37 protein-coding genes and 2 tRNA genes are annotated in these 47,056 nt (G+C 72.2%); 21 read left to right on the top strand and 18 right to left on the bottom strand.

Features of this window, described 5'->3' with window-relative positions; translation table 11 throughout:
* Window positions 1–311 precede the first annotated feature (311 nt).
* Window positions 312–3,683, bottom strand: coding sequence for an efflux RND transporter permease subunit (locus ACYU96_RS17015; RefSeq protein WP_460756140.1), 3,372 nt, complete (start codon window positions 3,681–3,683; stop codon window positions 312–314).
* Between the two features lie 293 nt (window positions 3,684–3,976).
* Here ACYU96_RS17015 and ACYU96_RS17010 point away from each other — a divergent pair, with 293 nt between their 5' ends.
* The 3 genes from ACYU96_RS17010 (at window position 3,977) to ACYU96_RS17000 (ending at window position 5,700) form a co-directional block, all read left to right on the top strand.
* Window positions 3,977–4,243, top strand: coding sequence for a hypothetical protein (locus tag ACYU96_RS17010; RefSeq protein WP_460756137.1), 267 nt, complete (start codon window positions 3,977–3,979; stop codon window positions 4,241–4,243).
* An 88-nt stretch (window positions 4,244–4,331) separates the two neighbouring features.
* Window positions 4,332–4,982 carry an ArsR/SmtB family transcription factor gene (locus ACYU96_RS17005; protein WP_460756134.1) on the top strand — a complete coding sequence of 217 codons (651 nt, stop codon included), beginning with the start codon at window positions 4,332–4,334 and terminating at the stop codon, window positions 4,980–4,982.
* Between the two features lie 115 nt (window positions 4,983–5,097).
* Window positions 5,098–5,700 carry a ClpP family protease gene (locus tag ACYU96_RS17000; RefSeq protein WP_460756132.1) on the top strand — a complete coding sequence of 201 codons (603 nt, stop codon included), beginning with the start codon at window positions 5,098–5,100 and terminating at the stop codon, window positions 5,698–5,700.
* Here the strand turns inward: ACYU96_RS17000 and ACYU96_RS16995 are convergent.
* The gene (locus tag ACYU96_RS16995; protein ID WP_460756129.1) at window positions 5,697–6,167 is read right to left on the bottom strand and encodes a helix-turn-helix domain-containing protein; all 471 of its coding nucleotides are present in this window, start codon (window positions 6,165–6,167) and stop codon (window positions 5,697–5,699) included. The two genes, ACYU96_RS17000 and ACYU96_RS16995, sit on opposite strands and share 4 nt — an antisense overlap.
* 241 nt (window positions 6,168–6,408) lie before the next feature.
* On the bottom strand, window positions 6,409–7,362 hold the full coding sequence (locus ACYU96_RS16990) for a GlxA family transcriptional regulator (RefSeq protein WP_460756127.1): 954 nt from the start codon (window positions 7,360–7,362) through the stop codon (window positions 6,409–6,411).
* A gap of 122 nt (window positions 7,363–7,484) precedes the next feature.
* Between ACYU96_RS16990 and ACYU96_RS16985 the strand changes: the two genes are divergently transcribed.
* From ACYU96_RS16985 to ACYU96_RS16970, 4 genes are read left to right on the top strand one after another with little or no spacing between them, the layout of a single operon-like run.
* Window positions 7,485–8,144 carry a DJ-1/PfpI family protein gene (locus ACYU96_RS16985; protein ID WP_460756124.1) on the top strand — a complete coding sequence of 220 codons (660 nt, stop codon included), beginning with the start codon at window positions 7,485–7,487 and terminating at the stop codon, window positions 8,142–8,144.
* Between the two features lie 40 nt (window positions 8,145–8,184).
* Window positions 8,185–8,502 (top strand): hypothetical protein, encoded by a 318-nt coding sequence (locus tag ACYU96_RS16980; RefSeq protein ID WP_460756121.1) that lies wholly within the window; start codon window positions 8,185–8,187, stop codon window positions 8,500–8,502.
* A complete protein-coding gene (locus ACYU96_RS16975; RefSeq protein ID WP_460756119.1) occupies window positions 8,499–8,999 on the top strand; it encodes a DUF2269 family protein in 501 nt (166 codons plus the stop codon). Before ACYU96_RS16980 ends, ACYU96_RS16975 begins: the two co-directional genes overlap by 4 nt.
* The gene (locus ACYU96_RS16970; protein ID WP_460756117.1) at window positions 8,996–9,280 is read left to right on the top strand and encodes a hypothetical protein; all 285 of its coding nucleotides are present in this window, start codon (window positions 8,996–8,998) and stop codon (window positions 9,278–9,280) included. Before ACYU96_RS16975 ends, ACYU96_RS16970 begins: the two co-directional genes overlap by 4 nt.
* A gap of 137 nt (window positions 9,281–9,417) precedes the next feature.
* Here ACYU96_RS16970 and ACYU96_RS16965 read toward each other — a convergent pair.
* The 8 genes from ACYU96_RS16965 to ACYU96_RS16930 form a co-directional block, all read right to left on the bottom strand.
* Window positions 9,418–9,491, bottom strand: a tRNA-Leu gene (locus tag ACYU96_RS16965).
* Between the two features lie 176 nt (window positions 9,492–9,667).
* Window positions 9,668–10,567 carry a ketopantoate reductase family protein gene (locus tag ACYU96_RS16960; protein ID WP_460756114.1) on the bottom strand — a complete coding sequence of 300 codons (900 nt, stop codon included), beginning with the start codon at window positions 10,565–10,567 and terminating at the stop codon, window positions 9,668–9,670.
* A 59-nt stretch (window positions 10,568–10,626) separates the two neighbouring features.
* Complete coding sequence (locus ACYU96_RS16955) at window positions 10,627–12,063, bottom strand: NAD(P)/FAD-dependent oxidoreductase (RefSeq protein WP_460756112.1); 1,437 nt, start codon at window positions 12,061–12,063, stop codon at window positions 10,627–10,629.
* Window positions 12,064–12,282: 219 nt separating this feature from the next.
* Window positions 12,283–13,239, bottom strand: coding sequence for a Ppx/GppA phosphatase family protein (locus tag ACYU96_RS16950; protein ID WP_460756109.1), 957 nt, complete (start codon window positions 13,237–13,239; stop codon window positions 12,283–12,285).
* 252 nt (window positions 13,240–13,491) lie between these two features.
* Window positions 13,492–13,998, bottom strand: coding sequence for a DUF501 domain-containing protein (locus ACYU96_RS16945; RefSeq protein ID WP_460756106.1), 507 nt, complete (start codon window positions 13,996–13,998; stop codon window positions 13,492–13,494).
* 104 nt (window positions 13,999–14,102) lie between these two features.
* A complete protein-coding gene (locus ACYU96_RS16940) occupies window positions 14,103–14,870 on the bottom strand; it encodes an FtsB family cell division protein (protein ID WP_460756104.1) in 768 nt (255 codons plus the stop codon).
* Window positions 14,871–15,133: 263 nt separating this feature from the next.
* Window positions 15,134–16,414 (bottom strand): phosphopyruvate hydratase, encoded by a 1,281-nt coding sequence (gene eno / locus ACYU96_RS16935; protein WP_460756102.1) that lies wholly within the window; start codon window positions 16,412–16,414, stop codon window positions 15,134–15,136.
* A gap of 181 nt (window positions 16,415–16,595) precedes the next feature.
* A complete protein-coding gene (locus ACYU96_RS16930; RefSeq protein WP_460756099.1) occupies window positions 16,596–17,243 on the bottom strand; it encodes a nucleoside triphosphate pyrophosphohydrolase in 648 nt (215 codons plus the stop codon).
* Window positions 17,244–17,356: 113 nt separating this feature from the next.
* On the opposite strand from ACYU96_RS16930, the gene ACYU96_RS16925 reads away from it, so the two are divergent.
* The 12 genes from ACYU96_RS16925 (at window position 17,357) to ACYU96_RS16870 (ending at window position 34,223) form a co-directional block, all read left to right on the top strand.
* Complete coding sequence (locus tag ACYU96_RS16925; protein WP_460756097.1) at window positions 17,357–18,889, top strand: ABC transporter permease; 1,533 nt, start codon at window positions 17,357–17,359, stop codon at window positions 18,887–18,889.
* 205 nt (window positions 18,890–19,094) lie between these two features.
* The gene (locus tag ACYU96_RS16920; protein ID WP_460756094.1) at window positions 19,095–19,772 is read left to right on the top strand and encodes an ABC transporter ATP-binding protein; all 678 of its coding nucleotides are present in this window, start codon (window positions 19,095–19,097) and stop codon (window positions 19,770–19,772) included.
* A gap of 384 nt (window positions 19,773–20,156) precedes the next feature.
* Window positions 20,157–24,296, top strand: a complete 4,140-nt coding sequence (locus ACYU96_RS16915; protein WP_460756091.1) for an endo-1,4-beta-xylanase — start codon at window positions 20,157–20,159, stop codon at window positions 24,294–24,296.
* A gap of 111 nt (window positions 24,297–24,407) precedes the next feature.
* Window positions 24,408–26,045: a peptide ABC transporter substrate-binding protein gene (locus ACYU96_RS16910; protein ID WP_460756088.1), complete on the top strand. Its 1,638-nt coding sequence runs from the start codon at window positions 24,408–24,410 to the stop codon at window positions 26,043–26,045.
* Between the two features lie 130 nt (window positions 26,046–26,175).
* Entirely contained in the window at window positions 26,176–27,180 is a 1,005-nt protein-coding gene (locus ACYU96_RS16905; RefSeq protein ID WP_460756086.1) for an ABC transporter permease, read from the top strand.
* Complete coding sequence (locus ACYU96_RS16900; protein ID WP_460756083.1) at window positions 27,173–28,159, top strand: ABC transporter permease; 987 nt, start codon at window positions 27,173–27,175, stop codon at window positions 28,157–28,159. The genes ACYU96_RS16905 and ACYU96_RS16900 overlap by 8 nt, the downstream gene beginning before the upstream one ends.
* Window positions 28,156–29,442, top strand: coding sequence for an ABC transporter ATP-binding protein (locus ACYU96_RS16895; protein ID WP_460756080.1), 1,287 nt, complete (start codon window positions 28,156–28,158; stop codon window positions 29,440–29,442). The genes ACYU96_RS16900 and ACYU96_RS16895 overlap by 4 nt, the downstream gene beginning before the upstream one ends.
* Entirely contained in the window at window positions 29,439–30,782 is a 1,344-nt protein-coding gene (locus ACYU96_RS16890) for an ABC transporter ATP-binding protein (protein ID WP_460756078.1), read from the top strand. Before ACYU96_RS16895 ends, ACYU96_RS16890 begins: the two co-directional genes overlap by 4 nt.
* Window positions 30,779–31,528: a type 1 glutamine amidotransferase gene (locus tag ACYU96_RS16885; protein WP_460756075.1), complete on the top strand. Its 750-nt coding sequence runs from the start codon at window positions 30,779–30,781 to the stop codon at window positions 31,526–31,528. Before ACYU96_RS16890 ends, ACYU96_RS16885 begins: the two co-directional genes overlap by 4 nt.
* 154 nt (window positions 31,529–31,682) lie before the next feature.
* On the top strand, window positions 31,683–32,477 hold the full coding sequence (locus tag ACYU96_RS16880; protein WP_460756073.1) for a serine hydrolase: 795 nt from the start codon (window positions 31,683–31,685) through the stop codon (window positions 32,475–32,477).
* Between the two features lie 143 nt (window positions 32,478–32,620).
* Window positions 32,621–32,923: a helix-turn-helix transcriptional regulator gene (locus ACYU96_RS16875; RefSeq protein ID WP_460756070.1), complete on the top strand. Its 303-nt coding sequence runs from the start codon at window positions 32,621–32,623 to the stop codon at window positions 32,921–32,923.
* Window positions 32,924–32,954: 31 nt separating this feature from the next.
* Window positions 32,955–34,223: a type II toxin-antitoxin system HipA family toxin gene (locus tag ACYU96_RS16870; RefSeq protein ID WP_460756068.1), complete on the top strand. Its 1,269-nt coding sequence runs from the start codon at window positions 32,955–32,957 to the stop codon at window positions 34,221–34,223.
* A 147-nt stretch (window positions 34,224–34,370) separates the two neighbouring features.
* Here the strand turns inward: ACYU96_RS16870 and mfd are convergent, their stop codons facing one another.
* Complete coding sequence (gene mfd / locus ACYU96_RS16865) at window positions 34,371–38,099, bottom strand: transcription-repair coupling factor (protein WP_460756065.1); 3,729 nt, start codon at window positions 38,097–38,099, stop codon at window positions 34,371–34,373.
* Window positions 38,100–38,329: 230 nt separating this feature from the next.
* Here mfd and ACYU96_RS16860 point away from each other — a divergent pair, with 230 nt between their 5' ends.
* Window positions 38,330–39,388: an acyltransferase family protein gene (locus ACYU96_RS16860; RefSeq protein WP_460756062.1), complete on the top strand. Its 1,059-nt coding sequence runs from the start codon at window positions 38,330–38,332 to the stop codon at window positions 39,386–39,388.
* Between the two features lie 172 nt (window positions 39,389–39,560).
* A complete protein-coding gene (locus ACYU96_RS16855; RefSeq protein WP_460756059.1) occupies window positions 39,561–41,192 on the top strand; it encodes a Coagulation factor 5/8 type domain-containing protein in 1,632 nt (543 codons plus the stop codon).
* On the opposite strand, the gene pth is transcribed toward ACYU96_RS16855, so the two are convergent.
* The 6 genes from pth to ACYU96_RS16825 all read right to left on the bottom strand — a co-directional run bounded on the left by pth (window position 41,189) and on the right by ACYU96_RS16825 (window position 46,990).
* Window positions 41,189–41,800: an aminoacyl-tRNA hydrolase gene (pth, locus tag ACYU96_RS16850; protein WP_460756056.1), complete on the bottom strand. Its 612-nt coding sequence runs from the start codon at window positions 41,798–41,800 to the stop codon at window positions 41,189–41,191. The genes ACYU96_RS16855 and pth overlap by 4 nt on opposite strands.
* 208 nt (window positions 41,801–42,008) lie before the next feature.
* Window positions 42,009–42,614, bottom strand: a complete 606-nt coding sequence (locus tag ACYU96_RS16845; RefSeq protein WP_460756053.1) for a 50S ribosomal protein L25/general stress protein Ctc — start codon at window positions 42,612–42,614, stop codon at window positions 42,009–42,011.
* 233 nt (window positions 42,615–42,847) lie between these two features.
* Window positions 42,848–44,020, bottom strand: a complete 1,173-nt coding sequence (locus ACYU96_RS16840) for a glycosyltransferase (RefSeq protein WP_460756049.1) — start codon at window positions 44,018–44,020, stop codon at window positions 42,848–42,850.
* Between the two features lie 207 nt (window positions 44,021–44,227).
* Window positions 44,228–45,211 carry a ribose-phosphate diphosphokinase gene (locus tag ACYU96_RS16835; RefSeq protein WP_460756046.1) on the bottom strand — a complete coding sequence of 328 codons (984 nt, stop codon included), beginning with the start codon at window positions 45,209–45,211 and terminating at the stop codon, window positions 44,228–44,230.
* A gap of 1 nt (window position 45,212) precedes the next feature.
* Window positions 45,213–46,709, bottom strand: coding sequence for a bifunctional UDP-N-acetylglucosamine diphosphorylase/glucosamine-1-phosphate N-acetyltransferase GlmU (gene glmU, locus ACYU96_RS16830; RefSeq protein ID WP_460756258.1), 1,497 nt, complete (start codon window positions 46,707–46,709; stop codon window positions 45,213–45,215).
* Between the two features lie 209 nt (window positions 46,710–46,918).
* Window positions 46,919–46,990, bottom strand: a tRNA-Gln gene (locus ACYU96_RS16825).
* Between the last annotated feature and the right edge of the window lie 66 nt (window positions 46,991–47,056).

Genomic DNA, 47,056 nt, shown 5'->3' with positions numbered 1-47,056 from the left:
TCGTCGTGCCCCCACCACCGCCGACCCAGTGGCCACCCACCCCTCCGCCGCAACCCACCCCTCCGCCGAGCCGCCGACATCTCCCGCCACCGCCCACATCTGCCACATCTGCCACCCCGACTGAACTTGCTTCAGTAGGGGTTCGAATCCATTTATCTCGCTCTGAAAGGTCTGCCAGCCCCTACTGAACGAGGATCAACAGCCGCGGGGGGGGCTGGGTGGGGGTCGGTCTTTGGCCGAGTGAGGGGGGGACGGCACGGCGGTCGGCTGGCCGGTCAGAGATGACCGGTCGGCCGGCCGCCGGGTCGCCGTTAGCGTGCGGTCGAGGCTGCGAGGTCGGCCGCCGCCTTGTTCCGGTGGGCTTGGACCTCCGCCGCAGCGGCACGCCGGCGACGCCGTGCGTCGCTCTTCTCCGCGCGCCGGAGCTTTCCGCGCTCCATGAGCGAGTAGATCACCGGCACCACGAACAGCGTGAGCAGCGTCGAGGAGACGAGCCCGCCGATCACCACGAGTGCCAGCGGCTGCGCGATGAACGCCCCGCCGCCGGTGAGCCCCAGCGCCATCGGCGTCAGCGCGAACACCGTGGCCAGAGCGGTCATCACGATGGGCCGCAGGCGCTGGCGAGAACCCTCGCGCACCGCCTCGTCGAGATCGCGGCCCGACCGGCGGTACTGGTTGATCAGGTCGATGAGCACGATCGCGTTCGAGACCACGATCCCGACCAGCATCAGCACACCGATCAGCGCCGGCACGCCCAGCGGTGTGCCGCTGAGCAGCAGCGCCCCCAGCGCGCCGGTCGCCGCGAACGGTACCGACACGAGCAGGATCAGCGGCTGCACCAGGGACCCGAACGTCGCCACCATCACGACGTACACGATGAAGATCGCCGCGACGAGAGCGAGCCCGAGGTCGTTGAACGCGTCGGCCTGCTCCGCGGCCGCACCGCCCACGACGACGCTCGCACCGGCCGGCAGGCTCACGTCCGCGATCCGCTCGTTCAGCGCCGTGGTCAGCGAGCCGAGGTCGTCACCGGCAGGCGTGACCGACACGGTGGCGGTCCGCTCGCCGTCGGTCCGCGAGATGCTGGTCGGGACGTCCTGGACGGCGACGTCCGCCAGGTCGGTGAGCTCCACCATGCCCGTCGCCGTCGGGATCTCCAGCTCCTTGAGCTCCGCGCGGGTCGCGGGCGCCTCGCCCGTGGACTCGACCACGTCGAGCCTGCGCTCGTCGAGCTCGACGGTGCCGAGCGTCTGCTCCGGCGACATCTCGCCCGCCACGATCCCGGACACCGCGGACTCGGTCAGGCCGGCCTCCGCCGCCTTCTCGCGGTCCACGGTCACCTGCACCACCTGCTGCGCGGCGGCCAGGTTGTTCGTCACCTCGGCGGCGCCGTCGACGTCGGCGACGGCGTCCTCCACCTCCGCGGCGCCCTCGGCGAGCGACTCGTTGTCGAGCGCGCTCACGACGAGGTCGACGGTCGACCCGCCGAAGCCGCTGTCCGCCGATGCCACGGTGACGTCGTCGGTCACACCCTCGACCAGCGGTTCGACGGCTTCCCGCACGTCGTCGGCGACGGCCGTACCGTCGGCCTCCTCGTCGAGCGTGATCGAGAACGAGGCCGAGTCGCCGGCGGATCCCATGAATGCCGCCTGCTCGGCCTCACCGGTGCCGACGGTGGACTGCACGGTCTCGACGCCGTCGACCTCGCTCAGGGCCTCCTCGGTGCTGCGCGCCGCGTCGTCCTGCGCGGCGAACGACGTGCCGGGCTGGAACGTCTGCGTGACGGTCAGGGTGTCCTGGCCGCTGTCGCCGATAAAGTTCGTCTCCAGGCGCGGCACCATGGCAAGCGTCCCGCCGAGCACCGCCGCGGCGATGAACAGCGTGACGACCGGGCGCCGCAGCGCGGCTCCCAGCGTCGGCACGTAGGCCCGCTGCCACAGGCCACGACGCTCCTTGGCCTCGGCGGCCTCGCGCTCGGTGGTCCGCACCGCCTCGCGCTCCTCCTCCGTCTCGCCCGGCACGACCGGCGCCTTGACGAACCAGTAGGCCAGCACCGGGACGATGGTCAGCGCGACGACGAGCGAGGCGCCCATCGCGATCGCCACGGTCAGCGCGAACGGTCGGAACAGCTCACCCGTCATGCCGCCCACCAGGGCGATCGGTGCGAACACGGCCACGGTGCAGATGGTCGACGCCGCGATCGCGCCGCCCACCTCGCGCACGGCACCGAGGATCGCGGGCAGCTTCTCCTCGCCGTACGACAGGTGTCGCTTGATGTTCTCGATGACCACGATCGCGTCGTCGACCACGCGTCCGATGGAGATCGTCAGTGCACCGAGCGTCAGGATGTTCAGCGTGTAGCCCGTGATGTTCATGATGATGAACGTGGCCGCGAGCGACAACGGGATCGAGATCGCCGACACCAGCGTGGACCGCAGCGACGCGAGGAACAGCAGGATCACGAGCACTGCGAAGATCAGGCCGAGCCCGCCCTCCGTGGACAGCCCCTCGATGGACTCCTCGATGAACGGCGCCTGGTCGAACACGACGCCGACGTTCACGTCGCGCGCCTCGAGCGTGCCGGACAGGTCGTCGAGCACGCCCTGCACGGCGTGCGACACCTCGACCGTGTTGCCGTCGGGCGTCTTGGTGATGGCGATCCCGAGCGACGGTTCGCCGTCGAGCCGTGAGGCCGACGAGACGGGCACGGGCTCACGCTCCACCTTCGCGACGTCGCCGAGGACGACGGGCTCGGGCTGAGCCGGGGCGACCTCACCCGTGGGCGGCACGGTGTCCGACGACGGGTCCTGCGCGGTCACGCCGCCCGCCGGGGCGCCGGCCGCACCGGCTGCGGCTGCCGCGTCGGCGCCCGCTGCCGGGTCCGCACCGGCACCGGCGGCACCGGCTGCGGCGCCCGCTGCGCCCTGGGCTCCGCCGGACGCGGCGGGGACGAGCGGGAGGTTCCGGAGGTCCTGGACGTCGTCGAGGCTCGTGCCGAGCTCGACGGACCAGGTCCGGTCGCCCTCGGTGAGCGTACCGCCGGGCATGACGACGCCGTTGTCCTGCAGCAGCGTGGAGAGCTGCGCGGCGGTGAGGCCGGCCGCGGCCAGCTCGTCGTCGTCCGGCGTGACGACGATGCGGTCCTCGCGCACCCCGCTGACGTCGACGCTGCGCACGTCGTCGAGCTTCTCCAGCTCGGGGACGAGGGCCGACTCGACGGTGTCGGCGAGGGCGTCGTCGGACTCGTCGCCCGCGACGGCGAGCTGCACCACGGGGAGGTCGTCGAAGGAACCCGCGATGACCTGCGGGTCGACGTCCTCGGGCAGCACCTGCCCGAGCCGCGTGATGGAGGCTTCGAGGCGCTGGGTGACGCGCTCGATATCGGTGCCGTAGGTGAACTCGACGGTGGTCATCGACAGACCGGTCGAGACGGTGGAGTTCACCGACTCGACGCCGTCGATCGTCTCGGCGGCGGACTCGATCGGCTCGGTGACACGCTCCTCGACGACGGACGGGGACGATCCGGTATAGGGCGCGACGACGATTCCCATGGGGAGCTGGAGCGACGGGATCAGCTCTTGTTTGAGCTGGCCCATGCTCAGCACGCCCATGACTGCGACCGCGACCGTCGTCAGGGCGACGACGGCGCGGTGCGCCAAGGACAAGCGGGCAAGACGGAACACGGATGCCTCCACGAACGGGCGGGACTGGGGACGGCCTCACGACGCCGTCGTCGTGGTGCAACCGGTCCAACGAGTCACGCCGACCGGAGTTCCCACTCTACGGGCATTTGTTGCAGTCGCTGCAAATTTGTTATCCGGCCACGAGCCGGGTGGCACGACTCCCTCCAGAGTAGCCCGATCCGATCGCCGAGACTTGTTTGCAAAGAACTACTTGCAAAGCTTTATTTGCGCCTGTAGTTTCAGGAGGCGCAGCCACGCCCGGCACCGAGCACCGAGCACCGAGGAGACCCGCCATGAGCACCTTCGACACCGCGTTCACCGCCACCCCGTTCCCCACCTCCCGCGCCCGGGCCGCCGCCCGCCGCTGGGGACCCCGCGCCACCGGCGCCGCGAATCCGAACGTCCGCGAGGGCGAGCGGGACCGGGCGGTCAGCCGCGTCGGACGCGCTTCCCGACGCCGGCAGGACGCCGCACGACGTGACCGCGACGCCCGACAGGACGCTCATCTGGAGCGCATCCGCGACAACGCCGCGGCCACCCACCCGCTGGGACTGCGCTGAGCCCGCCGGCCCGGCGGCCCGGTCACGACGGCACCGCAGCACCGGTGAATGCGCGAGTCGCCGTGGACCACGAAGTAGCGTCTGGTCCATGACCGGAGCGAACGAGCAGAGCGACCCCCTGGACGCGCCCGAGCCCCCGGCGCCTCCCCCGCGGCTCGGGCCGGCCGCACTCCGGGCGCTCGCGCACCCGCTGCGGCTGCGGATTCTCGACCTGCTGTCGACCCGTGGCTCGCTGACGGCGAGCAAGCTCGGCGAGATCGTCGGGGAGTCCAGCGGGTCCACGAGCTACCACCTTCGCCAGCTCGCGAAGCACGGGCTCGTCCAAGAGATCGAGGGCAAGGGCACGACTCGCGAACGCTGGTGGGAACGGCCGCCCGGGGGCTTCTCGGTCTCGTCCCTGGAGCAGGACTCGCCGTCGGCGCTGGCTGCGGCCAACATCGTCAACCACGAGACGATCCGCATGCGCAATGATCGCTCGCTGCGGTTCGTCGAGAGAGTCATGGCCGAGACCGACGGCCGTTCGCTCCTGCAGCACGCCTGGCGAGACGCCGTCACCTTCACCACGATGAACAAGTGGGCCACACCCGAACAGGTGGCCTCCGTCATCGACGCATGGAACCAGTTCGTCGTCGAGCACCTCGATCCGCTCGACAGCCGTGAGGGCACGCCCGGTACGGTTCCCGTCGAGATCCACTTCGACGTGTTCCCCCTCGTCGACAGCCACGGCGACCCGCTCTGACCGGCGCGGCGACCCGGCCCGCCGCGTTGCCGCGCCGCGCCGATCTGCCGTCGGCAGATCTGCCGCGAGCCGAAGGGTGTTCCGGGGCAGGACGACGTCGGACACCGTGGTGGGCATGACCGACAGCCAGACCATCCCCCTCGACGACCACCTCGCCACGCGCCTGCTGCACCAGCGCATCGTCATGATCGGGCACGAGATCGACGACGCCCTGGCGAACCGTGTGACCGCCCAGCTCCTGCTGCTTTCCGCAGAGGACCAGGACGCCGACATCGCCCTCTACATCAACTCCCCCGGCGGCTCGATCTCCCCGGGCATGGGGGTGTACGACACGATGCGGCTGCTGCCCAACGACGTCGCGACCGTGGCGCTCGGGTTCACCGGGTCGATGGCACAGGTGCTGCTCACGGCCGGCACCGCCGGGAAGCGGTACGCGCTGCCGCACGCGCGGATCATGATGCGCCAGCCGCTCGGCGGGATCGGCGGGACCGTCTCGGACATCACCACCCAGGCCGAGAACCTCCAGCACACGAAGGACGTCGTGACCCGGATCCTGGCCGACCACACCGGGCAGCCACCCGAGACGATCGCCGCCGACTCCGACCGCGACCGCTGGTTCACCGCCGAGCAGGCCCAGGCCTACGGGATCGTGGACACGGTGGTCGAGCAGCTGCCCGACGTCCGTCCGTCGGGCCACGGACGGCGCGCAGGGCTCTAGGCCGCGAGGAGCACGGTGTCCTGGGCCGGGCCGGCGTCGCGGGCCGTCCGGCTCGGGAGCCGGGTCAGGTCCGCCCTCCTGGCACGTTCGGGGCCGACGAAGCCCGCACGGCCGCGGCGAGCACGGGCGGACAGTACCCGCACCCGGCGCTCCTCCTCGGCCTGGGCGGCCGCCAGCGTCAGGTCGGCCCACGCACGCTCGACGAGATCGGCCAGCTTCATGCCGAGCGCCGCGCACACGGCGGCCAGCACCTCGGACGAGGCCTCCTTGCGGCCGCGCTCGACCTCTGACAGGTACGCGGTGGAGACTCGCGCCGCGGTGGCGACGTCGGACAGGGTGCGGCGCTGCGCCGTGCGGGCACGCCGCAGGATCTTGCCCACGAGATCTCGCAGGAGGGGTTCCGGCGTCGTGCCGAAGTCGGCCGGCTCTCCCGTCCGGCTCATCTGCTGCGTCGGCTGTGTCGTCACGTTGCCTACCGCCCTCCCCGTCGACTGTTTCCCACCGTAGCCGGGGACACTGACACCGGAACAGGAGGCGGCGCCGGTCGACCGTCGTCGTACGCCAGCGGCGTAAGGGCGGAACAACCCGAGCCTCCGGGCCGGGCCTGTCCGATGAGCGGCCGGCTCCCTCCACCGAGGTCCCCGGCGGCGCGGGACCCGGCGCACGGCTCGGCAGGGCCGCGGTCGGCACCTGCGCCCTCGGCCGGCTTCACGCGGGTGTCGCCCGCGGGCGGAACACCTTGCGATAGGCCCCCGGCGTGACGCCCAGGACCTGTGCGAACTGCGATCGGAAGTTGCTCGTGGTGGGGAACCCCGTGTGCGCGGCGACCCGGTCCACCGTGTGGTCGGTGGTCTCCAGCAGCTCCTGCGCGTGACGGATGCGCACGCCGGCGACCCACTGCATCGGGCTCTGTCCTGTCTCGTCCTTGAAGCGGCGCGTCAGCGTGCGCGCGCTCGTGCCCGCCGCGCCGGCGAGGTCCGCGAGCGTCAGGTCGCGGTGCGCGTTCGCCTCGATCCACGCGAGTACGGGTCCGAGGGTCGGGGTCCGGGACGTCGGTCGGTTCCGGACGATGTACTGCGCCTGCCCTCCTGGGCGGTGCAGCGGGGCGACCGCCAGGCGCGCGGCGTCCGCCGCGACGGCCGTTCCGTAGTCGCGCTGGACGATGTGCAGGCACAGGTCGAGGCCGGACGCCGCGCCCGCGGAGGTCAGGATGTCCCCGCCGTCCGTGTAGAGCACGTCCGGGTCGAGCCGCACGGCCGGGTGCCTGGACGCGAGCTCGTCCGCCGCGAGCCAGTGGGTCGTGGCGTCCCGGCCGTCCAGCAAGCCGGCCTCCGCGAGCGTGAAAGCGCCCACGCAGATCGATGCGACCCGGGTCCCTCGCTCTGCCGCGGTCCGCAAGGCGGACAGGACGGCCGGCGGGGTGGGGACGGACAGGTCGTTCCTGCCCGGCACCACGACGAGGTCGGCGCGTTCGAGGGCGTCCAGGCCCTCGTCGATCATCAGTCTCAGCGGACCTGCCTGGACCGACTGCTCGGGGCCGGCGACGACGATCCGGTACCCGGGTCTGCCGTCCGGGAGACGGACGCGCCCGAACGTCTCGATGGGGGTGGCCAGATCGAAGGCGATCGTGTCCGGGAGCGCGAGCACGACGACCGTGAACATGCTCGCAGGATAGGCCATCATGGCCGATGGCGAGATACAGGCGAAGCATGTCCTGATAGTCATTGTCCTGCACGCGGGGGACGACAAGGATGGAGCGAGCATCCCGTGAAAGGAACCCACCCATGCCCCAACCTCGCGCCCAGTTCGTGCTCTTCGACGGATTCGACCCGCTCGATGTCGTCGCCCCGTTCGAAGCGCTGACCGCCGGCAACGACTTCCTCGGCGGAGCGTTCACCGTGGAGCTCGTCAGCGCGAGCGGTCCGGGCGTCGTGCGATCCGGCACGCCGCAGATATCCCTCACGGCGGTCGCCGCGCTCGATCCCGACGCACCCGGCTACGTGCTGGTCCCCGGAGCGGTGGGCCCTGTCGACGGCGACCCCGATGCCGGCGACGAGACCATCCCCGTGCTCCTGGGACGGTTCGCGTCCAGCGAGGCGATGCCCCTGATCGCTCGCGCGCTCGACAACCCGGGCGCCACCGTCGCCGCGTACTGCGGCGGCTCGCTCGCGCTCGGGATGGCCGGCCTCATCGAAGGACGCACCGCGACCACGCACGCGCTCGGACTCGACATGCTCGACGCCACCGGCGTGCACGCCGTTCGCGCGCGCGTGGTGGACGACGGCGACCTCATCAGCGGCGGCGGCGTCACCTCGGGCCTCGACGTCGCGCTCTACCTGCTCGAACGCGACTTCGGCTCCCAGACCGCGCACCAGGTCGAGGAGCTGTTCGAGTACGAGCGGCGCGGCGTCACCGTGCGGAGCGGGCGTCAGCTCGCGGCATGACCTGCCTCATCCCCCGGAACGGAAAGACACGAGGACACGCATGAGCACCATCGCCGGAACCTGGCTGCTACGGATGAAGACCCCCGTCGGCACCATCGAGGCCACCTACCGTTTCGAGGACGCTGGCGGGATGATCCACGGTAGTGCGAGCGGCAGCGGCGAGACCACGACGCTCACCGACATCGCCGTCGACGACGGACCGGACGGTCAGCGCGTCACCTGGCGGCAGCGCATCACCCGGCCGATCCGGCTCGACCTCGACTACGAGGTCACCGTCGACGGGGACGCTCTCGCCGGAGAGTCCCGCGCCGGACGGCTGCCACGCACCCGCGTCACCGGTGAACGGATCGGCGCGTGAGCGCCTTCCTCCTCTCGGTCCACGTGCTCGCGGCCATCCTCACCATCGGACCGGTCGCCGTCACCGCGAGCATGTTCCCGCGGTTCGCGCGCCTCGCCCTCGCGGCGCCCGACGACCCGAGGAAGGTCGCCGTGGTCCGCATCCTGCACCGCATCACGCGCGTCTACGCCGTGACCGGGGTGCTCGTCCCCGTGTTCGGCATCGCCACCGGCGCGAGTCTCGGCGTTCTCGGTGACGCCTGGCTGATCGTCTCGATGGTCCTCACCGCTGCCGCGGCCGTGCTCCTGATCACCGCCGTCCTGCCGGCCCAGGCCCGCGTCGCGCGCACCGTCGACGCACGCGGGGCCGAGGCGGGCGGGGACGACGCGCGCGACCCGGTGCCCGACACGGCCGCCCGCCGGCTCGGCATGCTGACGGGCGCGTTCAACCTGCTCTGGGCCGTCGTGGTCGTCCTGATGATCTACCGGCCCGGCTCGACCACGGGAGTGGGCCCATGAGCCCGCGGCGCATCCTGCAGGTCGTCGGGGCCGCCGAGCTCGTCACGCTCGTCCTCATGCTCGTCAACCTCGCCACCGTCCACGCGCCGGAGGTGTCAGGCGTTCTCGGCCCCGTGCACGGGCTCGCGTACACGGCCACCGTCATCACCGCGGTGCTCGTACGAGGGGAGAGCCACCGGGTCTGGCTGGCGGCGCTCCTGCCCGGGATCGGCGGCCTCCTCGCCTCCCGTGCCGCGTCCCCGGCACGACTGGAACGGCTGCTGCTGGACGACGAGCCGTAGGCGAGAGCGTGCGGCCGTTCGCGTCGCCGCTCGACCGGGCGGCAACGCGAACGCCCTCACCTCGGCCGCAGGCGCGGACACGGCTCGAACCCCGGCCCTCGGTGCTGCGGGCCGCGGTTCGAGCCGCACGCGCCGGGTGCCCCCAACGGGATTCGAACCCGTACCGTGCCGGGTTTAAGCCGGCTGCCTCTACCAGTTGGGCCATGAGGGCGTCGGGTCAGAGCCTAGTCGTCAGAGCAGCGCGGGCACTTCCTCCGGGGTGTGTTCCACCGACCCGGCGGCCTCGTCCGGCGGTGCCGGAGGAAGCTCTCGCCCACGGTGCGCGCCCTGCGTCGGCCAGGACCACCTCGCCGCGGAACGCGAGCCTCGCGACGTCCCCGACGCCCGTCAGCCCTGGGCGGGCAGACGCGCCTCGATCCTGGCGATCACGTCGTCCAGCACGGGCGTCTCGATGCCGTGCGCGACGGCTCGGCGCCGCACGGCTCCGCCGATGGCGTCGAGCTCACCCGCCCGGCCGGTCTCGACGTCCGCCTGCAGGGAGGACCGCATCGGGGCGGGCAGGCCGCTCAGGATGCCGTGCAGCTCCTCACCCGAGGCCGGCACGCCCTCCGCGGTCGCGACCGCGGCGATCTCGGCGAGCAGCCCGGACGTCAGCCGCGGGTCGTGCGCGAGCGCGTCCCCGATGCCGGTCGCCCAGGCCGACGTGAGCAGCGCGTGCGGGGCGAGGAACCGGAGCTTCTTCCACAGCACCTCGGCGCCGGTCCCGCCGTCGACGACGTCGATGGGGGTGTCACGCAGCGCGGTGACGACACCGAGCCCGGCGGCGTCGTCCGGCACGACCACCCGCAGCAGCTCCCCGCGGTGGCGGATCCGGGGCGGGCCCGCCTCTCCCGCACCCGTCCGGAGCGTCTCCCCCGCGATGGTCGCGCCGACGACTCGCGTCCCGGGCAGCGCCGAACGCAGCACGTCGACGTGGTCCAGGCCGTTGAGCAGGGAGATCACCTCGACGGGTGCCGTTCCCGCGAGCAGGTCCGCGGTCGCCGCGACTCCCTCCGCCTTGACCGCGACGACCACGCGCGCCCCGTGCGGAACAGCGGTCACCGCGCTCAAGGGTGCGTGCCAGGTGCCGTACCTGTCGGTCTCGATCTCGATGCCGTGCTCCGCGATCTGGGCGGCGGTGCGGTCGCGGGCGATCACGACGACGTCGTGCCCGGCCTGCTGGAGCAGGGCGGCGACGAGGCCGCCGATCGCGCCGGGACCGATGACGGCGAGAGGGGTGTCAGCCATGGGCCCATGGTAGGTGGGCTGCGCCCAGGCTCCGCACGGCGGCCTGCCGACCGACCAGGCTACTTCCGGGCCGAGGCCTCGGCCTTCTGCTCGACCTGCTCCGCCTTCGGCTTCGGCGGCACGGCCGCGGCGCGGAACTCGTTGCGCGGGTCGTGCAGCGAGCCGAGCGAGACCAGCTCACGGCCCATGAGGAACTGGCCCATCCAGCCGATCATGATGCGGACCTTGCGGTTGCCGGTCGGCATCGCCATGACGTGGTAGCCACGGTGCGCCAGCCAGGCGAGCGGGCCGCGCAGCTTCAACCAGCCGAACAGCTCCGCGACGCCCTTGTACAGGCCGAGCGACGCCACGACACCCACGTTCTTGTGCTCGTAGTCCTGCGCCGGGCGGCCCTTGTGCTCCGCGACGATGTTGTCGGCCAGGCGCTTCGCCTCGCGGATCGCGTGCTGCGCGTTGGGCGGGCAGAACGTGCCGGGGTTCAGGACGTCGGGCACGGCGGCGCAGTCGCCCGCGGCCCACGCGCCCTCGACGATCGCGCCGTCCTCGGTCACCACCTGCAGTGTCGGCTTGACCGTCACGCGGCCCAGCTTGTCGACCGGGAGGTCCGAGTCCTCCTTGATGACCGGGTTCGCCTTGACGCCGGCGGTCCACACGATCGTGTCGGAGTCGAACTCGACGCCCGTCGAGGTGACGACGTGCCCGCCCTCGCAGGACGACAGGAACGTGCTGAGGTGGAACTCGATGCCGCGTTCCTTCATGGTCTGCAGCGCGTAGAGCGCCATCGGCTCGGTGACCTCGGGCAGGATGCGGCCCGCACCCTCGATCATGACGAACCGCAGGTCCTCGGGGAAGATCGTGTCGTACTGCCGGGTCGCGTACCGCGCCATGTCCTCGATCTCGGCGAGGGCCTCGATGCCCGCGAAGCCACCGCCGACGAACGTGAAGGTGAGCATCCGGGTGCGCAGGTCGGCGTCCCAGGTGGAGGACGCGACGTCGAGGCGGTTGATCACGTGGTTGCGGACCGCGATGGCCTCCTCCACGTTCTTGAAGCCGATGGCGGTCTCCGCGAGGCCCGGGATCGGGAGGGTGCGGGACACGGAGCCGAGCCCGACGACGAGCTGGTCGTACGAGACCTCGTACGCGTCGCCCTCCTCGGGCGTGATCTGGACGTGCTTGCGCCCGTGCTCGATCTTCGTGACCTTGCCCTGCAGCACGTCGATGCCCTTGAGGGCCTGGCGGTGCGGCGCGACGACGTCGCGCGCGTCGATGGAGCCGGCGCCCGCCTCGGGCAGGAACGGCGCGTAGGTCATGTACGGCCTGGGGTCGACGACGACGATCGCCGCGTCCCGCTTCTTCAGCTTCCTGCGCAGGCGGCGCGCCACGTAGAGGCCGACGGACCCGCCGCCGAGCACCACGATGCGCGGGGTCTTGCGCGGGCGAGGCGCGTCCGACGCGTTCTGGGCATGGCTGACCGAGGTCAGGTCGTTCTGAGGCATGATTCTCAGACTACCGCCATTGCGGGCGACCACACGTGCGCCGTCCACCGGCTCACGGCGTGACGCCCGCCACTGTGAACGACGCCACGATGCCCGGCCGTGGCGACCGGGCCCGGGCGGTGGCCGGACGGTCGGCCGTGGCCATCGAGCCCGGGCGGTGGCCGGACGGTCGGCCGTGGCCGCGGTGCCCGGCCGGTGGCTGCAGTGCCGAGCCGGTGGCTACAGGGAGAGCGCGATGCCGTCCAGGATGTCGTGCTCGCTCGTCACGACGTCCGTGAGCGTGCCGCCGGCGGCCTCGACGTCGTGCGCCACTCTCCGGATCACCTCCGACCAGACCAGAGCGCCGGCAGCGATGACGTCCACCCGCCCGGGGTGCAGGAACCCCATCGCCTGACGTTCGGGGCGGGTCGCGGCGAGCATCGCGGCGCACGAGTCGAGCACGGTCCGCACGGGGAGCATCGCGCCGTCGATCCGGTCGCGGCTGTACGCCGTCAGCCCGAGGGCGTGCCCGGTCACCGTCGTCACGGTGCCGGCGAGGCCGACGAGCGTGGCCGTGCTGCCGAGGGGCACGACGGCGGTCGCCGCGTCGAGCGCCTTGCGCACGTCGGCGCGCGCCGCCTCGATCTGCGCGGGTGACGGCGGGGCGTCGGGGGTCTCCGGGACCAGGTGGCGCTCCGTCATCCGCACCGAGCCGACGTCCATCGAGTGGGCCGCCTCGACGCGGTCCGTCCCGAGGACGAGCTCGGTCGACCCACCACCGAGGTCCACCACGAGGGACGCTCCGGGGCGGGTCCGCGCCACCGCGCTCGTGGCTCCGCGGAAGGAGAGCGCCGCCTCCTCCTCCCCGGAGATCACCTCGCCGTCGACCCCGAGGATCTCGCGGACGCCGGAGAAGAACGCGTCGCGGTTGCGCGCGTCCCGGGTGGCGGACGTCGCGACGAACCGCACCTTCGCCGCACCCAACTCCGCGATGACCTCCGCGTACTGCCGTGTCGCGGCCAGCGTCCGCTCCAGCGCCTCGGGGTGCAGCTCACCGGTGCGGTCGACGCCCTGACCGAGCCGCACGATCTCCATCCGGCGATCGAGCTCGTTCAGCGACCCGTCGTCGTCGACGTCGGCCACGAGCAGGCGGATCGAGTTGGTACCACAGTCGATGGCGGCGACGCGGGTGGTCATGGGGCGGGCTCCTCGGCATCGCGCTCGGAGGCCGGCGGACGTGCCGGACGGGGAGCGCGATCGGTCGTGACGTGACGTGGATGATCGGTCGCGGGGTGAACGATCGGTCGTTCAATCTACCGATCATTCACGCGCGGAACGACCAGGCGAGCGGTCCTGGCGGGCGCGCCGACCGAGGCCGGCCGCGGTGCCGCGGCGCGGGTACCGGCAGGCGCCGCGGCGACGGCCCGCGGGTGCCGCGGCGCGGGGGCGTCAGCAGGTGCAGCGGTCCCGGCGCCACGTGTCGGCGACGAGGGCCAGCGCCTCGTCGCCGAGCGGGTTCACGCCGGGGCCCGCCGCGAGCGCGTGCGCGACGAGCGCGTGCAGGCACTTCACGCGGGCCGGCATCCCGCCCGCCGAGATCCCCTCGATCTCCTCGACGTGGCCGATCTTCTCCCGCTGTGCGACGTAGTGCTCGTGCGCCGCGCGGTATGCGGCGGCCAGCTCCTCGTCCTCGCCGAGCCGCGCGTTCATCTCCTTCATCGCGCCGTTCGCCTCGAGCGTCGAGGCCGCCGCGACCGCGCCCGGGTGCGACAGGTAGAAGGTGGTGGGGAACGGCGTCCCGTCCGGCAGGCGCGGCGCCGTCCGCGCCACCAGCGGCCGCCCGCACACGCAGCGCGCAGCGATCCCGACGACGCCGCGCGGCACCCGCCCGAGCTGCTCCTCGAGCACGGCGAGATCCTGGGGGTCGACGGCCTGGGAACTCACGAAAGAACTCACCGGCTCATTCTCTCGCACCCGACGGTGCGGGCGACGCGGGAGGCCGGGCACCGCGAGCCCGGACGTGGCGGCGCGCCCGGGGAGACGAACCGGGACTGCCGGCGCTACTCCGAGTCGGCGATGCGGAGGGAGTCCCAGAGCTTCGTGTACCAGGGGGTGTCGCCGTCCTCGGACAGCCGCCCGGTCTCCACCGGGCCGGGCTCCGGCTCCTCCTCCCGGACCGACTCGCTGTCGAGCGTCCGCCACGGCTGGTCCCCGGGCATGACGAAGCGCAGCCTGGTCCTCGCCTGCTCGATCACGTAGGAGCGGTCGTCCCAGCGCGACAGCTCGTTCTCCAGCTCGTCCTTGTCCGCCTGCTGCTGGGAGAGCTCCTGCTGCAGGTCCGACAGCTCCGCCTGCTGTGCCACCACCGCACGCACGGTCGGCAGCAGGAGCACCACCGCGAGCAGCACCACGGCCGACAGCACGAGCGCGCGCACCGTCAGCACCTCCGGCACCCCGAACCCGAACCGCGACGTCTGCCGCTCGGACCGTGCCGGCCGGGCCACCTTGCCGGAGCCGGCGGGCGCGCTCGCGCTCGTGGTCCGGCGCGGACGCGGCTGCGGCGGCCGCTTGCCGAGGCCGCCGGTGCCCGTGCCGTTCCTGGTGCTGGAGCCCGCGCCGGTGCTGCGTGGCTTGCGGGGGCCGCCGTCCGACGTCGGCCGTGGCCGGGCCGCCGAGGCACCGGTCCCCTGTCCCGCACCTGCTCGGCCCGCACCTGCTCGGCCATCACCGGCCGACGTCGTCCCCGGGTCCTTGGACGGCTGCGGCCGGGCAGCCGGACGCCGCCGTCCCGGACCGGACGGTGACGCGGGACGACGAGTGGGAGGCACGTCCCCGATTCTGCCGACCAACCGCCTGCTGATCACCACATTTGCGACGGCGCGCCGCCGCCGGCCTCTGCGAGACACGACTGACGGTGCCTCAGCGGGCGGCGCGCGACCGCCAGTCACCGGTCGACGGCCGTCCCAGGCCGTCTGACCCACCAGGCGTGACGGGGCGAAGAACGAGGGACGCGGTGGTATGTCGAGAGGAAGGTCTGCCGGCATACCACCGCGGGTCGGCGGGCGGGCGGTGAACCGCGGCCCGCCGGACGTCAGCCCTGGAAGCGGGGGAACGCCGAACGGCCGGCGTACTCGCCGGCCTCGTCGAGGGCGTCCTCGATGCGCAGGAGCTGGTTGTACTTGTTGATGCGCTCGCCGCGGGCCGTCGCACCGGTCTTGATCTGACCGGCGTTCGTGGCCACGGACAGGTCCGCGATGGTGGTGTCCTCGGTCTCGCCGGAGCGGTGCGAGGTCATCGTGGTGAAGCCGTTGCGCTGGGCGAGCGTGACGGCGTCGAGCGTCTCGGTCAGCGTGCCGATCTGGTTGAGCTTGACCAGCAGCGAGTTCGCGGACTTCTCCGCGATACCGCGGGCCAGGCGCTCCGGGTTGGTGACGAACAGGTCGTCGCCCACGATCTGCACCTTGTCGCCCACGGTCTCCATGAGCGCGGACCAGGCGCCCCACTCGTCCTCGCTCAGCGGGTCCTCGATGGACACGAGCGGGTAGTCGGCCACGAGCTGCGCGTAGTAGTCGACCATCTCGTCGGTCGACTTCTTGCCGCCCTCGAAGGAGTACGAGCCCTCGGAGAAGAACTCCGTGGAGGCCACGTCGAGCGCGAGCGCGACGTCGGTGCCCGGCGTGTAGCCGGCCTTCTGGATGGCGACGAGGATCAGGTCCAGCGCCTCACGGTTGCTCGCGAGGTTCGGTGCGAAGCCGCCCTCGTCGCCGAGCCCGGTGGACAGGCTCTTCTCCTTCAGCACGGACTTCAGCGCGTGGTAGACCTCGGCGCCGGTACGCAGCGCCTCCTTGAAGGTCGGGGCGCCGATCGGCGCGATCATGAACTCCTGGATGTCCACGTTCGAGTCCGCGTGCGACCCGCCGTTCAGGATGTTCATCATCGGGACGGGCAGCACGTGCGCGTTCGGCCCGCCGACGTAGCGGAACAGGTCCAGGTTCGACGACTTCGCGGCAGCCTTCGCGACCGCGAGCGACACGCCCAGCACCGCGTTGGCGCCGAGGCTGCCCTTGTTCGGGGTGCCGTCCAGCGCCAGCATCGTCGCGTCGACGATGCGCTGCTCCTCGGCGTCGTACCCGATCAGCTCGGGGGCGATCTGCTCGTTCACCGCGGCGACTGCCTGCTCCGTGCCCTTGCCCAGGTAGCGGCTCTTGTCGCCGTCGCGCTTCTCGACGGCCTCGAACGCGCCCGTCGACGCGCCCGACGGCACACCGGCGCGGGCGTACGTGCCGTCGTCCAGGACGATCTCGACCTCGACGGTCGGGTTGCCGCGCGAGTCCAGGATCTCGCGTGCTCCAACGGCTTCGATGCTAGCCACGGATTCTCCTCGATCAGGTTGTTGCTCGGAGGTTACGGCCCCCAGCCTATGGCCAACCCCGCTCCCTGGTGACTGCACGGCTCGCCTGCCGGACACGCGTGGCCTGCGGGCGGGGCGACACCGATGAGTCCGGCATCGTGGCGTCGTCCACCCTCGGCTCACCGCGGAGCGTCCCGTCGCGTCAGGTACTCGTGGTGGCGGACTCCGCGGCGCGGACCCGCCCCTCCAGGGCACGGCTGGCGGCACGCATCGCCTGCTCGGCGTCGACACCGTCGGTCTGCGCCCGGCGCACGACGTCGAGCAGCTCGGCCCCGTAACGCTCCGTGGGGTCGTCCGCCGACGCCGGTGCGCCGTCGTCGTCCACGAGCCCGGCCTTGCTCGCGCGGGAGACCACCTTCTGGGCACGGGCGAGGGCCCCCTGGGCGAGCGGGACGCCCTCCAGGACCGACGTGCGCTGCTTCTCTGCCTGCTTGATGTCCTCCCAGCCCAGGAGGACGTCGTCGGCGGTGCGCTCCGTGCCGTCCGGGACGAACACGTGCGGGTGCCGCCGCACGAGCTTGTCCGCGAGGTCGCGGGCGACGTCGTCCACCGTGAACGGCCCCGGCTCCTCGGCGGCGATCCGCGCGTGGAACAGCACCTGCAGCAGTACGTCGCCGAGCTCCTCGCGCATGTGGTCGCCGTCGCCGGACTCGATGGCCTCGGCCAGCTCGTACGCCTCCTCCAGGAGGTACGGCACCAGTGACTCGTGCGTCTGCTTCCGGTCCCACGGGCAGCCGCCCGGCGAGTAGAGATGGTCCATGACGTCGACGGCGCGCCGCAGCTGATCCATGCGCCGATGATGCCACGGGCCCCTTCTCCCGGACCGGGCCGACGGCGCCGCCTCATAGCGTCACCACAGCATCGCGGCAGCATCGGTCCAGCGGCGGGCGTGAGCCTCAGTCCATGTTCCTCACGTACCTGCGCAGGGAGCTGCGCAACAGACGTCAGCAGACGGCGGTGGTCGCCGTCGGGCTGGCCGTCGCGATCGCACTGGTCATGGTGGTCTCGTCCGTGTCGGCGGGAGTGCGCGACGCGCAGGCCGCCGTACTGGAGTCGGTCTACGGCGTCGGCACCGACATCACCGTCGCCCAGACGCTCGAACCGGGTGAGGGCGGCGTGGGCGGCCCCGGCCGCTTCGACTTCGACGAGGACGCCGGGGAGGCCACGGACGACGGCACCCGCGCGATCTCGCAGGACCAGCTCACCACGAACCGCGGGACGACGGCGTTCGACGCGTCCGCGCTCGACACCGTCACCGGCCTCGACCACGTCACCGGCGCAGCCGGCACGCTGGAACTCACCAGCACGAGCTTCTCCGGCGAGATGCCTGACCTCGGGGAGACGGGCGAGGGCGCGGAGTCCGGCCTGCCGCCGGGCCCGGGCGAGGAGGGCACCACCGACGGCGGGAGCGGGCGGTCGTCGTTCCAGATCGACCAGCTGACCGTGACGGGCATCGACCCGGCGGCCGCCGCCGTCGGCCCGCTGACCACGACCGAGGTCGCGGACGGCCGCGCCTTCCAGGCGTCCGACGCCGGCCAGGACGTCGCCGTGCTCGACGCCGTCTACGCGGAGCAGGAGGAGATCGCGGTCGGTGACACCACCACGGTCGGCGGCTCCGAGCTCGAGGTGGTCGGGACGGTGCGCTCGACGACCGGCGACGGCGTCGAGACCTCCGCGAACGTGTACCTCCCGATCGACGTGGCGGCCGGGCTCGCAGACCTGGAGGACCAGGTCACGACGCTCTACGTACAGGTCGACTCGGCGGAGCACGTCGACGCCGTGGCGGAGGCGGTCGCCGCGGAGCTGCCGGACGCGACGGTCTCCACGCAGGCGGAGCTCGCCGAAGGCGTGTCCGGCTCCTTGTCCACGGCGTCATCGCTGGTCTCGACGCTGGGCAGGTGGCTTTCGGCGATCGTGCTGCTCGCGGCGTTCGGCCTCGCGGTCCTGTTCACCGTGTCCGGTGTGAACCGCCGCACGCGCGAGCTCGGCACGCTCAAGGCGCTCGGCTGGACGCAGCGACGGGTGGTCGGCCAGATCGCGGGCGAGTCCGTGGCGCAAGGACTGATCGGCGGTGTCGCGGGTGTCCTGCTCGGCGGGCTCGCCGTGCTGGCCGTGAACCTCTCCGGGATCACGCTGAGCGGCTCCGCCGGGACGCAGCTCGCCGGACCCGGCGGGGGCGGCTCCGAGGTGGGGCCGATGCGGGAGAACGGCGTCGGGGGTGGAGCCGCCGGTGGCGGCCCGGCCGCGTTCGGCGGGGGCGCCGGTGGCGGCCTGACTGAAACGGTGTCCGACGTCGTCCTGCACGCGCCGGTCTCCCTGTGGATCGTGCTCGCCGCGGTGGGACTGGCGGTGCTCGGTGGCCTGGTGGCGGGCGTCGTCGGAGGGCATCGCGCGGCGCGGCTGCGCCCCGCGGAGGCGTTCCGCTCGCTCGCCTGAGCACCACCGCCCCGGCCGTCTGCCGGGCTGCCGGGCGGCCGGTCACCACAAGACCGACCAGCCCTGTGATCGGTCCCTCCATGAGCGGTCGGTCTTTCCATGAGTGATCGGCAGTTCAAACTGCCGATCACTCATGGAAAGACCGACCGCGTGGAGAGAACCGCGGACCACCGCACGTCGTCGTACAACGAGAGGCAGGCATGTCGTGTACCGGATCGAGAAGTTGAGCAAGACGTACACCCAGGGGAAGCGGACCGTGCACGCGTTGCGCGACGTGTCCCTGAACATCGAGGACGGCGAGCTGCTGTCCATCCAGGGCCCGACCGGAGGCGGGAAGTCCACGCTGCTGCAGGCGCTGGGCGGGCTGGACCGGCCGACGTCGGGCAGCGTGGTGCTGGACGGCAAGGACCTCGCCACGATGAACGATGCCGGGCTCACCCGGTTCCGCGCGGAGACTGTCGGCTTCGTGTTCCAGAACTTCAACCTCATCCCGACGCTGACGGCGCAGGAGAACGTCGGGACGGCACTCGTGCCCGCGGGCGTGGCGAGGGGGGAGCGGGCACGGCGGGCGCTGGACGCGCTGGAGTCGGTAGGGCTCGGTGAGCGGGCCGACCACCTGCCGGGCGAGCTGTCCGGCGGGCAGCAGCAGCGCGTCGCGATCGCGCGGGCGCTGGTGAAGAACCCGAGCGTGCTGCTCGCGGACGAGCCCACCGGCAACCTCGACGAGGAGACCCGCGACGAGCTGGTGGACCTGCTGGAGGGCCTGTGGAAGGAACAGGGGCTGACGCTGATCATGGTCACGCACGATTCGGTGGTCGCGGCCCGCACCCCGCGCCGCATCCGCATCGCGAAGGGCAAGGTCAAAGAGCTGACGCCGGGCTGACGACGCCCGCCCCGGACGCTCTGCCGGCCTCGCCGGCCTGTCCGACAGGGGATCCCCGCCGACCACGCCGACCACGCCGACCACGCCGACCACGCCGACCACAGGATCCCCTGGCGGCCACGTCATCCTGTGCCGACCACGCCATCCTGCGGGGTGGGCACGTTCCACCACAACGAGATGACGTGGTCGGCACAGGATGACGTGGTCGCCGGGGATCTCGTGGTCGGGGCGCGGGGTCGGCGCGCGAGGTCGGGGCGCGGCGCGCGGCGTCGGCGCGCGAGGTGGGAGGCGGGTGGGTGAATCCTCCGGTGGCGCTGGCCTCGGGCTCTCCGGTGTGGCTACGATCACGCTCAAACACCCGGACTGCGCAAAGGAGCGCCCCTGATGGTGCATCGAAATCGTTTCACATCTCGTCGCACGGCCAGACCCGGCCGCCGCCTGACCGCCGCAGCCACGGCGGCCACGCTCGCACTCGCCGGCGCCACCGCAGCGACCGTCGCCCTGACGAGCCCGGCCGCCGCCGAGCCCGTGACGATCACCGCGGTCGACCTCACCGACGGCACCACCGGCGACTGGACCCCGTCCGGGAACGCCACGCTCGACGTCGTCCCGGACCCCGACGACGCAGGCGACAACGTCCTGTCCATCACCCGCGCCGCCGACCACGAGGGGATCCAGTCCCCCACCGGCCTCTTCGAGCCGGGCGCCACCTACCACTTCTCGATGCGCGCCCGCGTCGCACCCGACGGCGACGCCCAGCCGGAGGCCACCGACGTCCGCTTCGTCATGAAGCCGGACTACGACTGGATCGCCAACACCACCGTGACGTCCGCGTGGACCGACGTCTCCGGCTCGTTCACGGCCCCGGCCGACGGCGACGCCGCCGACCTCCAGGTCTACCTCGGCACCGCGGACCAGGAGGCCCCGTACACGATCATGGTCGACGACATCCTCGTGACCGGCGACGACTCCGGCTCCCCCGGCACGCCCGGCGGCGGTGGCGCGATCAACCCGGTCCCCACCCCGGCGTACCTCGCCGACGGCTCGGGCGACGTCTCCGCCCTCACGTTCGACGACGGCCCGAACCCGGGGACCACGCCCGCGCTGCTGGACTTCCTCTCCGACAACGATATCCACGCGACGTTCTGTGTCATCGGTCAGAACATCCAGACGGACGACGGCGCCGAGATTCTGCGGCGGATCGTGGCCGAGGGCCACACCCTGTGCAACCACTCGACCGGCTACGCCGACATGGGCGGCTGGACCGCCGACCAGGTCCGCGCCGACATGACCGAGAACCTGCAGATCATCCGGCAGGCGCTCGGCGACCCGAACGCGAAGGTCCCGTTCTGGCGGGCGCCGAACGGCTCGTGGGGCGTGACGCCCGGCGTCGCCGTGGAGCTGGGCATGCAGCCCCTGGACGTGCGGAACACCATCGCGGACTGGGAGACGCAGGACGTCCCCACGCTCACCGACAACCTGCGCGGCGCCATGGTGCCGGGCGAGATCGTGCTCGCGCACGACGGCGGCGGGGACCGTTCCGGCACGCTCGCCGCGGTCGAGACCGTGGTGACCGAACGCCTCGCCGAGGGCTGGGAGTTCGTGTTCCCGCAGGGCACTCCCCCGGCGTCGGGCCCGGTGCTGACGGCCGACTTCGAGGACGGCGAGCTGGGCGGCTGGGCGCCGCGCAACGGGTCGGACGACAGCGGCTTCGACGTCGCCGTCGCGGACGCCTACGCCCACGAGTCGGCCTACTCCGCGGGCGTCACCGGCCGCGAGTACACGGGCGACGGGATCGGGCTCGACGTGACGGAGGTTCTGTCGGCGGGCGTCACCTACGACGTCTCGGCCTGGGTCAGGTTCGCCGGGGACGCCACGGCCGGCGACATCTGGCTCAGCCTCGCGCACACCACTGACGGCGAGACCACCTACGACACGGTCGACCAGTTCAGCGGGATGTCGAGCAGCTCGTGGCAGCAGGTCACGACGTCCTTCACCATGCCGGCGGCCGACGACGCGCTGCTCTACCTGGAGACCGCGTACGACGGCGGGAACCTCGCGGACTGGTTCGTCGACGACATCGAGATCTCCGTGCCGGAGCCCCCGGTCGTCGAAGATCTGACACCCCTCCACGAGACGCTCCCGTTCCCGGTGGGCGTGGCGATCGACTCGCGTGAGACCACCGGCCCGGCCGGCGAGCTCACGACACGCCACTTCGACCAGCTCACGCCGGAGAACCACATGAAGCCGGAGGCCTGGTACGCCGAGGACGGCACCTTCCGCCGACACCCCGAGGCGACGGCGCTGATGGACTTCGCCGCCGCGAACGACGTCCGCGTCTACGGCCACGTGCTCGCCTGGCACAGCCAGACGCCGGACTGGTTCTTCCAGGACGCCGACGGTGAGCCGCTGTCCGCGGACCCCGCCGGCCAGGAGATCCTTCGCCAGCGCCTGCACGACCACATCTTCGGCGTGGCGGAGAACCTCGCCGACGACTACGGCCCGTTCGGTTCGGACACGAACCCGCTGGTCGCGTGGGACGTGGTGAACGAGGTCGTCTCGGACAGCGGCGAGTTCGAGGACGGTATGCGCCGTTCGGAGTGGTATCGGATCCTCGGCGAGGAGTTCGTCGACCTGGCGTTCCAGTACGCCGACGAGGCGTTCAACGAGGAGTTCGCGGCGCCGCCGTCGGACACGGTCGCCGAGCGTCCGGTGGCCCTGTTCATCAACGACTACAACACGGAGCAGTCGGGCAAGCAGGACCGGTACCTCGCGCTGGTCGAGCGGCTGCTGGGCCGCGGGGTGCCGCTGGACGGCGTCGGGCACCAGTTCCACGTGAACCTGTCGATGCCGGTGAGCGCGCTGGAGGTGGCGCTGGACCGGTTCGCCGGGCTGCCGGTGAAGCAGGCGGTGACCGAACTGGACGTGACCACGGGCACGCCGGTCACGCAGGCCCGGCTGATCGACCAGGGCTACTACTACCGCGACGCGTTCGACGCGTTCCGGGAGCACGCGGACAGCATGTACAGCGTCACGGTGTGGGGCCTGACCGACGGCCGGTCGTGGCGTTCCGACAGCGGTGCTCCGCTGCTGTTCGACGACGCCTACCAGGCCAAGCCCGCCTACCACGGTGCGGTCGACGGCGAGCTGCCCGCCAGGCTGCGCACGGCGGACGTGTTCGCCGGTGACGTTCCCCTGGACGACACCGCGACGGCCGCCCCCGAGTGGGACCGGCTCCCGCTCCACACGTTCGAGACGGCAGGGGGCACGTCCGGGTTCCAGCTCCGCTGGGCACCGGACCACCTCACGGTCTACGCGACGGTGGACGACGCCACCGACGACGCCGGGCAGGACTCGGTGAGCCTCGCCCTCGGCGAGACGGGCCGCACGGTCGGCCGGGACGGCTCCGGTGACGCGGACGCGGTGGTGTCCGAGCGGGACGGCGGCTACGACGTCGTCGTGCACCTGCCGCTGGACGCCGCGGCCGAGGGCGACACGCTCGGGCTCGACGTGCGAGTGTCCGACGGCGGCGAGGACGCCGGGGCGTGGAACTCGCCCGGCGCGCTCGGCACGCTGACGTTCGTCGAGGAGCTCTCCTACGTCCGGGTGCCCGAGGCGGCGGCGGCTCCGGTGGTCGACGGCGAGGCCGGTGCCGCCTACGGCGACGCCGAGCCGGTCGTCACCGCCAAGACGGTCGACGGCGAGTCGGGAGCGCAGGCCACCGTGTCCACGACGTGGCACGGGAGCACGCTGTACGTGCTCGCCGAGGTCGCCGACCCGGTGATCGACGTGTCCGGTTCGGACCCGTGGATACAGGACTCGGTCGAGTTCTACGTGGACGCGGGCAACGCGAAGAACGGCGGCTACCGGGCCGACGACACACAGATCCGCATCTCGGCGGAGAACGTCGTCTCGTTCGGCACGGGTGACGAAGCCGACCAGGCCGCACGGCTGACGTCTGCGGTCCGGCAGGTCGAGGGCGGGTACGTCGTCGAGGCGGCCGTGGACCTGCTGGCCTCCGGGGGTGCGGGAACGTTCCATGGCCTGGACTTCCAGGTCAACGACGCCACCGACGGCGCCCGGACCGCCATCCACAACTGGGCCGACCCGACCGGGGCGGGCTACCAGTCCACGGCACACTGGGGCGTGGGCGAGCTGGTCGCCGCCGAGGTCCCGGCCATCGAGAACACGGCGCCGCCGGAGATCACCGGGAAGGCACGCCCGGGCCGAACGCTCACGGCCGACCCCGGCGCGTGGTCGGTCGACGGCCTCACGTTCCGCTACCAGTGGCTGCGCGACGGCGAGCCGATCCACCGGGCGCACGGGAAGTCCACCGGCACCGGCCCGAGGTACAAGGTCACGCCCCGGGACGTCGGGCACGAGCTGACCGTGGAGGTCACCGCCGAGGCGGAGGGCTACGCGCCGGTCACCGCCGGCTCGGACGCGGTCACGGTCGGGCATCCGAACCTGTGGGAGCTGATCCGGGACTGGCTGTCGCCGTTCTGGCCCTGGCCCTGGCACTGACCGGGACCCGGCACCGGCGTTGACCGCCCCGCGGCACGCCGGTGCCGGTGCCGGCCCACTGTTACCCATCTTTTACTTGCATAAGTGCACATCTCTGCCAAAGTTGCGGTTATGGCGCAGATCACAACCCGGATCACCGCGGCCGCCGGCACGGCCGCCGTCGCACTCACGCTCGCCGCGTGCAGCCCGAGCGACACCGACGGCGGCGGGGACGACGGGCCCGTCACCCTGGAGACCTGGATCAGCCAGGACATGGAGACGTTGTTTCCCGGGGACGCCGGGGCGTACGACAACATCAGCGTGCTCGACGTCGTCTACGACGGGCTGGTCCGGTACGACCCGGAGACCACGGAGCCCTACAACTACGTGGCCGAGTCGATCGAGCCGAACGACGACAACACGGTCTGGACCATCACGATCAAGCCGGGCCTGACGTTCCAGAACGGCGAGCCCGTCGACGCCGAGGCTTTCGCCCGTTCCTGGAACTACACGGCCGACGGCGACAACGGCCTGTACTCCAACTACTACTTCGGCATCGTCGAGGGCTACGACCAGATGCAGCCCGAGCTGGACGACGAGGGCGAGATCGCCGAGCCGGGCGCCGTCGACGAGCTGTCCGGCCTGGAGGTGGTCGACGACCTGACCCTCGAGGTCAACCTCGGCAGCCCGTTCGCCGGCTTCGCGACCATGCTCGGCTACACCGGCTTCTACCCGGTCGCGCAGGAGTGCCTGGACGACGTCGAGACGTGCACGACCGACCCCATCGGGAACGGGCCCTTCCAGGTCACCGAGTGGACGCAGAGCCAGGAGCTCACCGCCGAGAAGTGGTCGGACTACCCGCTGGACGAGACGCCCGGCTACGACGCGATCCACTGGACCGAGTACGCGACCGGCGAGACGTCCGGCTGGGCCGACTTCCAGGCCGGCGAGCTCGACCTGTCGTTCCCTCCGACGCCGGAGGTCGAGGCCGCTCGCAACGACCCGGAGCTGTCGGAACGCTACGTCGAGCAGCCGGGTTCGGCGCTCACCTACCTCGGCTTCTCCCTCTACGAGGACGGCCCGTGGGAGGACGTCGAGTTCCGCAAGGCGATCTCCATGGCGATCGACCGCGAGGGCATCATCTCGTCGCTCGGCAGCGGGCAGGCCACTCCGGCGGACTCCTGGGTCCCCGAGGGTGTCCCCGGCGGCACGGCCGGCACGTGCGAGTGGTGCACCTTCGACCCGGAGGCCGCCGAGGAGGCACTGGAAGAGGCCGGCGGCTGGCCCGACGGCGAGAAGCTCCAGATCAGCCTGGGCGACGACGACGCCGAGGTGGAGTACTTCACCGCGATCGGCAACTCCATCGAGGAGGTGCTCGGCATCCCGTACGAGCTCGACATCGACCCGGACTACTTCACCACGCGCGCCGAGCAGGGCTACGACGGCACCTTTCGGAACAACTGGTTCCCGGACTACCCGCTGAACGAGAACTTCCTGAGCTTCTACGCCTCCGGCGAGCCGGGCGCGGGCCAGTTCGGCTGGTACAGCGAGGAGTTCGAGGACAAGCTCGACGAGGCCGCGGCGGCCCCGACGCTCGACGAGTCCGTCACCCTCTACCAGGAGGCCGAGAGCATCCTCGCCGAGGAGTTCCCGACCATCCCGTTCCGCTGGAGCTTCAGCGCCACGTACTACAGCGAGCGCCTGAGCAACGTGACTCTCAACCCGTTCTCGGGTGCCCCGATGCTCCGCCGGCTCGAGGTCTCGGCCTGACCCTCCCGCCGCTCCCCGTCGCCGCCCGCACGGTCCGGGGGCGGAGCCGGCGTGCTCTGGCTCCGCCCCTGGCCCCTGCCGTGCACGTGACGACGGGTGGACGGTCCGGGGACGACATGCGAGAGGGCCCATGACGAGCTACATCGCGAAGCGGCTGGTGCAGGGGGCCGGGACGCTGCTCCTGGTGATGTTCCTGCTGCACCTGCTCACGACCGTCGCCATCCAGCTGAACGGCAACCCCGCGCAGGCGTTCTTCGGGGACAAGGTGCCGTCGGCGGCGCAGGTGGCCGCCGTCGAGCAGCGCTTCAACCTCGACGACCCGTGCTTCGACAGGGTCGGTGATCCCTGTCTCGGGCCGTTCGTCGAGCGGCTCGGGCAGTACGCCACGGGCGACTTCGGCACGAACCTGCGGGGGCGCGAGGTCGTGGACATCGTGGGGGCGGCCGCGCCGAACACGCTGCGGCTGTTCTGCGTCGTCGTCCTCACGTGGCTGGTCCTCGGCATGGTGCTCGGGTCCGTCGCCGCCCGCTGGCGGGGGTCGGCGAGCGACCACGGGATCCGGCTCACGTCGGTCCTCATCGACGCCTTCCCGGTCTTCGTGCTGCTGATCGTGTACCGGTACGTCGTGGCCGTCCCCCTGAACCGGTGGTCCAAGGAGACGTTCGGCACGGACAGCTGGCCGCCGTACTGGTTCCGGCCGTCGTTCGACCCGGCGCACCCGTGGGCGACGATCGTCGTGCCCGGCATCCTGCTGGGGCTGGCCGGGTCGGCCGCGTTCATCCGGCTGGTGCGGGCGAGCCAGCTCGAGTCCTACGCGGGCGAGCACGTGCGGACCGCCCGGTCGAAAGGACTGCGGGAGGGGCACGTCGTCGTGCACCACGTGGTCCGGAACTCGTCCGTGCCGGTGGTCACCGCTGTCGGCCTCACCTTCGCCGAGGCGCTCGGCGGTGCCGTCATCACGGAGGGCCTGATGAACATCTACGGGATGGGCGGAGTGCTGTGGGGGGCCGTCCGGAACGACGACGTCGGCCTCGTGCTCGGCGTCGTGACCCTGCTGACCGCCGTGACCGTGCTGGTGATGATCGCCGTCGACATCGCCTACGCCCTGCTCGACCCGAGGATCCGCTATGAATGACATCGACGAGGGACGGGGAGTGCGGCAGCAGCCTGCGGACGCGCCCACCGGGGGCCGTACGGGCCTCTCCGGCCGCGGTGCGGGGCACGTCGGTGCGCCGTCGCGGCCGCTGGCCGGGGCCTGGCGCACGATGCGACGCCGGCCCGACGCCGTGGTCGCTTCCGTCGTGCTCGTGCTCTTCACCACGATGGCCTTGTTCCCGCGGCTCTTCACCGCGACGGACCCGCGCTCGTGCCCCATCCGCGAGGCCCGGATCGACCCGCAGGGCTGGGGTTCCGAGCATCCGCTGGGCACGGACCCGCTCGGCTGCGACGTGCTCGCGACCCTGGTGCACGGGGTACGGCCGTCGCTGCTGCTCGCCATCGTGGTGGTCGGCGTGGCGCTGCTGATCGGAGTGACGCTCGGGCTGCTCGCCGGGTACTACCTGGGGTGGGTCGACTACCTGGTCTCGCGCACCGTCGAGGTGTTCCTCGTGATCCCGCTGCTGCTCGCCGCGCTGCTGATCCTGTCCCTGTTCCAGGGGGTCGACCTCGGCGGCGGGACGTTCGACGTGATCCTGCTGCCGGCCGTCGTGCTCATCCTGTTCAGCTGGATGCCGTACGCCCGGCACGTGCGCGCGAGCGTCCTGGAGACGAAGAACCTGGACTACGTGACCGCCGCACGCTCGCTGGGTGCCTCCGACCTGCGCGTCATGGTGCGGCACGTGCTGCCCAACGCGATCGGGCCGGTGACGGCGATCCTGCCCACCTCGGTGGCGGGGATCATCAGCTGGGAGGCGGTGCTGTCGTTCCTCGGCATCGGGGTGCGTCCGCCGGCGACGAGCTGGGGCATCCAGATCGAGCAGGGCTCGGAGTGGGTCACGGGCGGCGCGCCCCACATCCTGCTCGCTCCCCTGACCTGCCTGGTCGCCACGGTGCTGGCGCTCGTCGTCCTCGGCGACGTCCTCCGCGACGCCCTCGACCCGAGGCTGGCCCGATGAGCGGCGGCGCGTCGGGTGTCGACCACGCCGTCCTGCGTGGTCGTGGTGGCCTCGCTTCCACCCCGCAGGACGGCGTGGTCGACGCGGGGGTGAGCCTGGGGGCGGGGGCGGATGTTCCGTTGCTGGAGGTGCGGGACCTGGCCGTCGAGTTTCGGACGGCTGCGGGGGGTGTGCGGGCGGTGGACGGGGTCTCCTACCGGGTGGCGGCCGGGCGGACGCTCGCGGTGGTGGGTGAGTCCGGGTCGGGGAAGTCGGTGTCGTCGCTCGCGGTGATGGGGCTGCTGCCCGCCGGCGCACGCGTCACGCGCGGGTCGGTCCTGCTGGCAGGCGAGGACCTGCTGAGCCTGAGCCGCCGGGCGCACCGCGACCGGTGCGGGGACCGGGTCGCGATGGTCTTCCAGGACGCGCTGGCCGCGCTCAACCCCGTGCACACCGTCGGCTACCAGCTGACCGAGGCGCTCCGGGCGCGGCGCGGGACGTCGCGCGCGGACGCCGCGCGCCGGGCCGTGGAGCTGCTGGACCTGGTGCAGGTCCCGAACGCGAAGGGGCGGGTCAAGGACTACCCGCACCAGTTCTCGGGCGGCATGCGGCAGCGCGTCATGATCGCCACCGCGCTCGCGATGGACCCCGACGTGCTCATCGCGGACGAACCCACCACCGCCCTGGACGTCACCGTGCAGGCGCAGGTGCTGCGACTGCTCTCCGAGATCCAGGCCGAGCGGCAGATGGGGCTGGTGCTCATCACGCACGACCTGGGCGTCGTGGCCGGCGTGGCCGACGACGTCACCGTCATGTACGCCGGCCGGGTCGTGGAGCAGGCGCCGGTCACGGAGACGTTCCGCGCGCCGGCCCACCCCTACACCCGGGCGCTGCTCCGGTCGATCCCGTCGGCGGGCGCCGGGACTCCGGCTGGCCCTGGAGCACAGGCGAGCACCGGTGAGCAGACGGGCACCGGGGCACGGGAGCGGTCGGTGCGGCGCCGCCTGCCCGTCATTCCGGGACGTCCCCCCAGCCCGGGCGCGCTGCCGGCCGGGTGCGCGTTCCATCCGCGCTGTGACGGTGCCCGCGCGGTGTGCCGCGTCGGCCCCCCGCCGGCACCGGACGACGTCGCCCCGGGCCGCACGTCGGCCTGCCACTTCGCCGCCGAGGTCCTCGCGGCCCGCGACGACGCCGCGGCGCCCGGCAGCGCCGGAGCATCCGAAGCCCCTGACGCACCGACGCCGAGCGCCCGCCAGGACGTGCCCGCGCCCGACACCCAGGCCGGTCAGGAGGGCGACCGATGACCGAGCACGTGCTCGAGGTCCGCGACCTCGTCAGGCACTTCCCGGTGCACCGCGGCCTGCTGCGCCGCACCGTCGGCACGGTCAAGGCCGTCGACGGCGTCTCGCTCGCCCTCGGCAGGGGCCGCACGCTCGGCGTGGTGGGCGAGTCCGGGTCGGGCAAGTCGACGCTCGCGCGGATGCTCGTAGGGATAGACCGGCCGACGTCAGGCCAGGTCCTGGTCGAGGGCGAGGACGTCGCGCACCTGTCCCGAGCGGCCCGCAGGCGGCTGCGCCGCGACGTGCAGATGGTGTTCCAGGACCCCTACACGGCGCTGAACCCGCGGATGACCGTGGGGCAGATCGTGGGCGAACCGTTCGCGATCCACCGCGCACGGCCGTCCGGAGGGCGTACCGCGGCCGTCGGGGAGCTGCTGGAGCTGGTGGGACTCGACGCCGGCCATGCGAACCGCTATCCGCACCAGTTCTCGGGCGGGCAGCGCCAGCGCATCGGCATCGCCCGCGCGCTCGCGCTGCGCCCCAGGATCCTGGTGTGCGACGAGCCGGTCTCGGCGCTTGACGTGTCCGTGCAGGGCCAGGTCGTCAACCTCCTGCAGGACCTGCAGGACGAGCTCGGGCTGTCGTACCTCTTCGTGGCGCACGACCTGGGCGTGGTGCGCCACATCGCCGACGAGGTGGCCGTCATGTACCTGGGCCGCGTGGTGGAGCAGGGACCCTCCGACGACGTGTACGACGGCACCCTGCACCCCTACACCCAGGCGCTCCTGTCGGCGGTCCCCGAGCCCGACCCGTCCTTCCGCCTGACCGACTCGCACGCGATCACGCTGGAGGGCGAGCCGCCGTCGCCGATGGACCCGCCCACGGGATGCACCTTCCACACCCGCTGCCCGCTGGCGCGCGTCCTCGGGGGACCGGCGGCGACCGCGGCCGACGCCGGAGAGGCCGGGACCGCGGCCGACGCCGGGACCGCGGCGCCGCGCGACGGTGCGGCGGAGTCGGTAGAAACCGCGGAGGCGGCAGAGCCGGCAGAGGCGGCGGCAGCGGAGTCGGCGGCAGAGCCGGAGACCGCGGAGTCGCGCGACAGTGCCGCAGCGTCCGCGGTCAGCGACGGTGTCGCGGTGCCGCGCGACGGTGACGCCGTGTCGGGTGTCGCCCCGATCCTGCCGATCAGCGGCGGACGGTGCGTCCCGGCCGGATGCGCGGAGGTCTCTCCGGTCCTGGGACCGCACGGGGCCGACGGCGATCGCGAGGCGGGTGGCAGCCTGGCCGTGGACGGGGCGTCGCACCTGTCGGCGTGTCACTTCGCCCATATGCTCCCGATGCCGACGACGGTGGACTCATGACGCACGTGCTGGTGGTGCAGAACTCGACGTCCTCGGGCCCTCGGCGGCTCGGCGGGTGGCTCGCGGAGGCGGCCGTGACAGCCGACGTCGTGCAGGCCGAGGACGGCTTGCCGGACCTCGACGGGTACGACGGCGTCGTCCTGCTCGGCGGCGGCTACCTGCCCGACGACGACGACGCTCACCCCTGGCTGCCCCGCGAGCGGGCTCTCACGGCCGAGGCCCTGGAGCGCGAGCTGCCGCTGCTGGGCATCTGCCTCGGCGAGCAGCTGCTGGCGCATGTCGCGGGTGGCGAGGTCACGGCGAGGTCCGGTGAGACGGAACGTGGGATGTGTGCGCTGGAGGTCCTGCCCGAGGCGGGGGACGATCCGGTCTTCGGGCAGTTCGCCGGCCGGCAGGCAGGCGAGCGCACCACGGACACCCCGGCCGGCGCCGTCCCCGGGCCGCTGTGGATGCTGCAGAACCACGAGGACTCGGTGACACTGGCGCCGCCCGGCGCGACACTCCTGGTCACGTCGCCGGATTGCCGGGTGCAGGCGTTCCGCGTCGGCCGAGCCGCGTGGGGCGTCCAGTTCCACCCGGAGGCGCCGCCCGAAGCGATCCTGCGCTGGGACGAGGCCGCCCTGGCGGGCCAGGGCCTGGACCGCGCCACCCTGGCGGCAGCCGCGAGGACGCACGCCGACACCAACAAGACCCAGTCACGATCCCTGATTCATTCCTGGACCCGCCTGCTGAGAACTGTTCAGTAGGGTCTGGCAGACCTTTCAGGGCGGCCTAAATGGATTCGAATCCCTGTTGAACCGGAGTCAGCAAGGGGTGGGGGGCCGGCGGGGTCGGCCCGGCCGGGTCGGCCCGGCCGGATCGGCGGGCGGGCAGGAGAGCTACTCGGAACGGAGGAATCTCATGGTGCGGACCGGGAGTCACAGCGACGGCGTGCCGTTCGTCGCCTTCCATGTCGCGCGGGCGTCGGGCGAGGTGCTCGCCGCGCGGGAGGACGACGTCATCGTCTACGCCGCCTCGACCGTGAAGCTCGCGGTGCTCGTCGCGGCGGCCCGGGAGCTCGACGCCGGGACCGCCACGCTCACCGAGGAGCTGACCGTCACCAGGACGTTCACGTCCCAGGTCCCCGGAGCGGGCACGTTCGTGATCGAGCCCGACGACGTCGACGAGGGCCTTCCGCCCGAGGGCACCTCCCTGCCGCTGGGCGACGTCGCCGAGCGGATGATCGTGGTGTCCTCGAACGAGGCGACGAACATGATGATCGAGCGGGTCGGCCTCGAGGCGTCCAACCTGGCGATGTCCGATGCCGGCTGCGCGGACTCGGCCATCGGCCGCCTGTACTCCGACCTTGCCGCGGCCCGGAAGGGCGGCCCCTCGCACCTGGTCACGGCGCAGGACCTGGCCCGCCTGATGAGCGCGGTCGTGACCGGCCGCCTGGCGAGCCCGGAGCGGACCGCCTGGATGCTGGACCTGCTCTCCCGGCAGACGGACCGTCAGCTCACGGCGTCGGTGCCGGACGATGTCGCGTTCGGCTCCAAGTCCGGCTGGGTCGACGGCATACGCCACGACGTCGCCTACGTCGGCGAGCCGGGCCCGGAGGCCCTGATCATCGCGGTCTGCACCCGCGGCTACGAGAACAAGGACGCGGAGGAGACCATCAAGTCCCTGGGCACGCTGGCGGTATCACTGGCTCGCTGACCCGGCGTCCGAAAGGTCCAGGCGGTCGGCCGCCGTACGGATAACGGTCAGCAGGCTATCCGCTACAGGCGTCGGCGGGTACTCTGATAGCCACAGCCCCACACGGCGTCCTCAGACCGCCGTCGTCCAGGAAGTCCGACACCATGGCCCGCACGTCCCAGAGAACCCACCGAGATCTCGCCTCGATCGGCGAGAACGTCCGCAACTGGCGCAAGATCCACGGCCTGACCGCACAGCTCGTCGCGGATCGGGCCGGCATCACCCGCACCACCCTGCGCAGCATCGAGAACGGCACGGGTACCGCCAGCCTGGAGAACACCCTCGCGGTGCTCCGGGTGCTGGGGGTGGCCGACGCCGTCGTCGGTGCGACCGATCCGTTGACCACCGAGATGGGGCGGTTCCACGCGGAACGCGCCCTCCCGCAACGCGTGAGGATCCCCAGCTAGCGGGACCTCTGATCGAAGGAGTTGAGCCGCCGTGCCGATCCGTGTCGAGCTCCATCTGCCCGGCGGCCGGCAGGTTCACGCCGGCGACCTCGACCTGCACCTCAACACGGGCGGTGCCCTGATCGGCAGCTCGTTCCGCTACGACGGCGGGTACCTGCGTGCCCACGGCGCCTATCCCCTGTGCCCGGAGCTGCCGCTGACCCCGGGGCCGATCCCGTCGGCGGGCGACCGGCCCATGTTCGGCGCGTTCGCCGACTGCCAACCGGACCAGTGGGGCCGCACTCTGCTGTTCCACGCGGAGCGGGCCACGGCCCGCGCCCAGGACCGCTCGTCCGTACGGCTCACCGAGCAGGACTTCCTTCTCGGCGTGCAGGACGAGACCCGGCTCGGGGCGCTGCGCCTCTCGCTCGACGAGGGCCGGACCTTCCTGGCGCCGCCGCGCACCGGGCTGCCCGCACTCGTGGACCTGCCGGCGCTGACGGGGGCGGCGGACGCCGTCGCGGAACATCGCACCGCGGGGCAGGACCTGCGCCTCCTGGTCGCCGCCGGCACGTCGATGGGCGGGGCGCGGCCCAAGGTCACGGTGCGCGACGCCGACGGCGAGCTGTGGATGGCCAAGCTTCCCCTGCTCACCGACCGCTGGGACGTGCAGGCGTGGGAGTACCTCACGCTGCGGCTCGCGTCGCGCGCGGGGATCGAGGTGCCGGTCGCACGGCTGCACCGGGTGGACGGAGACCGGGGCCGGCACAGCATCCTGCTGACACGGCGGTTCGACCGGCTGTCCGGCGGCCGGCGGGTCGGGTTCCTGTCGGCGGAGTCCCTGGTGCAGAAGGCGTTCTTCGAGACGATCGACTACCGCACCCTGGCCGAGACCCTCGCCGACCACTCGGGCAGGCCGAGCGCCGACGGGCACGACCTGTTCCGCCGGGTCGCGTTCACCCTGCTGGTGCGCAACGTGGACGACCACATGAAGAACCACGGGTTCCTCCGGCGTACCGAGGGCTGGTCGATGGCGCCGCTGTTCGACGTGAACCCCGACCCGTTCTCCGTCGCGGAGTCGACGCCGCTGCGCCCGATGGGGAACCGGATCGACCGGGAGCTGCGCGTGCTGCTGGACACGTGCTCCTCGTACGGCCTGCGGCCCGACGACGCCCGGCAGGTGGTCGCCGAGGTGTCCGACGCGACCACGGCGTGGGCTGACCTCGCCCGCGACATGGCGCTGCCCGACGGCGAGGTCACCCTCATGGCGGAGGCGTTCGAGAACCCGAACCGGAACGAGGCGCGCGCCCTGGCAGCGTAGCTCACCGAGCTCTCGCTGCGTCCCGGGGCCGGCCCGACGACGGGTCCGTCCGCCCGGTCATCCGCCCGGCGTTGTCCGGGCCGAGGTGCATCGCCATCGCGTCGTCCTGGGCACGGAGCCGGTTCGTCCAGGGCGCACGCGCGACCTCTACCGTGCCGTACCCACCTGGGCCGCCGCGGCCACCTCACCCAGGACCACCGCGTCCACCAGCTGCTTCGCCCAGGCCAGGATCTCCGCGCCGCGCAGGGGACGGCCGCCCAGCCGCGCCGTCGTCGGGTATGGGACGAGGATCGCGCGGATGCCCGGCTTGAGGATCGTCCCCGGGTACAGCCGCTTCAGGCGCAGCGTCTGGGACTCGGCCAGCTCGACGGGCGCGAACCGCACGTACTTGCCCTGCGCGGTGACGTCCGTGAGCCCGGCGCGGCGGGCGTGGTTGCGGAACCCGGCGACGTCGAACAGCGCCGACGCGACCTCCGGCAGCTTGCCGTACCGGTCGGTCAGCTCCGCCCGCACCTCGTCCAGCGCCGCGGCGTCCTGCGCCGTCGCGATCTTCTTGTACGCCTCGAGGCGCAGCCGCTCGGTGGCGATGTAGGTCTCGGGCAGGTGGGCGTCGACGGGCAGCTCGATGGTGACCTCGGGCACCTCCTCCGCGCGGTCGCCACGGAAGGAGGCGACGGCCTCACCCACCATCCGCACGTAGAGGTCGAACCCGACGCCGGCGATGTGCCCCGACTGCTCCCCGCCCAGCAGGTTCCCGGCGCCACGGATCTCCAGGTCCTTCATGGCGATCTGCATGCCGGCGCCCAGGTCGGTGTGGGCCGCCATCGTCGCCAGGCGGTCGTGGGCCTGCTCGGTGAGCGGCTTCTCCGGCGGGTACAGGAAGTACGCGTACGCCCGCTCCCGCCCGCGCCCGACGCGCCCGCGGAGCTGGTGGAGCTGGGAGAGCCCCAGGACGTCGGCCCTCTCGAGAACGAGCGTGTTCGCGTTCGAGATGTCCAGGCCGGTCTCGACGATGGTGGTGCAGACCAGCACGTCGAGCTCCTTCTCCCAGAAGCCGCGGATGACGCGGTCGAGCTGGTGCTCGTTCATCTTGCCGTGCGCGACGCCGATCCGGGCCTCGGGTACGAGCTCGTTCAGCCGCGCGGCCGTCCGGTTGATCGACTCGACCCGGTTGTGCACGTAGAAGACCTGGCCCTCGCGCAGCAGCTCGCGGCGCAGCGCGGCAGCGATCTGCCTCTCCTCGTAGGCGCCCACGTAGGTGAGCACGGGGTGCCGCTCCTCGGGCGGCGTCGCGAGGGTGGACATCTCGCGGATCCCGGTCACCGCCATCTCCAGCGTGCGTGGGATCGGCGTCGCGGACATCGCCAGCACGTCCACGTTGGTGCGCAGCTGCTTCAGCGTCTCCTTGTGCTCGACGCCGAACCGCTGCTCCTCGTCGACGATCACCAGCCCGAGGTCCTTGAACCGGACCGCCCCGGTGATGAGCCGGTGCGTGCCGATGACGATGTCGACCGCTCCCTGGGCGAGCCCGTCCGCGACCTCCTCGGACTCCTTGTCCGTCTGGAAGCGGCTCAGCGCCCTCACGGTCACCGGGAACCCGGCGTACCGCTCCGAGAAGGTCTCGAAGTGCTGCTGCACCAGCAACGTCGTCGGGACCAGCACCGCCACCTGCTTGCCGTCCTGCACCGCCTTGAAGGCGGCGCGCAGCGCGATCTCCGTCTTGCCGTAGCCGACGTCGCCGCAGATCAGCCGGTCCATCGGGACGGGCTTCTCCATGTCTGCCTTGACCTCGTCGATGCTGGCGAGCTGGTCCGGCGTCTCGATGTACGCGAACGCGTCCTCCAGCTCCCGCTGCCACGGGGTGTCCGGCCCGAAGGCGTGCCCTTGCGTCGCCATGCGCGCCGAGTACAGCCGGATGAGCTCGCTCGCGATCTCCTTGACGTGCTTGCGGGCGCGTGCCTTCGTGTTCTTCCAGTCGGCGCCGCCCATCCTGTTGAGGCTGGGGGCCTCGCCGCCGACGTACTTGGTGACCTGGTCGAGCTGGTCCGTCGGCACGAACAGGCGGTCGCCGGGCTGTCCGCGCTTGGAGGCCGCGTACTCGATGACGAGGTACTCCCGCGTCGCACCGTTCGCCCCGCCGCCGAGGCTGCGCTGCACCATCTCGACGAACCGGCCGACCCCGTGCTGCTCGTGCACCACGAAGTCCCCTGCCCTCAGCTGCAGCGGGTCGACGACGTTGCGCCGCCGGCTCGGCATCCGGCGCATGTCGCGGGTGCCGGTGCCCCCTGCCCGTCCGGTCAGGTCCTGGTCGGAGAACACGGCGAGCCGCAGCTCGGGCGCGACGAAGCCCCGCCCCACGCCGCCCGCGACGACGTGTACGACGGCGGCCTCGGGCACGGCCTCCAGGGAGGACGCCAGCCGGGCGGCGGTGCCCGCCTCCGACAGCTGCTCGCTCATCCGCTTGGCCGGGCCGTGGCCCTCCGTGGTGAGCACGAGCGTCCAGCCGGACTTCTGCAGCGCGTCGACCTCCCGCAGCGCCCGCGCGAGGTCGCCCCGGTAGGACTCGACCTCCCGCGCGCCGACGGTGAAGGTCTCCTCGGCCCGCGCGTCGGGACCCGGCAGGCCCGTGGACGCGCCCTCTCCCGCCCCCGGGCCGACGCTCAGGGCCTGCCCGGGGACGGAGCGCGCGCCCGCGCCCGGGGCGTCGTCACCGGCCCCGGCGGCGACCTCCGGGATCTGCGCGAGCGCGGCGTCCTGGCCGAACGACGACAGCGTCCACCAGCCCAGACCGCGCCGAGCCGCGACGGTCCGGGCCTCGGCGAGCGTCGCGAACGACGCCGCCGACAGGTCCGCCTCACCCCCGCCGGACAGCGGGACCGAGCCGCCCGCGGCGGCGCCCACCCAGGCGGCCGCGAGGAACTCCTCCGTGGTCGCGACGAGGTCGTGGGCCCGGCGCCGGACGCGCTCCGACTCGTTGAGGACCAGGAGCGTGTCGTCCGGTACGAGCTCCAGCACCGGGACCATGCGGTCCACCAGCAGCGGCGCCAGGGACTCCATACCTTCCGACGGCGCGCCACCTGCCACCTTCTCCAGCATCTCGGCGGCGCCCGGCAGCGACTCGGCCAGCTCGGCGGCCCGCTCGCGGACGGCGTCGGTCAGGAGGATCTCGCGGCACGGCGGCGCCCACAGGCCACGCTCGGCGATCTCCAGCGAGCGCTGGTCCGCGACGGCGAACCAGCGGATCTCGCTGACCTCGTCCCCCCAGAACTCGCACCGCAGCGGGTGGTCCTCGGTGGGCGGGAAGACGTCGAGGATGCCGCCGCGCACGGCGAACTCGCCGCGGCGCTCCACCATGTCGACACGGGTGTAGGCCGCATCGGTGAGCCGCTGGGCGATGTCGGTCAGGTCCGCGGTGCCGCCGGTGGCGAGCGAGACCGGCACGAGCTCGCCGAGGCCGTCCACCACGGGCTGGAGCAGGGCGCGGACCGGCATGACGAGCACCCGGACCGGGCCCGCCCGGCCGGCCTCCTCGGTGGGGTGGGCCAGCCGGCGGAAGACCGCGAGGCGGCGCGCGACGGTGTCGGCACGCGGGCTGAGCCGCTCGTGCGGCAGCGTCTCCCAGGCGGGGAGGACCGCGACGTCGTCCTCCCGGCCCTCGGGCAGGTAGGCGCGGACCCCGGCGGCGAGCTCGTCGGCCTCCCGGCCGGTGGCGGTGACCACGACCAGGGGCCGCCGCTCGCACGCGGCGGCCAGGAGCGGCGGGCGGATCCCGACCGGCCCGACCACGTCGGCCTCACCGCGCACGCCGACGTGTTCGACGACGGCGGCCGCGCCCGGGTCGGCGAGCAGGGTCGGGAGCAGACCGGTGAGATGCATCGGAGTCCTTAGAGGTTGCGGACCGGGAGCGCCACGAGCGGGCACACGGCTACTGGCCCACTTCCGCCTGGGACAGGGGAGGATGGGCTGGCTCCAGACTAACGCCCGACACCGACACGGCCCGAGAACCCGGCACGAACCAAGAGGGTCGCGCCCCCCGCCCGCGCCTCCTCGGGTCCAGTAGCCGGCCGCTCCGCGAGCGAGGCCCTGGGTCGCTACGATCACAGGCGATGTCAAGCCAGCCTCGCGAGTCCACACCCAGGTCCGACGCCACCGACGAGGGCCGCGCGCGCTCCCGGATAGCCTGGGCCGACACCGCGCGCGGGCTGGCCATCTGCCTCGTGGTGCTCTACCACGCGACGAACTGGACCGCGGGCACCGGGTACGACGTCAGCGTGCTGCGCGAGCTCAACGAGCCGCTGCGCAGCCTGCGCATGCCGCTGTTCTTCACCGTGGCGGGGATGTTCGCCACGAAGTGGGTCGCGACGTCGTGGCCGACCCTGCTGCGCGGCAAGCTCTTCTACTTCGCCTGGGTCTTCGTGCTGTGGGAGCCGATCACGCTCGTGGTGCGGCTGGTCACCGGGTACTACAAGGTGCCCGGCGCCGACTGGTCCACCCTGGCCGGCGACCTGACCTGGTCCCTGCTGATCCCCCGGTCCGAGCTCTGGTTCATCTGGACGCTGGCGGTCTTCTTCCTGGTGGCGCGGCTGGTGCGGCCTGTGCCGGTGTGGCTGCAGCTGGTCGTGGCGACCGGGGTGAGCGGTTGGGCGCTGGCCGGGTGGGAGCCCACGAGCATCGCCTACCGCGGCGCCGCGCAGTTCATCCTGTTCTTCCTGGTCGGCCTGCACCTGCGGCCGCTCGTCGAGGCGTACGCCGAGCGCCTGCGCTGGTGGTCCGGACTGCTGTGGGTCGGCGCGTGGTACGGCGTGACCTGGGTGGTCCGGACGTACGGGCTGGAACCGACGCCGGGTCCGTACCTGCTCGCGAACATCGCCGGGGCGCTGGCCGGGATCGCGATCAGCGTCGCGCTCGCCAGGCTCCTCCCCGGGCTGGGCTGGGTCGGAGCTCGCACCCTGCCGATCTACGTCCTGCACACGCCGCTGATCCACACGATCCTCTGGGTGTACTGGTCGAACGCCGTCTGGGTGCCGACGCCGCAGTCGCAGTGGATGCCGGTGTTCATGGCGATGTTCATCGTCGCCACGGCCCTGACCCTGGACGCGCTCACGCGCAGGATCGGCCTGGGCTGGCTCTGGGGCCCGCCGCGCCGCTGGCTCGCGACCCCCTAGGTCGCCCGTAGCCCCCGGGACCATGCTCGGGCCCGGGCAGGACGGCGGCACCGACCGCCGTCGCACCCGTTCTGGGCGACTCTTCCGATTTACCCCACTATTTGTTAAAGTCTCGGTCAGTCATCGGGGGTCGACAACGACGCCGGCTCCCCTCTCCGACCCAGGAGGCGACGTGCGACGTCCACGACGAACAGCAGCGCTGACCATCATCGCCCTGACGGCGAGCCTCGGCGCGGCCCTGGCGGCCCCCGCGTCCGGTGCGGTCCCCGACCCCGTGCTCCCCACACCGGAGTCCGAGGTGAACGTCACCGGGACGCCCTTCGAGGGCACCGCACCCGACGGGAGCGTGCGCGGCTACGTCGACGCGCACAGCCACATGTTCATGGAGGACGGCATCGGCGGCGCCGCCGTCTGCGGCAAGGCCTTCTCCGAGGACGGCATCGCGGACGCCCTCCAGGACTGCCACGCGCACGGGCGGAACGGCGGGACCGCACTCCTGGAGAACCTGACCCGCAACGGGTCCCCGTTCGGCACGCACGACACCACGGGCTGGCCGACGTTCGCCGACTGGCCGGCCCACGACTCCCTCACGCACCAGCAGATGTACTACCGCTGGGTGGAGCGGTCCTGGCGGGCCGGGCAGCGCGTGCTCGTGACCCAGCTGACCAGCAACGGGATCCTTTGCGTCATCAACCCGGGCACCTACCAGGACTGCAACGAGATGGCCGCGGTCCGCCTGCAGATCGACGACGCCTACGCGATGCAGGACTTCGTCGACGCACAGTACGGCGGCCCCGGGGAGGGCTGGTACCGGATCGTCACGGACAGCGCACAGGCGCGCCAGGTCGTGGCAGAGGGGAAGCTGGCCGTCGTGCTCGGCGTGGAGACGTCCGAGCCGTTCGGGTGCAAGCAGACGCTCCGGACGTTCGACGGGTGCACGCGGTCCGACATCACCGCCGGCCTGGACGAGCTCTACGGCCTGGGCGTGCGGTCGATGTACCTGTGCCACAAGTTCGACAACGCGCTGTGCGGGGTGCGGTTCGACTCCGGGGCCAACGGGACGGTCGTCAACGCCGGCCAGTTCCTCACCACCGGGACCTTCTGGGACGCGCGGTCCTGCCCGGCGGACGAGCCGCACGACAACAACCCGGGCAGCCCGGAGATGCCGGAGGACGTGGACCTGCCCGTCCCGCCGCTGTACCCGACGGGCACCGTGTGCAACAGGTACGGGCTGACCTCGAAGGGCGAGTTCCTCGTGGAGCAGATGATCGACCGCGGCATGCTGATCGAGGTGGACCACATGTCCGCCAAGGCCGCGGACCGGACGCTGGAGATCCTCGAGGAGGCGGGCTACAGCGGTGTGCTCTCCACGCACTCCTGGATGGACGAGAGCTACCTCGACCGGCTCTACGCGCTCGGCGGGTTCGCCACCATGTACGGACACGACACGGAGGACCTGATCGCGGAGTACGAGCGCACGGCGACGGCGCGGGAGGCGCACGGCATCGACGGCGTCGGGTTCGGCTTCGACATGAACGGCTTCGGTGGCACACCGGACCCGTCCGACGGCCGGGTCACCTACCCGTTCACGTCGCTCGACGGCGGCTCCACCCTGGACCGCCAGGTCACGGGCGAGCGGGTCTGGGACGTCAACGAGGACGGCGTCGCCCACTACGGGCTCGTCCCGGACTACCTGGAGGACCTGCGCGTCACGGGCGGCGAGACCCTGGCCGCCGACGTCCTGCGGGGCTCGGAGTCCTACCTCCGCACCTGGCAGGCGGCCGAACAGGACGCCGGCCGCTAGCCGGCGTGAGGCCGCGCGTGGTACTTGCCCTGCGCGGCCAGGAGGCCCTCCGTGACCAGGAGCTCCACCGCGTCGGCGGCGTCGTCGACGAAGATCGGGAGGTCCTTGCGCTCGGTGCCCGCGAAGTCCCGCAGCACGTAGTCGGCAGTGTCCATCCGGCCCGGGGGCCGGCCCACGCCGACGCGGACGCGGTGGTAGTCGCGGGTGCCGAGCGCCTTGGTGATGTCACGCAGCCCGTTGTGGCCGCCCTCGCCGCCGCCGACCTTCAGCTTGATCGTGTCGAACGGGATGTCGACCTCGTCGTGCACGACGGCGACCCGGCCGGGCTCGATCCCGTAGTAGTGGGCCAGCGCGCTGACGGGACCACCCGAGACGTTCATGTAGGTGGACGGCTTCGCGAGGATCACCCGCGGGCCCGGACGGCCCCCCGGCAGCATCCCGAGCCGCACCTCGGCGGCCAGCGCCTGCGACCGCCCATGCCGGGCGAACCTGCCCCCGGTGCGCTCGGCCAGCAGGTCCAGCACCATCTGGCCGACGTTGTGCCGGTTCCCGGCGTACTTCGGCCCGGGGTTGCCGAGCCCGACGACGAGCCATGGCTGATCGGTCATCGATTCCTCCGTCGGGGTCGTACCCGCTCCGCCGAGGCAGTGCGGTGCGCGGCTGACCGGCCGCCTCGGCGGTCAGGGGTCTGCTGAGGCAGCAGGTTAACGCGGCCGCGGCACGGCCTCGACACCGCCTCGGCACAGAGGATGCCGAGGCAGGAGGCTGCACGGCAGACCTCCTGCCTCGGCATGGTTCCGCGGGTGCGGCTGAGGGTCAGCCCTCCGAGGAGTCCGCGGAGGAGGCGTCGGCCGTCTCGCCGTCCTCCGACTCCGACTCGGCCTCGCCGCGCGGCTCGGTGATGAGCACGACGGCCTGGTCCGGGTCGGTCAGCAGCGACGAGCCCTCCGGCAGCGCGACGTCGCGCGCGAACACGTGCGAGCCGACCTCGAGACCCTCGATCGACACCTCGACCCACTCGGGCAGGTGCGTCGCCTCGGCCTCGACCGACAGGCTCTGCGCCTCGACCAGGTGGATGGTGCCGGGGGCGGACTCGCCGGTGATGTTCACGTTGATGTCGACGGCGATCTTCTCGCCGGCCCGGACGACGAGCAGGTCGATGTGCTCGATGACGTTGCGGACCGGGTCGCGCTGCACGTCCTTGGCGACGGCCAGCTGGCCCTTGCCGTTCATCACGATGCTGAGCAGCGCGTTCGAGTTGCGCAGCGCCAGCATCGAGTCGTGGCCCGGCAGGGTCACGTGGACCGGGTCGGTGCCGTGGCCGTACAGGACGGCGGGAATCTTGTTGTCGCGGCGGATGCGGCGCGCGGCGCCCTTGCCGAACTCGGTGCGGGCCTCGGCGACGAGCTTGATCTCGGACACGGGGGATACTCCTGAAGGTGATGTCGGGCTATCTCAAGGGCCGCTGCGTCGGCGCGGGACGTGTGACGGACGCAAAGCGCGAGAACTCGCTGCGTATGCGGTTGACCCAGTGGGTCACCGACTCACCGCCCAGTCGATCACGGACTGCGGCGCGTGCGGTGCGGGATGTTCACCCGGGGGTGCTCATCCGCGTCCGTCGCGGCCGTCCGACGTCCCTCGCCGAGGCAACCTGACTACTGTACCCGTTCGTCGGCACCCGCCGCACCCAGGACGCCGCCGTCGGACGGTGAGGAATCACCCAGCGGCGGCTGCGTACGCCGCGGCCGGTAGACGACCTGGGAGTGGAAGACGAAGCGCAGCAGGAACGCGACCACGAGCATGACCGCCTGGACCAGCACCGGCCAGAATCCCGTGACCTCGACGACCCACCACAGGATCGGCAGCCGGATCGCCGCCTCGGTGCCGTTGAACCCGAAGGAGTGCGCCAGCCGGGACCAGAACCCGTACCGCCCCTCGGTGCGCAGGTCGCGGAACACGTAGCGCTCCTGCAGGGCGAAGTTCACGCCGATGGTCACCACCGCGGCGACCACCGCGGCCGGCAGGTAGTGCGTCCCGACCGCCGTCAGCGCCCAGAGGATGAGCACGTTCCACACCGCGCCCATCCCGCCGATGATCGCGAAGCGCGACATCCGGCCGAACCGCAGCGACGCGAGCTGCTCCAGGTAACGGACCCCCATCTGGAGCGTCGCCTTGGAGCGCCCGGCGTACCGCTCGCCGAACACGAACGGCTCCTCGCCCACCGACAGCGACCTCGAGCCCCGCGCCAGCACCTCGAGCAGGATCTTGAAGCCACGCGGCCGCAGCCCGTCCAGGTCGAGCGAGCCCAGCCGGACCGCGAAGAACCCGGTCAGCGGATCGGTCACGTTCCGCAGCCGCAGGGGAAACATGGACCGCGCGAGCAGCGCGGACACCGTCGAGACCACACGCCGCCAGTAGCCGTCGAGCCCGCCGGGGTCGCCGCCGCCGATGTACCGGGAGGCGACGACGACGTCGAGCCCCGCGTCCGCGCCGCGCGCCGCCAGCACCGGGACCAGCTCGGGCGGATGCTGCAGGTCGCCGTCCATCACCACGGCCCACTCGGTCTCCACCGACCGGAGCCCTTCGACGACCGCGCCGCTCAGGCCGCCCTCGGGCGTCTCGCGGTGGATCATCCGGACCGGGATCCCGCCGTGGTCCGCCTGCCCGGCGGCGATCCGCCCGATGATCGACGGCGTGTCGTCCCGCGAGTCGTCCACGAACAGCACGCACGCGCCGGGCATCCCGGCGAGCGCCTCGTCGAGGCGTCGTACGAGCTCGGCGACGTTCGGTCCTTCGTTGAACGTCGGGACCACGACAGTGACGGTCACGATGCCTCCCGGGCAGATCTGTGTCATAGCACGGTCCACCCTCGACCAGGGATCAGTCAACTCTCTGTCGGTAAACTGCCGGGCACGATGTCGCAGGCGGCGGATGAATTCCGCCCTCCGCACGCCCCTCGGCGGCGTGCTCGACACCGTCCGCGCCGTCGTGCTCGACGACGGCCGCGCCGCTGATCCTGGTGAGGCCCCTGTGCCTCAGGCGTTGCCCTCGAAGAGACTCGTCACGGACCCGTCCGTGAAGACCTCCTTGATCGCCGTCGCGATGAGCGGCGCGATCGACAGGACGGTCAAGGACTCGAACCGCTTGGACGTCTCGATCGGCAGGGTGTCCGTGACCACGACCTCCGTGGCACCGCAGTCCGCGAGCCGCTGCGGCGCCGGGCCGGACAGCACGCCGTGCGTCGCCGCGACGGTCACCGACCGGGCACCGGCCGCCATGATCACCTTGACGGCCTCGGCGATGGTGCCGCCGGTGTCGATGAGGTCGTCGACCAGCACGCAGTCCTTGCCCTCGACGTCGCCCACCACGCGGTTCGCGACGGCCTGGTTCGGGCGCGTCACGTCGCGCGTCTTGTGCACGAACGCGAGCGGCCCGCCGCCCAGCTTGCTCGCCCAGATCTCGGCGACGCGGATGCGGCCGGCGTCGGGCGACACGACCGTCACGTTGTCCACGTCCACGCGCGTGCGCACGTAGTCGACGAGGATCGGCAGCGCCCACAGGTGGTCGACCGGGCCGTCGAAGAAGCCCTGGATCTGCGCGGTGTGCAGGTCCACGGACATGAGCCGGTCCGCGCCCGCGGTCGCCAGCAGGTCCGTCATGAGCCGCGCCGAGATCGGCTCACGACCCCTCCCCTTCTTGTCCTGCCGCGCGTACCCGAGGAAAGGCGCGACCGCCGTGATGGTGTGCGCGGAGGCGCGCTTCGCGGCGTCGACCATGAGCAGGTGCTCCATGATCCACTGGTTGATCGGCGCGGTGTGGGACTGGAGCAGGAAGATGTCGGCCCCGCGGACGGACTCGCTGAACCGGACGTACGTCTCGGTGTTGGCGAAGTCGTAGGCGCTGACCGGCAGCAGGTCGACGCCGAGCTCCTTGGCCACGTCCTGCGCCAGCTCGGGGTGCGCGCGCCCGGACGCGACGACGAGAGGGCGCTGGATCTGGCGGAGGGCGGTGCTGGACATGTCAGTGGGCCTTTCGTTCCTCATCAGGGTGTCCGGCGGCGTCGTACCCGACGCCGGACGTGGTGCCTTGGTCTGTCGCGTCGCCGGCGGCGTCGGTGGGCGCGGGCCGGGCGTCCCCGCCGGCGAGGCCGCCCGGGGTGGCGGCTGCCGCAGCCTCGGCCGCTGCCGTGCCGGGCCGCCTGCGCGCGACCCAGCCCTCGATGTTCGCCTGCTTCGCCCGCCCGACGCCGAGCGCCCCGGCGGGGACGTCCTTGACGATGACGGACCCGGCCGCCGTGTAGGCGCCGTCGCCGACGGTCACGGGTGCGACGAACATGTTGTCGGCCCCGGTCCGGGCGTGCGCGCCGATGACGGTGCGGTGCTTGTGCTCGCCGTCGTAGTTCACGGTGACCGACGCCGCGCCGATGTTGGTGTGCTCGCCGATCTCGGCGTCGCCGACGTAGCTGAGGTGCGGCACCTTCGCGCCCTCGCCGATCCGGGCGTTCTTCGTCTCGACGAACCCGCCGATCTTGCCCTTCGCGCCGAGCACGGTGCCGGGGCGCAGGTAGGAGAACGGCCCGACGCTCGCGCCCGCGCCGATCACGGCGAGCTCGGCGTGCGTGCGCACCACGGTGGCGCCGTCGTGCACCTCGGTGTCGCGGAGGGTGGTGTCCGGGCCGACGGTGGCACCCTCGCCGATCTTCGTCGCCCCGTGCAGCTGGGTGCCCGGCAGGACGTTGACGTCCGGCGCGAGCTCCACGTCGACGTCGATCCACGTCGTGCCCGGGTCCACGACCGTGACACCCTCGCGCATCCAGTACTCGAGCGTGCGGCGGTTCATCTCGGCGCCGAGCGCCGCGAGCTGCACGCGGTCGTTGACGCCCTCCACGGACATCGCGTCGTCGGTGACGATCGCGCGGACCCCGCCGCCCTCCTTGCGGGCGAACGCGACGATGTCGGTCAGGTAGACCTCGCCCTGCGCGTTGGCGCGGTCGAGGCTCGCGAGCCCGCGGCGGAGCGTCGCGGCGTCGAACACGTACGTGGACGTGTTGATCTCGCGGACGTCGCGCTGCTCCGGCGTCGCGTCCTTGTGCTCGACGATCGCCTCGACCTGGCCGTCCGCGCCCCGCACGATGCGCCCGTAGCCCGTGGCGTCCGGGACCTGCGTGGACAGGATCGTCACGGCGTCGCCCTCGGAGCGGTGCGTGGCGAGCATCTGGCCCAGCGTGCCGCCGTCGAGCAGCGGGACGTCCCCGGCGAGGACGACGACGGCGCCCTCGATCTCGCCGAGCGCTTCCATCGCGCACTCCACGGCCCGGCCGGTGCCGGGGACCTCGTCCTGGTCGACGACGCGGACGGCCGGGTCCAGCTCGGCGATCCTGGCGGCGACGAGGTCCCGCTCGTGCCGGACGACGACCGCCAGCTCCGCCGGCTCCAGATCACGCGCGGCCGCGATCGCGTGGCCGACCATCGGCCGCCCGCCCACGGGATGCAGGATCTTCGGGAGGCGGGACTTCATCCGCGTGCCCTGCCCTGCGGCGAGGACGATCACGGCTGCTGGCCGGTGCTGGTCGGTAGCTGTCACTGGCGCGGCCTCCTGGGGACGCTGCTGATGCGGTCATGGAATCGGTGGCCGGCCGTGCCGGGCCCCGGTGGCCGGACTCCCGGCGATCGATCCTGCCGGCCGTGGCCGATCCGGCCGGGACACGGTGCGAGGACCACGAATCGCTCCGCCCCCAGGACTCGAACCTGGACCATGGGCACCAAAAACCCGTGTGCTGCCGATTACACCAAGGCGGATCGGTGTGGCCTCAGTCTGCCAGGTCGCGAGGGGTGCGCGCGGCTCCCGGCGATGTCAGGCGGACC

Source organism: Myceligenerans cantabricum, from assembly GCF_054777735.1.
Note: the sequence above shows the minus strand (reverse complement) of the source record. Positions and strands in the feature narration are given on the sequence as shown.

What these genes read in the sequence shown, in the direction of transcription:
- ACYU96_RS17010 (WP_460756137.1), top strand. Translation starts at nt 3,977, where the DNA reads ATGAGCACCTTCGACACCGCGTTCACCGCCACCCCGTTCCCCACCTCC.
- ACYU96_RS17005 (WP_460756134.1), top strand. Translation starts at nt 4,332, where the DNA reads ATGACCGGAGCGAACGAGCAGAGCGACCCCCTGGACGCGCCCGAGCCC.
- ACYU96_RS17000 (WP_460756132.1), top strand. Translation starts at nt 5,098, where the DNA reads ATGACCGACAGCCAGACCATCCCCCTCGACGACCACCTCGCCACGCGC.
- ACYU96_RS16990 (WP_460756127.1), bottom strand. Translation starts at nt 7,362, where the DNA reads ATGTTCACGGTCGTCGTGCTCGCGCTCCCGGACACGATCGCCTTCGAT.
- ACYU96_RS16985 (WP_460756124.1), top strand. Translation starts at nt 7,485, where the DNA reads ATGCCCCAACCTCGCGCCCAGTTCGTGCTCTTCGACGGATTCGACCCG.
- ACYU96_RS16980 (WP_460756121.1), top strand. Translation starts at nt 8,185, where the DNA reads ATGAGCACCATCGCCGGAACCTGGCTGCTACGGATGAAGACCCCCGTC.
- ACYU96_RS16970 (WP_460756117.1), top strand. Translation starts at nt 8,996, where the DNA reads ATGAGCCCGCGGCGCATCCTGCAGGTCGTCGGGGCCGCCGAGCTCGTC.
- ACYU96_RS16960 (WP_460756114.1), bottom strand. Translation starts at nt 10,567, where the DNA reads ATGGCTGACACCCCTCTCGCCGTCATCGGTCCCGGCGCGATCGGCGGC.
- ACYU96_RS16955 (WP_460756112.1), bottom strand. Translation starts at nt 12,063, where the DNA reads ATGCCTCAGAACGACCTGACCTCGGTCAGCCATGCCCAGAACGCGTCG.
- ACYU96_RS16950 (WP_460756109.1), bottom strand. Translation starts at nt 13,239, where the DNA reads ATGACCACCCGCGTCGCCGCCATCGACTGTGGTACCAACTCGATCCGC.
- ACYU96_RS16930 (WP_460756099.1), bottom strand. Translation starts at nt 17,243, where the DNA reads ATGGATCAGCTGCGGCGCGCCGTCGACGTCATGGACCATCTCTACTCG.
- ACYU96_RS16925 (WP_460756097.1), top strand. Translation starts at nt 17,357, where the DNA reads ATGTTCCTCACGTACCTGCGCAGGGAGCTGCGCAACAGACGTCAGCAG.
- ACYU96_RS16915 (WP_460756091.1), top strand. Translation starts at nt 20,157, where the DNA reads ATGGTGCATCGAAATCGTTTCACATCTCGTCGCACGGCCAGACCCGGC.
- ACYU96_RS16910 (WP_460756088.1), top strand. Translation starts at nt 24,408, where the DNA reads ATGGCGCAGATCACAACCCGGATCACCGCGGCCGCCGGCACGGCCGCC.
- ACYU96_RS16905 (WP_460756086.1), top strand. Translation starts at nt 26,176, where the DNA reads ATGACGAGCTACATCGCGAAGCGGCTGGTGCAGGGGGCCGGGACGCTG.
- ACYU96_RS16900 (WP_460756083.1), top strand. Translation starts at nt 27,173, where the DNA reads ATGAATGACATCGACGAGGGACGGGGAGTGCGGCAGCAGCCTGCGGAC.
- ACYU96_RS16895 (WP_460756080.1), top strand. Translation starts at nt 28,156, where the DNA reads ATGAGCGGCGGCGCGTCGGGTGTCGACCACGCCGTCCTGCGTGGTCGT.
- ACYU96_RS16890 (WP_460756078.1), top strand. Translation starts at nt 29,439, where the DNA reads ATGACCGAGCACGTGCTCGAGGTCCGCGACCTCGTCAGGCACTTCCCG.
- ACYU96_RS16885 (WP_460756075.1), top strand. Translation starts at nt 30,779, where the DNA reads ATGACGCACGTGCTGGTGGTGCAGAACTCGACGTCCTCGGGCCCTCGG.
- ACYU96_RS16880 (WP_460756073.1), top strand. Translation starts at nt 31,683, where the DNA reads ATGGTGCGGACCGGGAGTCACAGCGACGGCGTGCCGTTCGTCGCCTTC.
- ACYU96_RS16875 (WP_460756070.1), top strand. Translation starts at nt 32,621, where the DNA reads ATGGCCCGCACGTCCCAGAGAACCCACCGAGATCTCGCCTCGATCGGC.
- mfd (WP_460756065.1), bottom strand. Translation starts at nt 38,099, where the DNA reads ATGCATCTCACCGGTCTGCTCCCGACCCTGCTCGCCGACCCGGGCGCG.
- ACYU96_RS16860 (WP_460756062.1), top strand. Translation starts at nt 38,330, where the DNA reads ATGTCAAGCCAGCCTCGCGAGTCCACACCCAGGTCCGACGCCACCGAC.
- pth (WP_460756056.1), bottom strand. Translation starts at nt 41,800, where the DNA reads ATGACCGATCAGCCATGGCTCGTCGTCGGGCTCGGCAACCCCGGGCCG.
- ACYU96_RS16835 (WP_460756046.1), bottom strand. Translation starts at nt 45,211, where the DNA reads ATGTCCAGCACCGCCCTCCGCCAGATCCAGCGCCCTCTCGTCGTCGCG.
- glmU (WP_460756258.1), bottom strand. Translation starts at nt 46,709, where the DNA reads ATGAAGTCCCGCCTCCCGAAGATCCTGCATCCCGTGGGCGGGCGGCCG.